Origin of the sequence: Streptomyces sp. NPDC085932 (assembly GCF_044540525.1) — a bacterium.
Classification (GTDB): domain Bacteria; phylum Actinomycetota; class Actinomycetes; order Streptomycetales; family Streptomycetaceae; genus Streptomyces; species Streptomyces levis.
Genome location: NZ_JBITSJ010000010.1, coordinates 1 through 57259 on the forward strand (window position 1 = coordinate 1; position 57259 = coordinate 57259).

At 66.8% G+C, this 57259-nt stretch carries 52 protein-coding genes and 7 pseudogenes (1 of these 59 cut by a window edge); 40 read left to right on the top strand and 19 right to left on the bottom strand.

What is annotated here, in order from left to right:
- Positions 1-967 precede the first annotated feature (967 nt).
- A complete protein-coding gene (locus ACIGAQ_RS36175) occupies positions 968-1117 on the top strand; it encodes a hypothetical protein (RefSeq protein WP_399790593.1) in 150 nt (49 codons plus the stop codon).
- A gap of 699 nt (positions 1118-1816) precedes the next feature.
- Here ACIGAQ_RS36175 and ACIGAQ_RS36180 read toward each other — a convergent pair.
- Positions 1817-2464, bottom strand: coding sequence for a helix-turn-helix domain-containing protein (locus ACIGAQ_RS36180; RefSeq protein WP_399790596.1), 648 nt, complete (start codon positions 2462-2464; stop codon positions 1817-1819).
- A 478-nt stretch (positions 2465-2942) separates the two neighbouring features.
- Here ACIGAQ_RS36180 and ACIGAQ_RS36185 point away from each other — a divergent pair, with 478 nt between their 5' ends.
- On the top strand, positions 2943-3179 hold the full coding sequence (locus tag ACIGAQ_RS36185; protein ID WP_399790598.1) for a hypothetical protein: 237 nt from the start codon (positions 2943-2945) through the stop codon (positions 3177-3179).
- 128 nt (positions 3180-3307) lie between these two features.
- Here the strand turns inward: ACIGAQ_RS36185 and ACIGAQ_RS36190 are convergent, their stop codons facing one another.
- From ACIGAQ_RS36190 to ACIGAQ_RS36210, 5 genes and pseudogenes are all read right to left on the bottom strand, one after another.
- Positions 3308-3637, bottom strand: coding sequence for a hypothetical protein (locus ACIGAQ_RS36190; protein WP_399790601.1), 330 nt, complete (start codon positions 3635-3637; stop codon positions 3308-3310).
- A 369-nt stretch (positions 3638-4006) separates the two neighbouring features.
- Positions 4007-5248, bottom strand: a complete 1242-nt coding sequence (locus ACIGAQ_RS36195) for an IS701 family transposase (protein ID WP_399790604.1) — start codon at positions 5246-5248, stop codon at positions 4007-4009.
- A gap of 64 nt (positions 5249-5312) precedes the next feature.
- The gene (locus tag ACIGAQ_RS36200) at positions 5313-5804 is read right to left on the bottom strand and encodes a hypothetical protein (RefSeq protein ID WP_399790607.1); all 492 of its coding nucleotides are present in this window, start codon (positions 5802-5804) and stop codon (positions 5313-5315) included.
- A gap of 265 nt (positions 5805-6069) precedes the next feature.
- Positions 6070-6232: pseudogene (locus ACIGAQ_RS36205) on the bottom strand (helix-turn-helix domain-containing protein); the annotation flags it as partial.
- 142 nt (positions 6233-6374) lie between these two features.
- Positions 6375-6731, bottom strand: a complete 357-nt coding sequence (locus ACIGAQ_RS36210; RefSeq protein ID WP_399790610.1) for a hypothetical protein — start codon at positions 6729-6731, stop codon at positions 6375-6377.
- 240 nt (positions 6732-6971) lie between these two features.
- Between ACIGAQ_RS36210 and ACIGAQ_RS36215 the strand changes: the two are divergent.
- A pseudogene (locus ACIGAQ_RS36215) lies at positions 6972-7397 on the top strand (transposase); the annotation flags it as partial.
- Between the two features lie 224 nt (positions 7398-7621).
- Here ACIGAQ_RS36215 and ACIGAQ_RS36220 read toward each other — a convergent pair.
- On the bottom strand, positions 7622-9139 hold the full coding sequence (locus ACIGAQ_RS36220; protein ID WP_399790613.1) for an RICIN domain-containing protein: 1518 nt from the start codon (positions 9137-9139) through the stop codon (positions 7622-7624).
- Positions 9140-9908: 769 nt separating this feature from the next.
- Between ACIGAQ_RS36220 and ACIGAQ_RS36225 the strand changes: the two are divergent.
- The 6 genes and pseudogenes from ACIGAQ_RS36225 to ACIGAQ_RS36250 form a co-directional block, all read left to right on the top strand.
- Positions 9909-10334 (top strand): annotated as a pseudogene (locus tag ACIGAQ_RS36225) (transposase); the annotation flags it as partial.
- A gap of 22 nt (positions 10335-10356) precedes the next feature.
- Positions 10357-10651: pseudogene (locus ACIGAQ_RS36230) on the top strand (transposase); the annotation flags it as partial.
- Between the two features lie 91 nt (positions 10652-10742).
- A pseudogene (locus ACIGAQ_RS36235) lies at positions 10743-11197 on the top strand (IS5 family transposase); the annotation flags it as partial.
- 137 nt (positions 11198-11334) lie between these two features.
- Positions 11335-11826 (top strand): DUF2975 domain-containing protein, encoded by a 492-nt coding sequence (locus ACIGAQ_RS36240; RefSeq protein WP_399790616.1) that lies wholly within the window; start codon positions 11335-11337, stop codon positions 11824-11826.
- Positions 11826-12071: a helix-turn-helix domain-containing protein gene (locus tag ACIGAQ_RS36245; RefSeq protein WP_399790619.1), complete on the top strand. Its 246-nt coding sequence runs from the start codon at positions 11826-11828 to the stop codon at positions 12069-12071. The genes ACIGAQ_RS36240 and ACIGAQ_RS36245 overlap by 1 nt, the downstream gene beginning before the upstream one ends.
- Entirely contained in the window at positions 12068-13234 is a 1167-nt protein-coding gene (locus ACIGAQ_RS36250) for an NAD(P)/FAD-dependent oxidoreductase (RefSeq protein ID WP_399790622.1), read from the top strand. Before ACIGAQ_RS36245 ends, ACIGAQ_RS36250 begins: the two co-directional genes overlap by 4 nt.
- 32 nt (positions 13235-13266) lie before the next feature.
- Here ACIGAQ_RS36250 and ACIGAQ_RS36255 read toward each other — a convergent pair.
- A pseudogene (locus tag ACIGAQ_RS36255) lies at positions 13267-13479 on the bottom strand (transposase); the annotation flags it as partial.
- Positions 13480-13980: 501 nt separating this feature from the next.
- On the opposite strand from ACIGAQ_RS36255, the pseudogene ACIGAQ_RS36260 reads away from it, so the two are divergent.
- Positions 13981-14514: pseudogene (locus ACIGAQ_RS36260) on the top strand (IS5 family transposase).
- Between the two features lie 164 nt (positions 14515-14678).
- Here the strand turns inward: ACIGAQ_RS36260 and ACIGAQ_RS36265 are convergent.
- Entirely contained in the window at positions 14679-16340 is a 1662-nt protein-coding gene (locus ACIGAQ_RS36265; protein WP_399790625.1) for a CocE/NonD family hydrolase, read from the bottom strand.
- A gap of 240 nt (positions 16341-16580) precedes the next feature.
- On the opposite strand from ACIGAQ_RS36265, the gene ACIGAQ_RS36270 reads away from it, so the two are divergent.
- Entirely contained in the window at positions 16581-17255 is a 675-nt protein-coding gene (locus tag ACIGAQ_RS36270; protein ID WP_399790628.1) for a TetR/AcrR family transcriptional regulator, read from the top strand.
- Positions 17256-17510: 255 nt separating this feature from the next.
- Here the strand turns inward: ACIGAQ_RS36270 and ACIGAQ_RS36275 are convergent, their stop codons facing one another.
- The 3 genes from ACIGAQ_RS36275 to ACIGAQ_RS36285 form a co-directional block, all read right to left on the bottom strand.
- Complete coding sequence (locus ACIGAQ_RS36275) at positions 17511-18464, bottom strand: hypothetical protein (protein ID WP_399790630.1); 954 nt, start codon at positions 18462-18464, stop codon at positions 17511-17513.
- 37 nt (positions 18465-18501) lie between these two features.
- On the bottom strand, positions 18502-19092 hold the full coding sequence (locus ACIGAQ_RS36280) for a hypothetical protein (protein WP_399790633.1): 591 nt from the start codon (positions 19090-19092) through the stop codon (positions 18502-18504).
- A gap of 119 nt (positions 19093-19211) precedes the next feature.
- Positions 19212-20093 carry a hypothetical protein gene (locus ACIGAQ_RS36285; RefSeq protein ID WP_399790636.1) on the bottom strand — a complete coding sequence of 294 codons (882 nt, stop codon included), beginning with the start codon at positions 20091-20093 and terminating at the stop codon, positions 19212-19214.
- A 389-nt stretch (positions 20094-20482) separates the two neighbouring features.
- Here ACIGAQ_RS36285 and ACIGAQ_RS36290 point away from each other — a divergent pair, with 389 nt between their 5' ends.
- Positions 20483-21112, top strand: a complete 630-nt coding sequence (locus ACIGAQ_RS36290; RefSeq protein ID WP_399790638.1) for a response regulator transcription factor — start codon at positions 20483-20485, stop codon at positions 21110-21112.
- A gap of 7 nt (positions 21113-21119) precedes the next feature.
- On the opposite strand, the gene ACIGAQ_RS36295 is transcribed toward ACIGAQ_RS36290, so the two are convergent.
- A complete protein-coding gene (locus ACIGAQ_RS36295; protein ID WP_399790641.1) occupies positions 21120-21782 on the bottom strand; it encodes a Pvc16 family protein in 663 nt (220 codons plus the stop codon).
- A 109-nt stretch (positions 21783-21891) separates the two neighbouring features.
- On the opposite strand from ACIGAQ_RS36295, the gene ACIGAQ_RS36300 reads away from it, so the two are divergent.
- The 15 genes from ACIGAQ_RS36300 to ACIGAQ_RS36370 all read left to right on the top strand — a co-directional run bounded on the left by ACIGAQ_RS36300 (position 21892) and on the right by ACIGAQ_RS36370 (position 37233).
- On the top strand, positions 21892-23481 hold the full coding sequence (locus ACIGAQ_RS36300; RefSeq protein ID WP_399790643.1) for a phage tail sheath family protein: 1590 nt from the start codon (positions 21892-21894) through the stop codon (positions 23479-23481).
- Positions 23482-23492: 11 nt separating this feature from the next.
- Positions 23493-23936, top strand: coding sequence for a phage tail protein (locus ACIGAQ_RS36305; protein ID WP_399790646.1), 444 nt, complete (start codon positions 23493-23495; stop codon positions 23934-23936).
- Positions 23933-24334, top strand: coding sequence for a hypothetical protein (locus ACIGAQ_RS36310; RefSeq protein WP_399790648.1), 402 nt, complete (start codon positions 23933-23935; stop codon positions 24332-24334). The genes ACIGAQ_RS36305 and ACIGAQ_RS36310 overlap by 4 nt, the downstream gene beginning before the upstream one ends.
- Positions 24331-24504: a DUF6760 family protein gene (locus ACIGAQ_RS36315; RefSeq protein WP_399790836.1), complete on the top strand. Its 174-nt coding sequence runs from the start codon at positions 24331-24333 to the stop codon at positions 24502-24504. The genes ACIGAQ_RS36310 and ACIGAQ_RS36315 overlap by 4 nt, the downstream gene beginning before the upstream one ends.
- 2809 nt (positions 24505-27313) lie before the next feature.
- Entirely contained in the window at positions 27314-27475 is a 162-nt protein-coding gene (locus ACIGAQ_RS36320; protein WP_399790651.1) for a hypothetical protein, read from the top strand.
- A 47-nt stretch (positions 27476-27522) separates the two neighbouring features.
- The gene (locus ACIGAQ_RS36325; protein ID WP_399790654.1) at positions 27523-28041 is read left to right on the top strand and encodes a phage tail protein; all 519 of its coding nucleotides are present in this window, start codon (positions 27523-27525) and stop codon (positions 28039-28041) included.
- Between the two features lie 161 nt (positions 28042-28202).
- On the top strand, positions 28203-28679 hold the full coding sequence (locus ACIGAQ_RS36330; RefSeq protein ID WP_399790657.1) for a phage tail protein: 477 nt from the start codon (positions 28203-28205) through the stop codon (positions 28677-28679).
- On the top strand, positions 28676-29305 hold the full coding sequence (locus ACIGAQ_RS36335; protein ID WP_399790660.1) for a hypothetical protein: 630 nt from the start codon (positions 28676-28678) through the stop codon (positions 29303-29305). The genes ACIGAQ_RS36330 and ACIGAQ_RS36335 overlap by 4 nt, the downstream gene beginning before the upstream one ends.
- On the top strand, positions 29302-31161 hold the full coding sequence (locus tag ACIGAQ_RS36340; protein WP_399790663.1) for a VgrG-related protein: 1860 nt from the start codon (positions 29302-29304) through the stop codon (positions 31159-31161). The genes ACIGAQ_RS36335 and ACIGAQ_RS36340 overlap by 4 nt, the downstream gene beginning before the upstream one ends.
- Positions 31162-31181: 20 nt before the next feature.
- Entirely contained in the window at positions 31182-31610 is a 429-nt protein-coding gene (locus ACIGAQ_RS36345; RefSeq protein ID WP_399790666.1) for a GPW/gp25 family protein, read from the top strand.
- Between the two features lie 3 nt (positions 31611-31613).
- Positions 31614-33569, top strand: coding sequence for a putative baseplate assembly protein (locus ACIGAQ_RS36350; RefSeq protein ID WP_399790669.1), 1956 nt, complete (start codon positions 31614-31616; stop codon positions 33567-33569).
- A gap of 53 nt (positions 33570-33622) precedes the next feature.
- Positions 33623-34105 carry a phage tail protein gene (locus ACIGAQ_RS36355; RefSeq protein WP_399790671.1) on the top strand — a complete coding sequence of 161 codons (483 nt, stop codon included), beginning with the start codon at positions 33623-33625 and terminating at the stop codon, positions 34103-34105.
- Between the two features lie 644 nt (positions 34106-34749).
- Positions 34750-35751, top strand: a complete 1002-nt coding sequence (locus ACIGAQ_RS36360) for an NADase-type glycan-binding domain-containing protein (RefSeq protein ID WP_399790674.1) — start codon at positions 34750-34752, stop codon at positions 35749-35751.
- A gap of 150 nt (positions 35752-35901) precedes the next feature.
- Positions 35902-36243, top strand: coding sequence for a hypothetical protein (locus ACIGAQ_RS36365; RefSeq protein WP_399790677.1), 342 nt, complete (start codon positions 35902-35904; stop codon positions 36241-36243).
- Between the two features lie 54 nt (positions 36244-36297).
- Positions 36298-37233, top strand: a complete 936-nt coding sequence (locus ACIGAQ_RS36370) for a helix-turn-helix domain-containing protein (RefSeq protein WP_399790680.1) — start codon at positions 36298-36300, stop codon at positions 37231-37233.
- 14 nt (positions 37234-37247) lie between these two features.
- Here the strand turns inward: ACIGAQ_RS36370 and ACIGAQ_RS36375 are convergent, their stop codons facing one another.
- Together ACIGAQ_RS36375 and ACIGAQ_RS36380 are read right to left on the bottom strand one after the other, a co-directional pair.
- On the bottom strand, positions 37248-37643 hold the full coding sequence (locus ACIGAQ_RS36375) for a PAAR domain-containing protein (RefSeq protein ID WP_399790683.1): 396 nt from the start codon (positions 37641-37643) through the stop codon (positions 37248-37250).
- 50 nt (positions 37644-37693) lie between these two features.
- The gene (locus ACIGAQ_RS36380; RefSeq protein WP_399790686.1) at positions 37694-39070 is read right to left on the bottom strand and encodes a hypothetical protein; all 1377 of its coding nucleotides are present in this window, start codon (positions 39068-39070) and stop codon (positions 37694-37696) included.
- Positions 39071-39437: 367 nt separating this feature from the next.
- On the opposite strand from ACIGAQ_RS36380, the gene ACIGAQ_RS36385 reads away from it, so the two are divergent.
- A complete protein-coding gene (locus ACIGAQ_RS36385) occupies positions 39438-40397 on the top strand; it encodes a lytic transglycosylase domain-containing protein (protein WP_399790689.1) in 960 nt (319 codons plus the stop codon).
- Positions 40398-40452: 55 nt separating this feature from the next.
- Here the strand turns inward: ACIGAQ_RS36385 and ACIGAQ_RS36390 are convergent, their stop codons facing one another.
- A complete protein-coding gene (locus ACIGAQ_RS36390) occupies positions 40453-41241 on the bottom strand; it encodes a class II aldolase/adducin family protein (protein WP_399790692.1) in 789 nt (262 codons plus the stop codon).
- A 140-nt stretch (positions 41242-41381) separates the two neighbouring features.
- Complete coding sequence (locus ACIGAQ_RS36395; RefSeq protein ID WP_399790695.1) at positions 41382-42995, bottom strand: PucR family transcriptional regulator; 1614 nt, start codon at positions 42993-42995, stop codon at positions 41382-41384.
- A gap of 160 nt (positions 42996-43155) precedes the next feature.
- Here ACIGAQ_RS36395 and ACIGAQ_RS36400 point away from each other — a divergent pair, with 160 nt between their 5' ends.
- Positions 43156-44178, top strand: a complete 1023-nt coding sequence (locus tag ACIGAQ_RS36400; protein WP_399790698.1) for a ketopantoate reductase family protein — start codon at positions 43156-43158, stop codon at positions 44176-44178.
- A 384-nt stretch (positions 44179-44562) separates the two neighbouring features.
- On the opposite strand, the gene ACIGAQ_RS36405 is transcribed toward ACIGAQ_RS36400, so the two are convergent.
- Positions 44563-45075, bottom strand: coding sequence for an Lrp/AsnC family transcriptional regulator (locus tag ACIGAQ_RS36405; RefSeq protein ID WP_399790701.1), 513 nt, complete (start codon positions 45073-45075; stop codon positions 44563-44565).
- Between the two features lie 143 nt (positions 45076-45218).
- On the opposite strand from ACIGAQ_RS36405, the gene hppD reads away from it, so the two are divergent.
- The 6 genes from hppD to ACIGAQ_RS36435 are packed head-to-tail and all read left to right on the top strand — an operon-like array spanning position 45219 to position 51102.
- Positions 45219-46424, top strand: a complete 1206-nt coding sequence (gene hppD, locus ACIGAQ_RS36410) for a 4-hydroxyphenylpyruvate dioxygenase (protein ID WP_399790704.1) — start codon at positions 45219-45221, stop codon at positions 46422-46424.
- Between the two features lie 26 nt (positions 46425-46450).
- Positions 46451-47650, top strand: a complete 1200-nt coding sequence (locus ACIGAQ_RS36415; protein ID WP_399790707.1) for a homogentisate 1,2-dioxygenase — start codon at positions 46451-46453, stop codon at positions 47648-47650.
- Positions 47647-48519 carry a hypothetical protein gene (locus tag ACIGAQ_RS36420; RefSeq protein WP_399790710.1) on the top strand — a complete coding sequence of 291 codons (873 nt, stop codon included), beginning with the start codon at positions 47647-47649 and terminating at the stop codon, positions 48517-48519. The genes ACIGAQ_RS36415 and ACIGAQ_RS36420 overlap by 4 nt, the downstream gene beginning before the upstream one ends.
- On the top strand, positions 48516-49703 hold the full coding sequence (fahA, locus tag ACIGAQ_RS36425) for a fumarylacetoacetase (RefSeq protein ID WP_399790713.1): 1188 nt from the start codon (positions 48516-48518) through the stop codon (positions 49701-49703). The genes ACIGAQ_RS36420 and fahA overlap by 4 nt, the downstream gene beginning before the upstream one ends.
- Positions 49700-50455 (top strand): CoA transferase subunit A, encoded by a 756-nt coding sequence (locus tag ACIGAQ_RS36430; RefSeq protein WP_399790716.1) that lies wholly within the window; start codon positions 49700-49702, stop codon positions 50453-50455. Before fahA ends, ACIGAQ_RS36430 begins: the two co-directional genes overlap by 4 nt.
- A complete protein-coding gene (locus ACIGAQ_RS36435) occupies positions 50452-51102 on the top strand; it encodes a 3-oxoacid CoA-transferase subunit B (RefSeq protein ID WP_399790719.1) in 651 nt (216 codons plus the stop codon). Before ACIGAQ_RS36430 ends, ACIGAQ_RS36435 begins: the two co-directional genes overlap by 4 nt.
- A 707-nt stretch (positions 51103-51809) precedes the next feature.
- On the opposite strand, the gene ACIGAQ_RS36440 is transcribed toward ACIGAQ_RS36435, so the two are convergent.
- A complete protein-coding gene (locus ACIGAQ_RS36440; RefSeq protein ID WP_399790722.1) occupies positions 51810-52373 on the bottom strand; it encodes a VOC family protein in 564 nt (187 codons plus the stop codon).
- A gap of 334 nt (positions 52374-52707) precedes the next feature.
- On the opposite strand from ACIGAQ_RS36440, the gene ACIGAQ_RS36445 reads away from it, so the two are divergent.
- The 5 genes from ACIGAQ_RS36445 to ACIGAQ_RS36465 form a co-directional block, all read left to right on the top strand.
- On the top strand, positions 52708-53403 hold the full coding sequence (locus tag ACIGAQ_RS36445; RefSeq protein ID WP_399790725.1) for a peroxiredoxin family protein: 696 nt from the start codon (positions 52708-52710) through the stop codon (positions 53401-53403).
- Positions 53396-54475, top strand: a complete 1080-nt coding sequence (locus ACIGAQ_RS36450; protein ID WP_399790728.1) for a mandelate racemase/muconate lactonizing enzyme family protein — start codon at positions 53396-53398, stop codon at positions 54473-54475. The genes ACIGAQ_RS36445 and ACIGAQ_RS36450 overlap by 8 nt, the downstream gene beginning before the upstream one ends.
- A gap of 34 nt (positions 54476-54509) precedes the next feature.
- The gene (locus ACIGAQ_RS36455) at positions 54510-55466 is read left to right on the top strand and encodes an MBL fold metallo-hydrolase (RefSeq protein ID WP_399790731.1); all 957 of its coding nucleotides are present in this window, start codon (positions 54510-54512) and stop codon (positions 55464-55466) included.
- An 87-nt stretch (positions 55467-55553) separates the two neighbouring features.
- On the top strand, positions 55554-56726 hold the full coding sequence (locus tag ACIGAQ_RS36460; protein WP_399790734.1) for a homogentisate 1,2-dioxygenase: 1173 nt from the start codon (positions 55554-55556) through the stop codon (positions 56724-56726).
- Between the two features lie 92 nt (positions 56727-56818).
- A protein-coding gene (locus tag ACIGAQ_RS36465) for a phenylacetate--CoA ligase family protein (protein WP_399790738.1) crosses the window boundary here: on the top strand, positions 56819-57259 show its 5' end (the start). 909 nt of this gene lie beyond the right edge of the window; the window shows 441 of its 1350 coding nt (coding positions 1-441); its start codon is at positions 56819-56821; its stop codon lies beyond the right edge, outside the window.

Here is a 57259-nt window from a genome sequence, read left to right on the forward strand (position 1 = left end):
CGGCCTTCCCTTCGCTGCGCTCCGGTCAGGAGCCCGGTGCCTGCGCACCGGGTGGCACGGGCTGCTGCGCATCCCGTGCCTGAGCTGCGCTGCGCGCAGCCTCACAGGCCCGTTCCGGCCTGTGAGGGGCCCGTGCGCTGCGCTCCCGGGCCAGCCCGCTACGCGGGCGGCTGGCTACGAGGGAGGGTGGCCGGGGCCGGTGGTCAACAGGCCGTGCCACTACGGGAAGTGATGCAGCATGTGCTGTTGGCGGAACCCGAGGACACCCATGCATCATTTTAAGCGCTGGGTAGATTCTGGAACCACAGCCCACCACCCCTCCAGGCCACCCACCCCACACCGAGACGCCGCGCCACAAGTCCTGACCTGCACAGACACCCAACCACGTCACAGTGCAGCACGAGCAAGAGGCCACGCCCCGGCCTCAACTGACAGGCCGTCAGCGAACAGGGGCGAATAGCGAAGGTCGCAACAATTCCTGGACCAACGCATAGTGACCCTGCATCAAAAACACCCGCCAGACAAACTCTGGAACCACCACACAACACCACCTAAAAAACCAACCCAATTCAGCAGGGAAATTCGACAGGCTGCTTGGCTTTGGCTCTTGATGCGAGCAGAAGGGAAGGGGGAAGTGTGCGGTAGTGGTGCCAGGCAGTTACCCCCGGCCCCGGCGAACAGGTCAAGGTTGCATGGATGCTCCACAAAGTGGGTGATACGTCAAAGCGGGCGAGACGGTGCGGTTCGGGACCGGCGCAACTAGGCCTCAAGCCCCCTAATTTAGGGGTCTCATCCGTCCAACGTCCCAGGTCAGAGCCATACTTCCTGCCCTGCGGGTCCGTATGTCAGTCACCCCGCACTATGCTTGGGCCTGTTCCTCCAAGGTGTCTGCCTCGCGCTTCACCACCGAGTGGTGAAGAGGCCCGGCAGTCCTGCCGGGCGTCATCTCAGACACCTGGAGGTTCATGTGGAAGGACAGACGACCGCCCCCGACGGCGGCGAGCAGGGCCGCGGTGAGCGGAGCCAGAAACGGCGCTTACTCATCCGACAGCTCCTGATCGACTGGTCGCCGGTACTGGCGGGCGTCGCCAACCTCGTGGTGCAGCACTTCTCGTGATCGGGGAGCACGTGGACCCAGTCGTACCAGGCCAGCTCAGCAGTGAGCCCGGCCGGATACCAGACGGCCGGGCTCACTAGCTGTATCGCGGATGGAGGGTCCCGGAACTGGGGTGGAGCCCGGAGCCGGGGCCCTCTGCTGCGTCAAGTTATAAGAGTCACCCGCGCTTCGATCGTACGGGGTCGACGTGCAAGGTTGCACGCCAGGCGTCGAGGCGCGGCGCGGAGGCCCCGCCGACGCGCGAGCAGCTCCGGGCCCGCGCGATCCGCCGAAGCGCGCCGCCCGCCCGTCCCCGCCCTCTCCTCCAGGTCGTGAGGAGCGCGGGGGTGCGCAAAGGGGGATGTCAGCACCCCGACCAGGCCAGAACCGTGTAGTGACCTGTGCAGGCGCCGAGGCCTTGTAGGGGGAGGCGCAACTCCTAGCGCAACATCCTGGCGCAACACAGAGGCGCAATGTCCTGGTGCAACGTCCAGCGCAACACCCCGGTGCCCTGGCCGGCGGGCGCGGAGGCCCCGCCGACGCGTGATGCGGCCTCCAGGGCGCTCGATCCCCGTGGCGCCGGTCTCCGCCCCGGCCCTGTCCCGCCCTTCCCTCCTTCCCGGTCGCGGGCGGCTGAGGGGGCTCCAGGGAATGTCAGCTTCCCGACCATCCCCGAAACCGCGCGGTGACCAGCTCGAATGCCTCAACGCCCAGGACGGGTCACGCAAGAGTTGTCGGAGGAGTTGCCGGAGGGGTTGTCACAGCAGTTGTCGCAACCCGCGTCGTCAGTCCCGGCGGGGCCACCAGCGGCGGCGCCTGCCCGAGTCGGAAACGTGCTCGGCTTCCCCGGCCTGCGCGGAGGCCGGCCCTGATGGGACGGGCGCCGGGGACGGGTGCGCGGGGCGCGGGATGGCCGCTCGGTCGGGAGCCGGGGGTCAACGCCGCCAGGGCGCGCTGCAGATCCTCGATGTGGGCGGCGCGTTCGTTCAGGCGCTCCGTCAGGTGCCGGGTCTCGGCTTCAGCGAGTTGGCGGGCGTTGCGTTCGTTGGCGAGCGCCGGGGCGTGCTCGTGGCGCAGCCGCTCCAGCTCGGCCCGCAGAGCCGACGCCGTCTCGCTGGGAGCAGCGTCCTGGTGTGTCCCTGTCGGCGCTGGGTCACCGACGCCCTTCTTCTCGTCTGGGGGCGCGGGGGCGTTGAGGCGGAACCCGGCGGCGAGCAGGTCCTCTACCGGGATGAGCCAGCCGCGGTCGTCGTCGAGCACGGCCCCGGGCAGTTCGCCGGCCTCCCGGCGGCGCCGGATCGTCGTACGGCTCACGCCGCCCGCGGCGGCGGCTTCGCGCTGGGTCAGCAGAGGGCGAGTGGTGCTCACGACTCCGTATCCTCCCCGGCCGCCGCCTGTCCTGGCAGACCGACGCACAGTCCCAGCCTCGGGCGGACACGAGGACTCGACCCGCTAGTCCCAACCAAACATGCGCCCCATAACAACAGCAGCGGGGCTTATAGCCGACCAACTCGGCACGTTCAAGAGGCGGAGAGTTTCCGATAGGCGCAACGCAGAAAATTGCGGCTATCCGCAACCCTCGAAATCTTGAATGCCGCCTGCCCGTTGGCCAGAGTCAACACCGCACTCCAGCGCGGACGTACCCCACACGTAACTGTGTGACGAGGAACACACCGACATTGAAAGTGCAGGTCAAGCAGGGGTTGCGGGGCTAACCCCTGCACCAAGGACCCTGAGCCGCCCTGTTGGAGCGCCTCTGCCCGAGACGTAAGCGCTGAGGAGTCTCCACGCTCCGCACTCCATCGCACGCGGACCCGCCGCGTGCCTGAACCCCTGGGGGGATCTCGTGTCCACGCTCGCTCTGTTCGTCCTGCTGATCGGTCTCGTCGTCGGCCTGGCGGTCATCATCGGTCTTGGTTGCCTCGTCTACCAGCGCCCTGCGCTGAAGACCCCGGTCACGGTCGCGGTGACCGCTGCCGGCGTCCTGGTCGCCTTCGTGGTCGGGGTGGTCGGCATCGCCCAGGCCAGCGCGCGGTCAGGTGGTGCCGGCCCCGTCGTCACGGTGCCGCCGTCAGGGCGTTGACCTGCCGTGGTCGGGTCTGTGGTCGGGGTACGGCGGGCCGTGGCCGGGCCTTGCCCGGCCGGCCCGCCCCGCGCACACGGCTGCGGGCGGCACCCCGGTTGTGGGGTGCCGCCCGCGAGGTCGTCTCGTCAGCGGTCGTTCTGCGGGGTGTAGGCGGTGGTCGGGTCGTAGCCGGCCGCCAGGAGCTCCTGCGCCTCCTTGCGGATGTCCCCGGCCACGGTCCGGCCGACGCCGACCGCGGCTTCGATGTCCGACAGCCGGACACGATCGGCGTCGCCTCCGGCGGCCAGGATCATGCGGGCCACCTTGCGTTCCTTGCGCTGGCGCGGGGTCAGGTCCGCCCAGTCGTCGGCCGTGGCGGCCTCGGCCTCCAGCAGCGCGATCCGGTGCCGGGCCTCAGCCGCCCGCTCCCGGGCCTGCTCCGCATCGGCGACCGCCCGTGCCGTCTCGGCCTCCACGGCTTCCTTCCGGCGGCGCTGCTCCGCCGCCTCGGCCTTTGGCCAAGGGCGCGGCCGAGTCTGTCGTCTGGGCTGCCACCACGTTTGTCATGATCACCGGGCTGGTCATCCTGCTGGAAGAGAAGCTCGGCCTCGTCGGGTAGTTGCACGGCAGGTGCGACCGACCGATGAGCAACATCGGCGCGGCACCTATGGGCCGCCCCCCAGCGGGTCGGCGAGGGCGCTGTACGGCGCTCTCGCCGACTTTCAGGCCGCCAGCTGGCCGCACAGGCCTCCCGGTGGTCGAGTCCATGCGCTTGGCCGTAGGGGGAGCACGACTGCGGCCTACCCCCAGGGGGCTCCTAGTACTCCAGCCGTAGATCGTGATCTTCATGGCTGGACGGCCGCCTGATGTCGGTAGTGGCACCGGCGGGCGCGGGCTTGATGCCGACGTCGCCAGTGTGACCAGCGCAGGCGGTGTGCGAGGTCGTGGTCTGGGCGGATCAATGTCGCGAACAGGTGCTGGATCTCGTTGCCGGTTATGGGGATCAGGCCGTCGGGGGCGGGTCGGTCGCGGCGTTCGGCGGCTGCAGTGCAGACGAGGAAGGCGTGGGCGAGCATGGCGAGGGTGGCCCAGCGGTGCCAGGAGGTCCAGCGGCGGACCTGGTGCTCGTCCAGGCCGATCAAGCCCTTGCTTGCCTGGAACGTCTCCTCGATCGTCCAGCGCCGTCCGGCCACCCGCACCAGCTCGGACATAGGCACCGGACGCGGTGAGAAGCAGCGGTAGAAGGCGAGTTCACCGGTGCGACGGTTGCGACGGACCAATAGGCACCACTGGCCGGGCCAACCGGCGGCGTCGTGGATGTCGATCTGGGCCCAGTCGTAGTACCGCTCACCCTTCGCGCCTGCTCCGGCCGACAGCCGCTGCCAGGCCCGCTTCGGGATCCGCGCGGCCAGGGTCTTCGCCTGGAACTTACCGGCGGGCGTGATGACGGAGTGGGTGCTGGACACTGCCAGGACGTAGCCGGTCCGACGATGTTCCAGGGCGGTCCGCATGTGCGGGTTGTCGCCGTAGACCTCGTCGCCCGCGACCCAGCGCGCGGGTGCTCCCGCGTCCAAGGCCCGCTCGACCATGCGGGCGGCAAGCTGGGGCTTGGTGGCGAAAGCCAGGCCGTCGGGGATGCCCGCGCTCCGGCAGCGGTCCGGTGCCTCGGTCCACGAGCGCGGCACATACAGGGCTCGGTCGATGGCGGCGTGTCCGCGGGCGGCGGAGTACACGAGATAAACGGCGACCTGGGCGTTCTCGACTCGGCCGGCCGTGCCGGTGTACTGACGCTGGACGCCGACGGTCGCGGTGCCCTTCTTCACATCGCCCGTCTCGTCGACCACGAGCACCGCCTCGGTGTCGCGCAGGTGCTCGACCACGTAGGCGCGTATGTCGTCACGAATCGCGTCGGCGTCCCATTTCGCCCGGTGGAGCAGGTGCTGCATGCCGTCCGGAGTGGCATCGCCCGCGTGCTCGGCCAGGGTCCAACAGTTCTTCCTCGGCAGGTCCGACAGCAGCCCGGAGACCAACCGCCGCACCCGGCGACGGGGTTCAACTCGGGAGAACCGGCCGGCGATCCGGCTCATCAGTCCTTCGAATGCCTCCTGCCAGTGGGCAGGCACTACGCCGGCGTCCGAGGCCGCCGCGTGATCATTGGTTGTCCACACAACACCCCATGATCAACGGCGGGCTCGGACGCCACCGAAGCCAGTAGTCGGGCCCCTCAACTCGGTAGCGAACGTCGACACCGGCAATGAACCGCAGCTCACACACGAGCCGACGGGCGCCGTCCGGCGCCAAGCGGTGCGGCGCCAACAGCAGCTCCAGCTCGTCATAGCGGGCGTCGACTCCGCCGTGGCCCGGATGGCTCTCCTGTCCGACCTCGCCCGCCTGCTGGCGCTCATACCACCTGGCGTAGATCGCCCACTGCTCGCGCTCCAGCTCCGCCACCGCCTCGCTTGCGGGCCAGACCTGGTACTCATCGACTTCATGGCTGTGGTCGTAGCCGTACATCTTGAAGTAGTGAGGCTTCCCGTCGATGTCAGCAAGGCCGGCCAACGGTTCGCCGTACCACTCCGACTCGACGTACACACGCTCGAAGCCGTCCGCGATCAACTGCTCTTCGCCCCAGATCTCAGCCACCCAGGCAGGCTACCGGCGAGCAGCCTCCGTATCCATGATCACGATCTACGGCTGGAGTACTAGGAAGCGGTAAGGGACGCCCCTGGGGAGAGTGCCGGCTTCTTGCCTCATCCCGGTTTCATCCGGCACACTAGGAGCTACGTCCGGCGTGCCCGGATACAAAGAAAGATCGAGTCACTAATTCGGGAAGCCTCGAAAATTGATGGCATGGTTTATCGGGAAGGTTAAACCTACGTTGTTCTCCAACAACTAGGTATATCACCAGCTCGGTCTTGCCGGCCTCCCAGCCGCTGACCGTCCGCGCCGCACCGCAGTGCGGCGGCCACCTCATCCAGCGTCAGGCCGTGCGCCTGGCGCAGCCGCTTGCGTTCCGCCGGGGGCGGCAACGGAGAGCGGGACGCGATGAGCGCGTCGAACAGCTCGGACATGCAGCACCTCCTGCCCGACCCTAGCGTGAAGCGCAGATTTCGCGTACCAAATGCGTACGGGCTGCGTAAGAAACGGTTGCGTCGCCCGGGCTGTCGCAGGTGCCCCATCTCACCGAACTATGGGCGCACCCCAGTGAAGCCGTCAGGCGTCGCGGTATTGGTTCCGTGCAACGCGGACGACGCGGCCAGCCTTAAGCAGACCGTCTATGTAGACAGAGACGCCGTTGCGGTTGGCCTGCTTGCCGGCGGCGGTCAATGCGTCCGCAATATCACCGAGAGACATAGGCTGAGGCGACACCCTGAGGATCTTGACGATGGCATCCGCCTTGGTGAGGTCTTGGATCGCCGACCCCGGCTCGGATACCGCTGCGCTCAGCTTCTTGAAGGCGTCCAGCTTGGCCTTGAGCCCCTCGATGTGAGCGCCGAGTCGGTCACGCTCGAGTTCGGCTTCACGGAGTTCACGCTCGACGCTGGCGAGGTCCTCGCTATAGGAGTTCACGAGGAGAAGACTATAGAAACCTAGTAGAAGTTAGCTAGGTTTTCTTAAGGATGGACGCTGCTCGACCGGCTGCGTGGGCACGCGAGCCTACGGAGCGGCGATCAGGTTCAGTGAGACGAGCTCAGGCTCAGTGCGATAGGAGCAGGTCCTCTAGTGCTCTGACCGGGAAGGTTCGCCGGGTTGGTGGTCGCGGCGGTTGGATGTCCGGTGACGTCCGTTCGTCCGATCGCTGGGGGTGTGGTGGCTGAGCCTGTCCGTGTGCGCAGGTTGACCGACCAGGAGGGGCAGAAGCTGCAGCAGATCGTGCGCCGGGGCAGCACCAGTTCGGTGCGCTACCGGCGCACGATGATGCTGCTGGCCTAGGCCGGCGGGAACCGGGTCCCAGTGATTGCCCAGCTGGTGCAGGCAGACGAGGACACCGTCCGCGACGTGATCCACCGGTTCAACGAGATCGGCCTGGCCTGCCTGGACCCTCAGTGGGCGGGAGGCCGTCCCCGCCTGCTCAGTCCTGACGACGAGGACTTCGTCGTCGCGACGGCCACCACTCGCCCGACCAAGCTCGGCCAGCCTCTCACCCGCTGGTCCGTCCGCAAACTTGCCACCCACCTGCGCCGCGTGCACGGTCGCGTGATCCGGATCGGCCGCGAGGCGTTACGGTGCCTGCTCGTCACGAATATGCGGCCCAGCCTCACGTGGCCGAATCCGTCGGGGCGTACAACGCGGCCGCGCCTTGAGGAGCACTCCCCCGCCCACAGGGGGTCGCAGTGACGGGCTGCGGCCGCCGGGTCTTAGGCGATTCAACAAATAGGCCCGCGGGGCGGCCAGATGGAATCCGGCTGCCCCGCGGGCTGTTCGCTGGGTATTGACCTGTCGGGTAGACTCAACGAATGTTATCGAGGATCAAGGTTAGTAAATATCCATTTCTGGTGGTCCCCCCCGTTACAGGTCCAAACCCCGACGTCTGCACCATCGTTCTCGTAACCGCCAAAAACTTCCAGGCACTTGTCGTTCATGGCGCTGACAATTGTCCAGCCGGTCCCGGCCACCTTGTAACGCCAACGTTGATTCGCGTTATCCGTACTTCTGCACGTGTACTGAATTACGCGATTCTCTCCGCTGTCCGGATTAGCGACATCCAGACACTTATTCGAATTGTTGTTCACGATCTGGAAGGTATTGTTGGTGGCGGTAGGCACGAACGTCCACTGCTGCCCCAGTCGCTTCTGCACGTCGCTCTTGCGATACATGATCTGGACCTGCGCGTGGTTATCCTTGGACCCGTTTTCCACCTCCATCAGCTTCGAACTCCCTTCCCCCTTGACCTCGTACTTACAATTCTCGTACGCAGGCTTCCAATAGCCGACCGGTTCGCCATCGCTATTCAGGACGGGTGACATCGACCTCAGTCCGTCCGACCACTCTTCAGGGTAATAGTAAATACGGGCTGGATCAAAACCGTTCCAGCCACCCAGGTCGGCCTTCATGTAACCCTTGGTCATGTATACATAGGGATAAAATTCCAGCCACCCAATCTTGCCCGGGGGAACCGTCATGCTATTCGTTCCGCTGACGGTCTTCGTGTCCACCCATGACGTGCTCGTGCCATCATGCCAAGTCTTGGCTATGCTGAAGTTCAGGGCGGCTGTAGGTATAGCCGAGTTATCCTTACCGAAGATCCCGCCGGGTGAGGTGGCCGTTGCCCCGCCACCGATCGTTAGGGTCTCATCATGCGTGGATGTAAACGTGGACCCTAGTGTCACCGATTCCGTGTGGCTTTTAGTGAGTGATGTCGTGGTACCCGGGATGCAATTGTTGAGGGGATTTGTGCCTCGGACGGGCTTGTTCAACCACTCTTTCTCTTCATGTACTGTGTGGTACCAGCACTTGTCCTCGTGCGCATCAGCGCATCCGTAAACTCCAAGGACCGTCCGGGGCCCCATAACGAGATCTGCTTCGCCATTCTCCATACGCTGCACGTCTTCATAGGTCATGACGTCAGTACACGTCTTGCGCTCCCCGACCCCCGATGCGTCGTTGACCCATATTGACGACACTTTGTCATTGTAGACCCAGTTGTCGATTAGGAATTCATCGCTCGTTCCGAAGGGGAATGCCTCGCACAGGCCCTCGTAGTTCTCGTCTTCGTAGATGATTATCTCGTCAGACCCCACCCTCAGAGACGATATGGCGTCGTTTCCTACAGGCAGAGAGCCGACGTTGGGGACGCTCTTCGTGATCTCCGTGCAAGTGCCGCTCCAATCTCCAGCCGAGCAAACGATCGCCGGTACACCGCCAGCCTGCGCCGCCTTGGCACCGACCAACAGTGAACCGGCCATCGCCAAAACAGCGGCGCCAGCTACAGTCCATCTCCTCGCCACGCGTGCGAGTCTGTTCCTTCTGGGCTTCATCGTGTGTGATCCATCCTGTCTCTTTGCAGAGGCAGCGCAAGAAAGAGCAGTCGAGGCCATAGCACCGGGATACCAGCTAGTCTTGCGATGCGACCTCGACGGATGACAACACGCAGCGAGTCTCGAGCACACTAGGGAAGCACCCGGGCTTATCTGGCAGATTTCGGCGTTGTTGCCTGACGTTCGGCTTCTGTCGATCCATCAGGAGCGCGACAGGCATGAGCTTCCAAGATCATGAGGATCTCGATGCCCCCGTGAGCAGGGTAAGCGAGCGCGCCTGTCGACGCACCATGTACTGAACCCGGTCAACTTGACAGTCTGAGCAGACGACGCCCTACTCGACCTGCACCAGACACAGAGGAGCGTCATCCGATCGGTGGTCAAGCTGGGTGAGTAGCTCCGCGCAGCCGGCTGCCGATGCGGCTCGTCAGCCAGGTCGTCGTCGAACCCGACGATCATCTCCAACTCGACGACCGCCTCGTCGACGAGGTCGATCGAGCAGTGTGCGTGCAGCTGGCTCGGGCAGCGTGACGAACGCGCCCCTTGCGTCGGTCATGGCCCCGCCCGGATACTGACTTCGGCTCTTCAAAGTGACGTGGGTTCGTCTAGGGGCGGCCGGTGCCGGTTAGGGAAGCCGTCGACGATGTCGGGCCGGTACTGAAGGCGTTTGAGCCGGTTACTGCGGTTGAACTCGTGGTGTCGTAGGGGCTGACGGCTGGTCGTCTGCTGCGGTGTCACCGGTGCATGCGGTACTCCACAAGGGGGCGGGCTGACCGCCGAACGGCAGCAACTCCGCGAGGAGTTACGGCTCAAGGCAGCCCAGAGGTTCGCCCAGGCCGAGGCGAGCTCAATGATCGCCGAGGACCTGGGGGTCAGTGTCCGCTCGGTGCAGCGATGGCGGCAGATGTGGGACAAGGGCGGTCCGCGGGCTCTGCGGTCACAGGGACCGGCGTCGCTGCCGAGGCTGAGCGAGAAGCAGCTCGCCGAGCTGGAGGCAGAGCTGGCCAAGGGGCCGGCCGCGCACGACTGGGAAGACCAGCGCTGGACCCTGAGCCGTGTGAAGACGGTGATCGGCCGACGCTTCCACCTGACCTGCACGGTTCAGGGCGTGCGTAAGCTGCTGGTGAGCAACGGCTGGTCCTGTCAGGTGCCGGCCCCGCGAGCGATGGAGCGGGACGACGAGGCGATGGCCGGGTGGGTCAAGGAGGTGTGGCCCCGGTGGTCCGATCATGCTCGTCTGGGACAACATCAACGTCCACAAGGCCGCTGGCCTGCGGGAGTTCGCCGAATCCCGGGACTGGCTGACCATCTACTACTTGCCGCCCTACGCACCCGACCTCAACCCCGTCGAAGGCATCTGGTCTGCGGCGGGGCTGGCTCTCCAATGTCGCCTTCAGCACCCCCGAACACCTCGTCCAGCGCATCCGAGGCGGCCTACGGCACATCCAGTACCACAGCGACCTCAAAGACGGCTGCCTCGCCGAGACCGGCCTGACCAACAGACCCGGCTGACCAACGGCGACACACCGCGAGTTCAACCTCAGTAGGCCATCCGCAAAGTCGGGTCGTCGGTCTGTTCGTGGTGTGCCCCACAAGGGGGCTCTGGCCAGGTCAAGCAATCGGGTGGTCCTGCGGCGGGCGCCACGAAGATCCACCTCGCCTGCGACGGACAGGGCCGCCCGCTGGCCTTCACCCCCACCGGCAGCAATGTCGACGATTGCACCCAGTTCGAATAGGTCATGGCCCGCATCAGCATCAGCCGGTTCGGGCCGGGCTGCCCCAGGACCCGCCCCGAGCGGGTCGTTGGCGACAGAGGTTACTCGTCAGCGAAGAGCCGCTCCCACCTGCGTCGCCGCGGTATCAAGGCGGCAATTCCTGAGCGCATCGAGCAGATTGGCGGCCGCCACAGCCGCGACGGGAGCCGCTGCCCGCTGGACCGGCCGCCTACCGGCGCCACAACGTCGTCGAGCGCTGCTTCAACAAGCTCAAGTACAACAAACCCGGGCCACCCGCTACGACAAACTCACCCGCCACTACCGAAGCCTGGTCACCCTCGCCTGGGTCCTTCGTTCCCGGATATCGAGCCGGAATGTCTCAGCCCTGCGCTCGCAGTTGACTCCACAGTTGCTGTCTCTATCGAATCTCGATAGATTCCTATCGCAGTTCGATAGAGAGGGTCGATAGAGAGGGTTGGGATGGGCAAGTTTGCAGTGCTCGCGCTGCGTGCCGTTGTCGCCGTACTGATCGCCGGTTCGTTGTGCGTGCAGACCGTGATGGTCTCGCTGCTCGCCGACGGCACACCTGAGGGTGTCCTCGCGGACCGACGCGTGCCGATCGTGGTGATCGTGGTGCTGGGCATCGTGGCGGCGCAGGTGGTTCTGGTATGCGTCTGGCAGTTGGCGGGGATGGTGCGCCGCGGGACAGTGTTCTCGCACGCCGCCTTCCGGTATATGCACATCGTGATCGGCGCGTTTGTGGCTGCGGCTCTGCTGGTGTTCGCACTGGGCATGGTCCTGGCCCCCGATGAGGCGGTGGCGCCGGGCATCGTGCTCCTGATGGGCGGGGTCTGCATGGCTGTCTTCGCCGTCGCTCTGATCGTTTGGGTGCTGTGGATGCTGCTCGGCCAGGCTGTCGCGCGCGATGTCGAGGCCGCCCGCATGCGGGCGGAGCTGGAAGAGGTGATCTGATGCCGATCATCGTCGACATCGGCGTTTTGTTGGCCAAGCGGAAGGTCTCCGTGGGAGAGCTCGCCGCACGCGTGGGAATCACACCCGCCAATCTCGCGGTCCTCAAGAACGGCCGCGCCAAGGCCGTACGGTTCTCCACACTGGCCGCACTCTGCGAGGCACTCGAGTGCCAGCCCGGCGACCTGCTGCGCTGGGAGGCCGAGGAACTCCTGGACGGCGCCACACGGGGAGGGCTCCGACTGTGAACGCGACCGACATCACCCACCTCAAAGCCACCGCCAGTACTGACGTCCTGGTTGTCGGCGCGGGACTGGCCGGACTTCACACCGCCACACTGCTTGCCAGGCAGGGCCACGACGTGCTCCTGGTCGACCGGCGCACCACTCTTTCCACCGCGATCCGCACGACGGGGATCTTCGTCCGCAAGACACTCGACGACTTCCCACTGCCGCCCGAGCACCTCGGACCACCGATTCGCCGCGTGATGCTCTACCCGCCCAGTTTGCGACGCCCGGTCAGCCTGGTCAGTGCCCGCGACGAGTACCGCGTCGGTGACATGGCGCCGCTCTACGAGACGACGGCGGCCAAAGCATCTGCGGCCGGCGTGCGCATCGCCCTAGGCACCCGCTATACGGGTCGTCAGGGCAAGACGTTTTACCTGATCGGCCGCGACGGACCAGCAACGACCCGCGCGCGGTTCGTTGTCGGCGCCGACGGAGCCCGCTCCAGCGTCGCCCGTGACCTGAACCTCGACCGCAACCAGCACCTGCTGATCGGAGCGGAGGAGGTCTTCGGCCTGACCGGGCAGGACCAGCCGCCGACGTTCCACTGCGTGCTCGACCCCGTGCTTGCCCCGGGCTACCTGGCATGGGTCCTCAACGACGGACAGCACGCCCATATCGGCGTCGCCGGCTACGCCGACCGCTTCCCCCACGGACTCCGCGCAGCCCTGCAACAGTTCAGCGCTTCAGCGCCCGGGCTGGCCGGCGTGCAACGTCCTGACACGGTGGAGCGACGCGGAGGGCCAATCCCCGTCGGCGGGGTACTGCGCCGCATCAGCTGCCCGGACGGAATCCTGGTGGGGGACGCGGCGGGCGCCGTCTCACCCCTCACCGCCGGTGGCCTGGATCCGTGCCTGCGGCTGTCGGAGTTCGCGGCCGAGGTCCTCGACGACGCTCTGCGCAGCAGCCGGCCGGATGCGCTGTCCCCCTACAATGGAGCTGCCCTGCGTGCTCGTTTCCGAGGCCGGCTCATGTTGCGCGAGGCCTTGGCGCACATCCGCTCTCCGGCCATGACAGAAGCCGCCTTCGCCCTGTTGCGCACTCCGCTGGGGCAGGCGGCGGCCGACCGCATCCTGTTCGGCGACAAGTCCTTTCCCCTTCCCGCGCCCCGGCCCGCACCTCGATAGGTCACGGCTCTACTTGCGCGCAGACGCCAGCCGCGTTTGCCGTTCCGGAAGCTGCCGCCGCTCTCGCCCGCTCGGTCGTGCTTTTCATAGCCGAGGTGGTCGGTGATCCCGCCCTCGAGGGCAGACTCCAGCAACCGCTTGGTCACCTGCTGCAGCAGCCCGCACTCGCCGGTCAATTGCAGACCCTCGGCCTGAGCCCGGCTTATCAGCTCGTCGATCAACTGGTCGCCCACTGCCTTCGCCAGCGCTGCCTCCGTCGGCTTCGAGAGCCTCGCGCTCCGTTCTCACTGGTTATCGATGCATCTTCCATGATCGGGAGTAGCACCGGACGAGTGCGGTTCCCGCCAGCGCGCCTGCGCGCTGAGCTTGGCTGAGAACATGGTCAACTGCCTAAACAGGCGATCGTGCCCGACGACGAACGGCTCTGCGGCCCCATCCAGGTCGGCCAGCCGCTTCGATCACCGTTGGTGGCTTAGCTGTTCCAGCCATTGTCATCCGCAGAGTGCAGCCACTCGGCTTCATTCTGGACCAGACGCGTGTATTACTGCCACCGACCTACGGCGGACTGGATGCCGCCCGTGGCTAGCGTGACAGTTTCGCCGTGCACTCGGGTTGGGTGCCCGCCGCTTACGGCGAAGTCCAGCGGTGTGTGGCCGTATGCCTGGTGGACAGAGACCAAGGACAGGGGATCAGGCGGCGGGAGACCAGCTGGGCGGGCATGCGACGACCGAGTCGGTGGTGTTGACATGGTGCGGGGCGATCTGACAGATGCCGAGTGGGAACGGTTGCGGCCGTTCCTGCCGGTGAGCAATGGACGTTGTGGCCGATGGCGGGATCACCGACAGGTGATCGATGGAATCCTGCACCGGGTGCGGACCGGAGTGCAGTGGCGGTATCTTCCAAAGCGGTTTGGCCCCTGGAAGACCGTCTATGAACGCCATCGACTGTGGTCGGCCAACGGGACGTGGGAGCGTCTGCTGCAGGAGGTCCAGGCCGCTGCAGACAGCGCGGGCGAGATCGACTGGGACATCTCGGTGGACTCCACCGTCGTGCGGGCCCATCAGCACGCGGCCGGTGCCGCCGCCCGCATGCGCAAAGGCTCACGCGGCGGACGGCCCCCCGGCTTTGACGCAGAGCGGTACAAGAAGCGCAACACCGTCGAACGAGCGATCAACCGGTGAAAGCAGTCCCGGGCCGTGGCCACTCGCTATGACAAGCGCGGCTACGTCTTTCTCGGCACCGCAACCACCGCAACTCTGCTCATCTGGCTTCGGAGCTGAGTCCCAACTTCACAAAGCGATTGGCCGATACCTCAGGGCCTGATCGACTACCTCATCAGCCGAAGCTCCCGCTCCGGCGGCCAGAAGATCCAGTCGCTGCACGAGCGCGACAGCATCCGCGCCACTCATCTCCGCAGCACTCATCAGGTCCCTCCGCCGGTCCCCTAACGGGACGAGTGATCGCCCGGACAGCTCCTGAAAGTTCGAGCCAGGCTTTTGACCGGTACAAGTAGGTGTGCGTCATGGACTCCTCCTGTGTGCAGCAAAGTAGCGCAGTGCGGCGCCCGCTCATATCGCGTCGGAAACTGACCACGGATGGGGTCGACGGGAAAGAACCAGCGGCCCTGCACATCAAGTCGCAGCACGTCTCCCGCCCGGAAGAAGGTTGCCGACGGCAGAAGGGCGATATCCACCGGCGCGATCTCACCCGGCTCGAACGGTCGCCGGGTGCGGTGTGCGTGCACGGGCGAGCCTGGCATGGACAACGCAGCATCCGCCTCGCGAAACGAAGCCCGAAGACTCCCTTTCGTGACCAGATCGCGCCCAAAACCGAAGGAACCCTCGAAGGTGACCTCCCGGCCCTCACTCAACTTCCGCACCCCCGCATACAGATGTGCGTCGGTGCCACCTTGTAGCTGCACCCACAGGCGCAGCGCCATCGGGCCGATGACCTCCAGATCTTCCTGGATGGTCCAGGAGAAGGAGGCCGTGCCTCGCCGGTGGTCGAACGCAGCGGTCGCTGGTGGTGGTGCGGATTCCGAGCTGCCCTGTGGGCCTTCGGTGGGTTCTCCGCCGCGGGCTTCGACGAGTTGTCCCGCTGCAGCATCGAGGTAGAGCTTGTGCCAGGTCACGCCGGGTGGCGGGAAGGAGGGTTCCCGTCGTACCGCCTGAACGGCATCGCCCCGGTCGCGCACCTCCAGCCGGACCGGGGGCAGAGCCTCCTGGCCGTTGTCCATACCCTTCAGTGCCCAGTCGAAGAACTTCTGCCGCTCCGAGACAGCCTCCGCCCCGTAGTAGGTGCACCACTTGCCACCGCGGTGGGTGTACAGCCACTTGTGCCGTGATCGGATACGCCGGAAGGCTTCGAACGAGCCCCGCGAGTGCAGGGCGTGATCGGAGAAGCTGGCACAGACCAGCGCCGGAACCTGAATCTGTTCGAGATGCGGACGCAGCGCCTCGTACCAGTCGTCGAACAAGTCACGGCTTCTTTGTTCCGCCCGGATGTCGAGGTCGACACGCCCTGCGCGCTTGAGGCCGAGACTCCAGATGGTCATGAAACCGTCCTCGCGGATACCGCCCGGCCTGGCGTAATCGCGGTAGAAGTCGGTGAATCCTTCCCATGGACAGATGGCGGCAAGATGAGGCGGACGCAGCGCGGCAGCCTTGTACTGGCTGATCGCGAGGTAGGACACGCCGTCCAAGCCCACCTTTCCGCTGGACCACGGCCGGGTACCGGCCCACTCGACGAGTTCGTAGAGGTCTCGTGCCTCCTGGTCGGAAAAGGGACTGCCGACCCCCTCCGACTTTCCGAACCCCCTCAGGTCCGCGTTCACGACGGCGTAACCACGCCGGCACCAGATCGCGGGGTCAGGCGCCTCCCAGCCCGTCCATGCAGACAGGTGAATGGGCTCAGGATGGCGGAACACCCGGAACTGGCCGATCGGACGGTAGCCACCGCCCTTGCGAGGCTTTGGCAGGCGGTCCTTTCCATAGGGATGCGCCGAAAGGATCACAGGAAGCGGGCCAGTGCTGTCTGCAGAACGGTAGACATCGACGCGGAGAACGACGCCGTCCGGCATCGCGACTTCCACGTCCTTCTCGCGCACGACGTCTCCTTGAGGCGGAGCATGTACATGGACAGCGGTCGCTCGGGCGGCGTGCAGCCGCCTGCGCACCAGGTCGACCAACGAGGGCATGAGAAGCCCTTCCTTCCCGTCAGAGGCGTCGACACCGATCCGGCGACGAACACGCGAACCCAGAATGGAGAACCTTCCTCCACTTAGCCTGGAGGGCAGCGTACTACGAACTGGAGAACCCTTCTCCACTCTCGTAGCTAAACTGGGCTCATGACTCCCGGGACAGCGCAGACAACGCCATCTGACCAGCCGCGGCCTCTGCGGCAGGATGCCGAGCGCAACCGGCGTCGCATCCTGACCGCTGCCCGAGAGGTGTTCTCCGACCGAGGGCTCAGCGTCACCCTCGACGAGATCGCCCGACACGCAGGCGTGGGCGTGGGCACTGTGTACCGCCGTTTTCCCGGGAAGGAAGCCCTGATCGACGCGCTGTTCGAAGAAAAGGTCAGCAGCCTGCTCTCCTTGTCCGAGAAGGCGCTCGCCAACCCGGATCCATGGGAGGGCTTCGTGGACCTCTTCACCGCAGCCAGCGAACAGATGGTCCGGGACCGCGGCCTTCGGGAGGTCATGCTCTTCAGCACGTACGGACGTGACCGCGTCGCCCGCCTTCGCCAGCGTCTACTCCCGATCGCAACCCAACTGGTGAGCCGGGCCCGCGACGCCGGCCAGCTCCGCCCGGATGTCGCGCCGACGGACATCCCCCTCCTGGAACTCATGCTCGGAGCTGCTGGCCAGTACACCTACCAGGTCCAGCCGGATCTGTGGCATCGGTACTTGGACATCCTGCTTGACGGACTGCGGGCACGACCGGAGGGCAACTCCCAGCTCAGCCAGCCGCCGCTCGATGCGGCGCAGCTGGAGGCGGTCATGCGTTCAACAGCCGGCTGAAGGGGGGCGGGACTTCACCGTGGGATGGCAGAGCCAGGCCTCGACGCCTGCGAGGCGTGGCTCCGCCATGCTCGTCCGATGGTGCAAGTGCAACTGATCACCACGCCATGCGAGGTCAGCGACGGTTCCGGCGTCTGGCCCGCACTGACCGGCCACATCCGGGAAACGGCCCCCGTCAGCTCCTCGTCTGTGAGTCAGGCCGATCTGAAGAAGTGACCCGCATCAGTGTCCGACGCGGCGGGATCGGCCGAGCAGCTACTCGATCACCCCGTGTTGCAAGAACCTCGTATAGAACTTGCCGTTGCCGCCCAGCACTTCGGGAGTCCCCTGATCGTTGCATCCGAGGTCGATGAATCCGTGCCAGTCGTAGGAGTGGCCGAAGAGGTTGTCCTCGTGCCAGTCGAACTGGACGGAGAATCCCAGCCTCGGGCGTCCCTGCGAGCCGCCGGCCGCGGGCATCTGCTTGGTGGTGACCACCATGGTCCCTTTGCCGTGCAGGCCGGCGGCAGTCCGTGCCTTGATGCCGTTCACCTGCTCCACGAGCCGGATCTTGAAGTTCTTCATGTACACCGGGCTGCCCGAGTCACGCAGTCTGTGCGCCTCCTGGACCAGCCGGTCCGCTGCCCGGCTGTGCACGTCATAACTGTCGAGCCGGCGCTGGTGCTGCCTGCGCTCGGTCTCCAGCTGCCGCTGTGCGCGCGCATTGCCGTACCGGTGCTGCCCCAGCAGACGTGTCAACTCGTCGATGCGGTCCTGCTCCGCATCCACATCGATCTGATCGGCCTTGGCGTAGGACTCTTCCGCCCTCTTCATCAATTCTTCCTGGGCGTAGGTCGTATCGAGTCTGACGGCGTTGTAGGACATGCGCAACGGAAGGATCATGAAGATGCTGTGGCTCTGGTTGGCCCCCTCGGGCACGTCGTCGTTGCCGTGCCGGTGGACGAAGTGCGTGAAGTGCTTCCACTGGCGGACGATCGGCTGGAAGCGGCTGTGCGTGTAGAAGACTCCGGAGACGGCTCGCTCGCCGAGGTCCTCGTCGACGAGGGCGTCCTTGAGTGCGTCGGGAATGGCGTGGAGCGGGGTGGGCGATGTCGTCTCGAAGGAGAGACTGCTGTTGAGGTCTTTGACTATTGAGTAGACGGTGCTGGACGCCGACGCGGCCACCAAACCCAGCGGGCCCGTCGCGGCGAGTGCGGGAGGAACGGTCATCGTTGTCCTTCGTTGGGAGGGCTGGCGAGGGCAGCTGTCAGGCCGCGTCCTCGTCCGAGAGTGGCGGCAGTTCGTCGATGTCCACCTCAATCTCTAGGCCGTGAGCCTGCATCAGATCGACCTGTTCCTCCGTGACCGCGATACCCGTCTCAGCCTCGCTGGTGAATGCCGCCAGGGCTTCAGTCAGTTCCTGGAGCACGGCGGGGTCGGCCGGCACCGGTGGTTCCTCCTGGACAATGGGTTCCTCGGGGGGGTACGTATCCGGGTCCTCATCCTCGTACCCGTACTCCTCCTCCACTTGCGCGTACTGCCCGTGCCCGGTGTCCTGGGCGTACGCGGCGTCCTGCCCGGCAGCCGCGGTGTACGCGGCGTCCTGAGCGACGCGGTAGGTGAACCACTCGACGAGCTGGGCGACGACGAACTGCCGGTAGTCCTCCGGTGTGACGCTCTCCGGCCGCTCATGGAGGTCGGGGCGCTCGTTGGTGAACTCGGTGAAGTAATAGGCGTAGTCGCTGAGATCGGACTGGCAGAGAGCCTGGCTGAACTCCCACCAGTTCGCGTAGTCCGAGTCGGGTACGGCATCCCACCGCTCCAGGACCGCGCTGTACAACAAGGCTGTGTCAGTCACGTACAACTCCTCGGTGAGAGTGAGGAACGGATGCGGGACACTGTCGCGGAGGGCCGAGGGTCAAAGCCAGCTTTCCCGGGCACCCTGGCGGGACCCGGCTGTTGCCCGTACGGGCGGCTTCACCGCTCCCAAGGTGTGGCGGCGACGAAGGCCGTACTGAACCGATAGGCGGCCAGCTCCATGCAGACCGCTTCGCCCGCCTCGGGGGGCAGTCCCGTGACACGGGCCGTACGCGTCCGGCGCAACTTCCCCTTGTCGGGTCCTCGCTGTACCGACCCCGCGTAAACACCGGCGCCGGCGACGCCCGTCAGGGCTGCGAGGACACCGTGTGCGGGGTTGTCCTGCCCGATGACGACCCGCTCGAGGTTCTCCACCCAGAGAACGGCCATCCGCTGGTGGACGCGCAGGGATGCGAGGAGCCGTCCATTCCATTCCTCTGCGTTCTCCCAATCGACTGCGCCGATGGAGCGCCGTGCTTCCTCCAGGGCGCGTGTGGCGCGCCGGGCCCGGCGACGCGCTACGACTCCGGGTGAGCCGTCGTGAACCGGTGCATCGTCGTCTGCCTCCGGGACGAAGTCGTTGACGGCCTTCTGTGTCACGACGACATGGGGAATGTGATGGGCGGCCCCATGTACAACGGGAGATGTGTAGGCCGGCGATTGGGTCGAGTGCTCCGCGAGCCACGGCAGCACCTGGAGCAGGTCACGTGTGAGGGCTTCGACCGTCTCGTGCAAATCGGCTTCCGCTGCCGCCCGTGCGGCCTCGTCGGGAAACCGCTGGGGGTCGGACCCGGTGTAACGGACAACAAGACGGGTCAGGGGCGGCCCGTACTGCTGGAACACATGCCGAACTGCCTCGCTGTGCGGCAACCCCGTCTCGTCGGCCAGGGCGGCGCGCAGGCCTCCCTCAAGGGTGAACCTGTCGATCTCCCAGGAACGTTCGATCGCGCTGTTCACTGCCCGCAGCACACCTTCACGGACGGCGTCCCGTGCGCTCGGCATTCCAACCTCCTTATGCCTGTGTCCACTCGGTCAGGAACACGGGCGCATCCTCACCCTGGGCCGGGCTCAGGACACCGGGAAAGCGCAGGCGGTACGCGCAAAGGACGGTGACAGTGCCCGTCCGGATGCCTTGTCGCGCGCCCTGCCGCCGCTGCCTGTGCAGAAGGCAGCTGAGCCCCTGGCGGCCTGTTGCGGCAGAGCAGGACAAAACGCCATGTGAAGCGGAACCGATACCACCGGTAGCGCCGTTTCGGTCCATGAAGTAGCCGACAGCGGTCATGGCTTCGCCTTGGCCCGGCGGGGAGGCTGATCGGGCGCTGGTCGAGCGAAAGTCCGCCGGGGGCAGACCGAAGGGGCACCCGGCGGCGGCTAATTCGAGGGGGAACCTCATGTCATCAGAACGCATCTTTGTGCACGTCCGGACGTCCGACCCGATCTCCGAGGCGGGCATTGTAGCCGCGCTGAAGACCCAGGCGGAGATATGGGTGACGGATGGAGACCCCGTTCTCCCCGGCACAGTCGCCCTCATCGTCGCCGACGAGATGAACGACGAGGCGCTCCAGTTGCAGCGGGCGGTCCGGGGGAAGGGAATGCACCAGGTCGTTGCGGTGGTCTCGGAGTTGGACGACGCGGGTCTGCTGCTCGCTGTCGAGTCCGGGATCTCCGGGCTGGTGCGCCGTCGGGAGGCGACGGCGGACCGTCTCGTGCAGGTCATCACGTCCGTGCACCGGGGCGCCGGTGTCGTCCCGCCGGATCTGCTGGGCCGGCTGCTCAAACAGGTGTCTCAGGTGCAGCAACGCATCCTCGCCCCCCGCGGACTGCGGTTCAACGGGCTCACAGACAGGGAGAGCGATGTGTTGCGATTGGTCGCCGCCGGTCTCGACACCCGTGAGATCGCGCAGAAACTGTCGTACTCGGAGCGGACCGTCAAGAACGTGCTGCACGACGTCACGCACCGGTTCCAACTGCGCAACCGGGCACACGCCGTCGCCTACGCCATCCGGGAGGGATTCATCTGAGGCCGCCTCACCGCCCTCGCTCCTCGATGCGCCGCCGCCGCGTCGAGCGCCGCTCAACGCCGTCGGTGGAGTCGGTCCGCAGGCTGCCCAGGTCGACCCGGTCCGGGGCAGGCGCAAGGGCGGTGTCGGGCGGTGGCTGAAGCGGTGCCATCACAACCAGGTGCAGCACCGGTGACGTGGGTGGCTCGGTGAGCGCGGCCTGCGGGAAGGGCACGGGCACAGCAGGAGCAACCACGAGCGGCAGGGCACCTGTGCCGAACACGGAGAACGACGCGTCGACCACGTCATCGGGCAGGCATGGCGCAGCCGCTCCCGCCCTGATCACCCGTCCGAGGAGTCGCTGGCGGGCCAGCCAGTCCGATCCGTGAGCGGTCAACCGGTATGAGTGCTGGAGGATACGCACCGGTTGCATGCGCGCGCTGACCGGGGATTCGGGGGCACGGCGCGCGTACAAGCGGCCTCCACGGCTGCGCTCCTCCTCTCGGACGTCATAGAGGAACGCGCACAGGACGACACCGGTGTCGGTTCCGGCGTCGGCCTGGTGTCTGGTGTCCTCGAAACACAGAACGGCATCGGGCACACACCGGCGCAGCCACGTCTCGAGCGACAAGGTCACCGCTTCCATCACCTCTCGATGATGGCCGCGGCTCACGAGGCCGGCCAAGGCCATGCGGTTTCCCCATGGGGCACGCAGAGATGTCCGCGCGTGTGTCTGATCGCTCTGCCACCTGAATCGACCGAATGCAAACGTGAGCTGACGCAGAGAAAGCGAGGAGCGTGTGCCGAATTATCTGACTCCGGGCGTCTTCGTCGAGGAGACGTCCTCGGGCATCAAGCCGATCCAGGGCGTCGGAACCGCCACAGCGGCATTCATCGGCTTCACCGAGAAGGGACCTGTCAACGAGGCAGTTCTCGTCACCAGCTGGACTCAGTACACGGCGGTGTTCGGCGAGTTCACCGCCGACGCCTACCTGCCGCACAGCGTGTACGGCTACTTCCTCAACGGCGGCGGCAACGCGTACATCGTCAGCCTGGGCACGCATGCCGCCCCTTCTGAGGCTCCGCAGGACCCCTCGGGGCAGGTCGAGACCGGTGGGCCGGTCCGCGGGGAGCTGGCCGGAGCGGACGGGCGGCCGGCGCTGACCCTGACGCTGACCCCGCAAGCCGAACAGGGCCCCTGGCCGGTCACCGTCGAGGTCGAGGACACCGGTAGCGGCGACGAGGACTTCTTCAAGTTGGTGGTGCGCCGCGGTGGCAAGGTCGAAGAGGAGTACGACAACGTCACCGTCAAGCGGGGTCCCGGATTCGTCGGCACGACCCTGAAGAAGTCCGCGCTGATCACCCTGGAGGAGGTCAAGAGCAGCACGCTCGGCCGTCCCGCCAAGGGCACACGGGTCTCCCTCGCCCCCGTGACCGCTGCTGCGGCGCCCGTGGTTCCGCAGGGCACACGGGCGGAGCTGGAGCTGGATGCGGGCCTCTACATCGGGGACACCGCTTCCCGTACAGGCCTCGCAGGTCTGGAGGCCATCGATGACATCACCATGGTCGCGGTCCCGGACCTGATGTCGGCGTATCGCAGGGGGGCCGTTGACAGTGAGGGCGTCAAAGCCGTGCAGCTCGCCCTGGTCGCGCACTGCGAGTCGATGGGCGACCGGGTCGCCATCCTCGATCCACTGCCCGACCTCAATGCCCAGCAGGTGCGGGACTGGCGTCGGGACTACTCCGCCTTCGACTCCAAGTACGCCGGCCTGTACTGGCCATGGGTGAAGGTCATGGACCCGGTGGAGAAGCGGGCCGAGATGATCCCGCCCAGCGGGCACGTGGCGGGGGTATGGGCCCGCAGCGATGCCACCCGCGGCGTGCACAAGGCACCGGCCAACGAGGTGCTGCGTGGCGTCCTGGCCCCGGCGCTCGCGGTGACCAAGGGCGAGCAGAGCATCCTCAACCCGATCGGGGTCAACTGTCTGCGTACCTTCCCCGGCCAGGGCGTACGAGTCTGGGGAGCCCGCACCCTCTCCAGCGACCCCGAGTGGCGCTACCTGAACGTGCGACGGCTGTTCAACTACATCGAGAAGTCGATCCTGGACGGGACGAACTGGGTCGTCTTCGAGCCCAATGACCGCTACCTGTGGGAAGGCGTCAGCCGCACCGTGACGGCGTTCCTCACCCGCGTCTGGCGCAGCGGGGCGCTGTTCGGCCGCAGTCCGGCTGAGGCGTTCTTCGTGCGATGCGACGAGGAGAACAATCCCCCGGAAGGCCGGGATGCTGGCGTGCTGACCATTGACATCGGCATCGCTCCGGTCAAGCCGGCCGAGTTCGTCGTCTTCCGGCTCTCGCAGTACACCCCCGGCGCCGACGCCAACGAATAGAAGGGAAGATCATGATCCCTGGAACGCCTCAGGCCATCTCCGCGGCACGTTTCGTGGTGAGCTTCGACGGGACCGCTCCGTCGTACTTCTCGGAACTGAGCGGCATCACCAGCGAAGTGGAGCCGACAGAGTACATCGCGGCAGACGCACGGACCGGTGCGATCGTCCACACCAAGCAGTTCGGGAAGACCAAGCCGCCCACGGTCACCCTCAAGCGGGGTGTCGACGGGACAGGCCATCTCATGGCATGGCACGCGATGGTCCGCGCCGGCAATCCCGGGGCACGCATGACGGGGACACTGGAGCTGCAGAACGCGAGCGGACAGCCCCAGGCGACCTACCGGCTGATCAACGCGTGGCCCAGCAAGATCGAGATCGGCAGTCTCAAAGCCGGTGCGTCCGAAATCGTCCTTGAGAACGTCACGTTCACTTGCGAAGAAGTCGTTCCGGTATGAGCCCGACCGACGAGGCATCCGGTCAGGCCATGCTCACGGAATACCCCTTCGTCCTGCCGCGCGGATACGTCGACCCGCAAGGGCGTGTGCACCGTGAGGGCTTGATGCGGCTCGCCACCGCACGGGACGAGATCGCGCCCCAGGTGGACCCCAAGGTCCAGCGCAACGGCGCGTACCTGACGGTGATTCTGCTGAGCAGGACGGTGACCCGGCTGGGCGACGTCAGCGACGTGACCACGGACGTCATCGAGAATCTGTTCGCCTCCGACCTTGCCTTCCTCCAGGACCTCTACCGCAGGATCAACCAGGAGGGACGTACCGAGGCCGAGGTCAGTTGCCCCTCCTGCGAGCGGCGCTTCCTGGTCGACGTGGCGGGTGAGGCGCCGGGGGAATCCTGACGTACACGGCCGACCGGCTCTGGGAGGAGGTCGTCTACGTCGCCTACTACCTTCACTGGTCCGCCGATGCGGTCCTCGACCTGGAGCACCCGGTCAGACAGCGGGTGATCGAGGAGATCGGTCGGATCAACCAGCGGATTTCCGCACCTGACGACGGCCCGGGCGACTGAACGTCCCGAGCCGGCTCTGCCGAAAGGAGGCGACCTCGTGCGGTGGTCGTGGAAACACCTTCGCGCCCGGCTGCGTTCCCGGCGTTCGGCCCGTACGGCCGCTCCGGGCAGCAGCGGCACTCCTGCGTGGCGCAAGCTGCCCCGTCTGCGCCCCACGGTCCTGATCGCACCCCACACCGTGACAGCCCTGAGTCAGGGTGCGGTCGCCCGCGCGGGAACGCGGTCGCTGATCCACCGTGCCCCCGTCGCGCCGCCCGGGCGGCGTGGCGCGGGCGCAATTCTTGAGCGGGGTGATGGGCATCCGCCTGCCGGTCGGAACAACCCGCCACCACATCCTGGGCAGGACGACGGCGCCCACTCCCCCGCCACCCCTCTCAGCCGAGCCGGTGACACGGCCCTCCCCCAGGACGACATACAGACACCTCCCCGCCCCGCTCACTCCCCATCACCCCTCACGCCCACGCCCACGCCTCCCATCAGGAGCGCCGGCACAGCCCGCCCCCAGGACGACGGGCAGACCCCTCCCCGACCCGCTCACGTGTACGACCCGTACCTGCTTCCAGTTGTGCCGGCGGGCCGTGCCGACGATCTGGTGACGGCGGTACCGGACGGATACCCGGCCACCGCCGCATCTGCGACGGCCGAACCCGTGCCGGTACTCAGCGGGCCGGTCGCGGCGACAGGGGCGAACGGCCTCGTACCCGGGCAGCCCCGCGAGCAGGCGGAGCGTCCAAGGCATGAACCGCGTCACACGCAGAGCACGTCGACGCATGACAAGCACACCGATCTGCCTGTCCTGCCCGTCCGCCGCATCCCTGCCGCGCAGGTCGGGGCAACCGGTCGGCGTCCTCCCCTGACCCGGGCGACCGACGCATCGGTCGGCACGCCCCGGCCAGTGACACCACCGCCCATTCGATCGCGCTCTGACTTCGACCGCCGGCTGGATGCCTTCCGCCCCGACTGGCTGGTCGAGCGGCTGGCCGCCGACCAGGATGATCTGCCTTCATTCGTCCAGGCCCGCCGCCGGCCTGCCGTCACGTCGCACACGCCGGTGGCGGCTTCCGCAGACAGCCCGGCACCGAGCCCGCCCGAACGTGAAGGGCGACGAGACCTGCCGGGTAAGACGTCTGCATGGCCGTCTGCACGGGCCGGCGAGTCCGCGCAGTCGTCCGCGCTGCGCGGGCCGCGACGCCATCCTCAGGACTACGAACGCACCTCGATGCCTGCTTCACCGACTGCCCCGCGTCCTCCTTCAGCGTCCCTTGCCGACAGTGTCGCGGCAGCATTCCCGCCGCACGCCGAGGCGACACGGACGCCACCGGCCACCGGGACGTCCGCAGCTCACTCCTCCTCGTCACCCGCCGATCATGTCGCCGCGAGCCCACCGGACGCCCTGCAGCACCAGTCACACCCGCAATCGGCCGGAGACCTGGACGATCACACCCCCACCGACGGATTCCCGGCCCGGACGAACCCGATCACGCGTGTGCACACCCCGATGGGCCCTCGCACCGCCGAAACCGGCACCGCGTGGTCCGCCGCACGGCCGGACCAACTCGAAGCGAACGGCGCGAGCGCCGTTCCCGGCAGGCCCGGCGCGGGCCAGGCCGCTGCCATGCCTGCCGTAGCCGCCACCGCCGGTGGCACCGAGACGTCCGTGCCGGGCTGGGAGGCGGCATGGAGCATGCGGCTGTCACGGGCCCGCCGGCAGGTCTCCTCCCGCCCGGCCGGCAACTCCGAGCAGCGTGCTTCCATCTCGTCGCCCCCCGGCACGGACCAGCAAAACTCCCCTCCGGCCGTCGCGGCTACAGGCGACGGGGAGCCCGATCCTTCGGAGGACGGTCCAATCGCCGGAACCGCGCGAAGGCTGCGCGAGACGACGGAAGTCGCGTCCGTCCGGCACCGCGACAACACAGAGTCAGGACATGTACAGCCAGACTTCATGGCTCCGGACGACGCCCTGCACCAGTCGGACAGCGTCACGGACCTGGCCGACGGGGGCCGTACTCGAAGTGAGACGCCCACCTCGGGCGAACCGTCGGCTGCTCTACCGCAGCGCCGGCTCCGATCGGTTTCCGGGTACGGGTTGGCAGCTCCCGGGGCACCGGACCGGCCGGAGACACAGGAACTTGTGTACGCCCCTCCGTTCACGCCCTGGAGCGGGAACCGAGGAACAACCGTCCTGCCACCGCCGGACCTCGGAACGGAGCCGTCCGCGGAGGGGGTGATCACGGCGATCGGCGGTCATCCGCTCTTGGCGGTGGACTCATCGCCCGGTCCGGCGGCGTCCCAGCTGGCCGTGGCGTCCGGCGGAAGAGCGCTGACGCCGCAAGGCCGCGGTCTTTCCGGGTACGGACCGGCCGAGAACCGGCAGCGTCTCGTCGGGCACCGGTACGCAAGCGTCCACAGCCTGGCGGCTCAGCGGTGGTTCGGCGGTCGTCCGGGGGCTCTTACGCACGTGCTGTCCCACACGACGGATGACACGGAACAACCGTTGACGTCGCCCGCGCCCGTAGCCATGGCCTCCTGGTCGGCTGTTGGCAGCAGCCCGGACGGCACTGCGCCCATCGGCGCCGTGCTCGCGGACTCCGGCTCGGGAGAATCCGGTCCAGAAGCCACCCCACCGTCCGTCTCGTGGCCCCGTGCAACAGCACACGCCTTGTCTTCCCCTCCCCTGTCCCCGCCCGGGCCCGGATCCGGGCCGGCCGGTCCGGCCGGCACCTCCGGCGGGCCGGGGAACGGTGGCAGCGGCAGCGGGAGGCAGCCCATACCGCTGGAACAGACGCCGGAATGGGCAGGATTGCTCGCGATGCTGGACGCCCACCAGAGCCGGCGCCCATTCGGGTTCATGGACGATCCGGCGTTCCTGGACGCGCTGGCCGGCCGGCTCCATGAACGCCTCCTGGCCCGTATGCGAAGGGAACTGATCGTGGACCGCGAGCGCAGCGGACTGCTGGTGCCCCGTACCTGAAGCGCGCGCCGCCACGAATGCAAGAGAGCGACAGATCGGAGCGGACGATGCACACCGGCCCCGCCGCTAACGGCCCCACGGGGGACAACGACAGATTCTTCGGCTCGGTCAACATGGCCCACAACTTCACCGTGGCCATCGACCGGTCCCGATACGAACTGGGCACCTGGGCCAGTGCCTCCGGTCTCAGCGTGTCGTGGCAGATCGCCGAGTACCGCTCCGGCGATCACTGGAACCACTCACTCGTCTATCCCGGCGTACCGCAATACCAGAAGATCAGGCTTTCCCGAGCCGCGTGCCGGGACTCACAGATCGTGCAGGAGTGGCTGACCGAGACGTCAATCCGCAACGAGCCGCTCACTGGCGCAGTTTCCCTGGTGAACTGGGAGGGGAGACCCACCATCACCTGGGAGTTGAAAGAATTCTTTCCGGCCGCTTGGGGCATCGAAGCGTTCGACTCGGCCGGGGGAGGCGTGGCACTGGAGACTTTGGATCTCGTGCACACGGGATTCCTCAATGACGACCTGCTGCCGGGCAATGCCGGCCCGCCCGTTCGCGTCTACTGACCCGCTCACCCCCAGCCGCTCCTTCCGGCACCCCTGAACCAGACAATCGCACTCCGCCGAGGATCCCTATGACGACAGCACCCGTGCACCCGGCTCCCGGGCCACTCGGGGCGACGAGCACCCGTACGGTCCGCTCCCCGAGCGTGTATCCGCGCGCAGGCATGACGATGCGATTCCACGTCTCCCTCGACGAGCCGGACACCAACCTCGGCATGTGGTCCAGCTGCCGTGGCCTGCATGTGCAGTTCGCTTCGAAGGAGATCACCGAGGGCGGCCAGTACTGCGACCGGACGCTGCTGCCCGAACGGGTGGAATACAGCACCGTCACCCTCGAACGCATGATGACGCAGGCCGATTCCCCCCGTCTCCAGGCCTGGCTGGCGAGGGTCGCGGAGCAGTGGACCGGCTACGAGTACGGCAACGGCTCCGCCGGTGCCTATCAGGGCCAGAACGTCACGATCCGGCTCTTTGACCACCAGGGACTGCTCGTCACCGGCTGGGTCCTCCAGCATGCCGTCCCCAAGGAATGGACCGGGCCCGATCTCGATGCCCACAGCAATTCCGTGGCGATCGAAAAGCTGACCTTCGAGCACACCGGTTTCCTCGGTCACGGCGCACCAGCGGGGGTGGCGCTGTGACTTTGCCCTCCGGCTCCGCCCTGCAGCGCAACGTCAGCAAGGCCGTACTGCGCGATGCGACGGGCGGGGAGTTCACCTTCGAGTACAACCCCACCGAGATCAGTCTCTCCCACAACGCCGAGGGTCTGTCCGACCCCGTGGGTCACGATACGAAAAAGGACGACCACAGCATCGTGTCGTCCATCGCCACCCGGGGATCGACCCGGCTCGTCATGGCGACACTCACCTTTACCGGATGGGATATCCAGCAAAAGATCGATCTGCTTCTGGAGTGGGTGCAGGAGCAGTCGGCGAACCGGCAGGACGGCACGACGGAGCAGGGCAAACGCCCCCGTCTGCGTTTCCGCTGGGGGGCCAAGGGGGCCGGCTTCGACTACGAGGTTGAACTGATGCGTTTCGACTGCACGTACACACGGTTCTCACGCAACGGCCGGCCCATCCGGGCGGAAGTACGCAACCTCACCTTGCACGTGCTCAGTCATGACGGCGCGGCATCCGCGGCCGGAACGGGGAGTGCCGGACCGCAGGCGGTCGTCGGTGGCGGTCCGGCGGGGCTTCCGCCGGGAACCAGGACGAACCCCAATACGGACCCCACCCGGTTGATGCTGAAGCAGGGAGCCCGATGAGCACCGCGGCGCCTCCCGCACCTTCGGCATCCATTCGCGTCGGCACCGCCGCCCAGCCGCTGAGCGATGACCTGCAGCTCAGGGTGTTGCGGGCCGTGGTGGACAGCCGACGCAACGCCCCCACCATGATCGAGATCTCGTTCCGCGACGATGAGGCCGACGTGCTGGAGCGGGCCGGCCTGCGCATCGGGGTCCACGTGGAGGTGTGGGCCTCGCCGTCCGGTCCCGGAGCGCAGGCGGCGCTGGTCGGAGGGGGCGAGGTCACCGCCCTCGAGGGCGACTACGTCGACCTCTCCGTCATCACGACCGTCCGCGCCTATGACCGCAGCCACCGGCTTCAACGCGGCTCCCGGGTACGGACCTTCGTGAACATGACCGACTCCGACATCGCCCGCCGCATCGCCGAGGAAGCCGGACTGCCCGTGGGCACGATCGAGGCGACCCGTACATCCCATACGCACCTGGGGCAGATGAACCAGACCGACTGGGACTTCCTCAGTTGGCGATGCCGGGAAATCGGGTACGAGTTCGGCCTGGATGAGGGCGGGTTCTTCTTCCGTCCGGTGTCCGCGCGCGGGGGCGCACCCCTGCCTCTGAAACTTCAGCACAATCTCCGGGCGTTCCGGCCCCGCGTCACGGCGGCGGCGCTGGTGCCCGAACTCGAGATGCGGGTCTGGGACCCGCTTCGGGCGCGGGCGGTCTCCACCCAGGCGAAGACCGACGGCACCGCTGTCGACCTGACCGGCGCCGATGTCACGTCCACTCTCGAAGCGGACGGCGACCGACCCCGCCCTCCCGCAACGGCGCCCGCACCCTCGACCCTGGGTCCGGCCCCGAGCGCCAACGGGCTTATTCTGACCGGCACTTCGCCGGCCGCCGGCGCCGCCATCGCCGCGGCCTCCCGAGAGGCGCTGCAGGGGCCGGCCGGTCGGCTGGGCGGCAGCCTCGCCGAGGCGCAAGCCGTCACCTGGGGCGATCCGCGGCTTCGGCCAGGGGCTGAGGTGAAGATCACAGGGCCGCCACGGCCCTTCGCCGGGAACTGGTCTGTCAACTGCGCACGGCACGTCTTCGACTTGACCGAGGGCGGTTACCGCACCCACCTGCAGCTGGGCGATCCGGAGGACCGCAGTCTCCTGCACCTGGCGGACGCTGGGGGCATCCCGCACCGGGCGCCGCGGATCCACGGGTTTGTCTGCGGAGTGGTGACGGATGTCAACGACCCGGCCGGCGGCGGCAGGGTGAAGGTTGTCCTGCCCTGGCTCGCACCCGACCACGAGACCGACTGGGCCCCTGTGGTGCAGGCGGCGGGCGGCCGACGCGCCGGTGCGCTGCTCCTGCCCGAAGTCGGCGACCAGGTGCTGCTCGGATTCGAACTCGGCGATCCGCGGCGGCCGTACGTGGTCGGTGGAGTGCTGAGCGCGTCCAGCACCTATGCGCCGGGCGGCCCGGCGGTCGAAGCGACCGGCCGCACCGCGGAGGTCGTGCGCCGCGGCATCGTCTCCCCCACCGGGAACATGCTCGCCTTCCACGACAAGGTGCCCCCCGGGGCAGGCGGGGCGCCGACCGCATCCTCCGTTGTCCTCGGGACCGGTGACGGCACTCTGGCCCTGGCCATCGATCAGGTCGCGGGGACGGTGACACTCAGTTGCCGCCCGCAGCCCAAGGGCGGACGTGCCGCCGCCGGCCGGCTCCGGATCGACTGCGGGGACGGCGGAAACATCGATCTCCGCGCCGGTGCGGGCGGTGAGGTCCGCATCGACGGCGGATCCACCCTGAGCCTGCGGGCCCAGACATCGATCAGCATCGAGAGCGCCGGCACCGTCGCCATCAAGGGCGCCCAGATCAAGCTCAACTGAGAGCCGGGAGGACGACCGTCATGCACAACGACCACACAGGAACGGGTTGGGCCTTCCCCCTGGGCGCCGGTGCCGGCGGCGGCGTCCGCACGGTCGGAGGCCAGGCACTGCTCGAACAGTCCATGAAACTCATCCTCACCACGTATCCCGGTGAACGGCCGATGCTGCCCTCGTTCGGTTCCCGGCTGCGCGACTACGTGTTCGCCGGAACCGACCCCGAGACCCTCAACGACCTGTCGCACGAGGTGGCGTCCTCCCTTGCCGTCTGCGAACCGCGCGTCGACGTCCATGCCGTCGACGCCCGGCCCGACCCCCGCAACACCACCCTGGTGAACATCGTGATCTCGTACACGCCCAAGGGAAGCAATGACCCCCGCAACATGGTCTTCCCGTTCTACTCGCTGCCGGACGAGGACCCCGCCACCGGCCAGGACATGGAAGGCCGGTAAAGCGTGCTGCCCACCCCCGACCTCGACGACCGCCGCTTTCAGGACTTGATGGACGAGGCCCGGCGCCTGATCGCACGGCGGTGCCCGGAGTGGACCGACCACAACCCCTCCGAGCCCGGCAGCACGTTGCTGGAGGCGTTCGCCATGATGGCGGACCAAATCATCCACCGCCTCAACCAGGTCCCCGACCGTCTGTATGTGAAGTTCCTGGACCTGATCGGGCTGCAGATGGTCCCGCCCTCCGCCGCACGCACGCCGGTGACCTTCTGGTCCACCTCTGCCATTACCGAGGCGCCCCTCGTGGTCCGCGGCGGCACCCGAGTGGCGACACTGCGCACGGAGACCGAGGAGGCAGTCAGCTTCTGCACGGATCACGACGCAGTCATGGTGCCGGGCCGACTCACTGAGGTCCTGACCCAGGGTCACGACGACGACGGGCCCCGAGAGCATGAGTTCGGTCCGCAGGGGGTGGTGGCCCCCTTCCCCGCGTTCGGAACTCCGCCTCGTCCCGGGGACGCCTTGCTGCTCGGCCTGGAGAAGGCCGTGCCAGGTTGCACGCTGCGCGTCGGCTTCGACGGCCAGATCGACGGCGTGGGTGTCGACCCCGTGGCCCCGCCACTGGTGTGGGAAGCGTGGGACGGCTCCCAGTGGTCCGATTGCGACGTGTCGACGGACGAGACCGGCGGCCTGAACCGGGCCGGAAACATCGTCGTCCACGTGCCGCAAACCCATGATGCGGCCGTTCTCGGCGGCCGCACGGCCGCCTGGCTACGGGCCCGTGTCGTCGAGCCGGCCGCCGGCCTTCCCGGGTACACCTCGACTCCTGTGGTGCACGGCCTGACCACCGTGACCGTGGGAGCGACGGTCACAGCCACGAACGTCGAGGTCATCGACCGGGAGTACCTCGACGACGCCGAGGGAGTCCCGGGCCAGCGCTTCGCCGTCCCCCGGGGCCCGGTCCTCGCCCCGTACGGCGAGCCGTTCCTGGAGATCGCCCCACGTGGCGACGATGCCGCCTGGGAAACCTGGACGCGCGTCGACGACTTCACTGGCAGCGGCCCGGGGGACCGGCACTTCGTACTCGACGCGATGGCGTGCGAGGTGCGGTTGGGCCCTGCGGTGCGCGAGGCGGACGGCAGCCTCCGTCAGTACGGGGCTGTCCCCCCGGACGGAGCGGCGGTCCGGCTGCGCCGGTTCGCGGTGGGCGGTGGTGATCGCGGCAACGTCGCCACGGGCGCGGTCCGTTCGCTGCTGTCATCGCTGCCCTTCATCGCCGGCGTCGAGAACCGCGCGCCTGGGCGGGGCGGAGCCGACGGCGAATCCCTGGCCGAGGCGGTGGCACGCGCTCCGCTGGTGCTCCGCAGCAGCAACAGGGCAGTGACCGCCGAGGACTTCGAGTCGCTGGCTCGGCAGGCGGCGCCGGAACTGGCCCGGGTGCGGGTCGTGCCCGACCCGGAGCCGGGCAGCGTACGACTGCTGGTGGTGCCGGCCGCGCCGACCGGTGAACGGGTCCGGCTGGAGCACTTGGTCCCTGCGCAGAAGACCCTTGACCGGGTGGCCGCCCACCTTGACGAGGTACGGCTGGTGGGGACACGCCTCATGATCGAACCGCCGCTGTACCGGGGCGTTACCGTGATCGCGCGGATGACGGCCCACCACCGGGCGACGGGTGACGGGGTGCGCAAGGACGCCGAGGACGCCCTGTACCGATTCCTCGATCCGCTGCCGGGTGGCGGACCCAGCGGCACGGGATGGCCCTTCGGACGCCCCGTACAAGTCGGTGAGATCTTCGCGCTCCTGCAACGGGTGCCCGGGGTGGACCTTGTCGACGACGTACGGCTGTTCGCTGCCAACCCGGTGACTGGCGAGCGCGGGCAGGAGAGCCGGCGGATCGACCTCCCCGCCAACAGTCTTGTGGTCTCCTACGACCACCACATTCGGGTCGAGGCAGGCCGATGAGAGCGGCGGTAGACGGGCTGAACAGTCCTTACTCCCTGGTCGATCTGCTGCCCGTGGTCTACCAGGAGGATCCCTTCACGGTACGGCTGACGGCGGGCTGGGACGAGGTGATCGCCCCAGTCATCAGCACACTGGACTGTCTCGACGCGTACGTCGACCCGCGGCTCACCCCGGAGGACCTGCTCGCGTGGCTGGCTGAACGGCTGGGCGCCCGGCTGGACGAAAAGTGGCCGGTGGAGCGCAAGCGCGCCGCCACGGAGGGCGCGCTGGCCGGTCACCGTGACCGCGGCACGGTCGGTGGAGTGCGCAGCAGAATCGCGCTCGCCACCGGCGGCGTGGTGGAACTGGTCGATTCCGGTGGAGTGTTCACGTCCCGCTCACCCGGCACGCCCTACCCGGAGGATCTGCCCTCGGCCGTCGAGGTGCGGGTCACCGTGCCGTCTGACGAGAAGGCCGATTCCTTGGAGGTGGACAGGCTGATGCGGCAGTGCGTGCCGGCGCATGTGCCCTACCGCGTTGAGGTGGTGCGCCGGTGATCGTCTGCCGCCGCTGCAGCGGGCGCAACCAGGACACCGATGACTTCTGCGGGTCCTGTGGAGCCTTCCTGGAGTGGTCCGGCTCCCGTGTCACGCCGGAGATTTCGGAGGAAGTCAGGGCGGAGGCCGAGGACGTCGCGACGGCTCCCCCCGTCCCCCTGCTCCGTCGGGTGATGCAGGGCACCGCACGCCTGGCCAACCCACCGGCCCCGGGTTCGCCCGTTCAGATCTCCAACGGCCCCGGCGGCCTCTCCCGCCCGCCCGGTCTCAGCACACCCCCACCACCCACACCAGGCAGCCCCCCACGCCCACCCGGCCTCAGCACACCCCCACGTGCAGCCGGACCGGGGACTCGACACGGCGGAGAGTCCGGGAGGGACGGTTCCACCGGTCCGCGGCCCAACAGTGCGACGTCACCGCCCGGCATAGGCACCCCGAGGCAGGATTCCGCGCGCGTGGCCGGCCTCGGAAGGCCCTCCTTCCCTCTTGGGGACAACGCATCGACGGCCCGACCCACCGTTGCCGACGCGAACCCTCGCACGAGCCAGTCCCCCGGCGGCAGAGTCCGGCCGGCCGACGGTCCGCATCACGGCCGTCCGGTGTCGCCGGAGGCGAGTCCCGCGAGGAGGCTTGACCGCAACGACGTGCGTCACGAGGACACCATCCCGATTCCAACGGTGAGTGACGAGGCGGCCCGCACCCGGGATGCCGCCCTCATCGCTCCGTTGCCCCCTGCGGCAACCAGTGACGAAGAAGACCCTCTGAGGGACGAACCGGACGCGGTCCTGCCGCAAGCACCGCAGCCTCGCCGTACCCGGCGCGACCGGCTCACTCTTCGCAGCAATGTGCTCCGTCCCGGCGATCTGATCTGCGGTGACTGCGGGCAGGGCAACGCCCCTGCACGCAGGTTCTGCGCGCGATGCGGATTCGAGTTGCGCGAGGCCGAGATCGTGCGCATTCCGTGGTGGCGCCGGTTTCACCGGCGGCGCGGCCCCCGTGTCGTACCGCTCGGCACCGTGAACGGGCAGCAGGGCGAGCCGATTCCTGCCCCTGGAGGGGGCTTCGCGGCTGCCTGGGCGAAGGCAAGGGTCGCGGCCGGGATCCTGCTGTGCCTGTCCTGCATGCTGTACGCCACATACGCGCCGTTCCGCAACGCGGTCAACGATGTGACGGCCGATCTTCGGGCCACTGCCAAGGGCCTGTTGGAATCACAGTATTCGCCGGTCCGCCCTGCCGAGGTCTCGGCGTCCCGCTCCATCAGCGGCCATGGAACCAAGTACCTCGTCGATCTGAACAGTGTGTCGTACTGGTCCGCGCCCTACCCGGCGCGTTCGTCCGGTAAGTCCGAGAAAGTTGTCCTGCTGGTGCAATTCGACCGCGTCGTCCACCTCGACCAGCTCATCGTCACGGCAGGAGCGGGCGATGCGTTCACGGATCACGGCAGGCCGCGCCAGATGATCGTGACCTTCACCAACGAGAAGCAGCTGCGGCTGCAGCTCAAAGACACCGCACGGCAGCAGAAGTTCTCACTCGACCATGCAACAGCCATCAAGACGGTACGGATCGAAATCACCGATGTATACGCGGCGCAGAAGGGCGAAGACGTGTCCATCGCAGAGCTGGAGTTCTTCTCCCTGCTGTCATGACCGAGCGATCGCGGCACGATGGGGCATCCGAACGGTCCGCCGCCGGCGGACCAGAGTGTGCCCGGCAGACACTGCGAAGACGGAGACGATCGGTGCATCGTAGCTGCGCAAGGGCGACCCGCTTACATCCACCGTTATGGGAGAGGCCAGATGCAGACGGCGGCCGCCTGGGATCTCGTGGCCCGGCCCTGGCACGAGGAACTGTCGCATGTAGCCGACTTCGGTGAGTACTGGCGACGATTCCGTCTGGCCGGGGGCTACTCGCTGACGGCGCCCCCCGACCCGGTCGTGGACGGCTTTCTCGACTGCCTGTCCTGGTATTTCGGTGAATGCGTCTGCTTCAGCGGTAATCTGCGCCGACCCGAGGGTATGACCGCCGAGGACTATCGGTGCGCCGTCGAGGCCCTGTTCCGCGAATGGTTCCCGTTGTTCTGCGTCAGATTCGCGTGTGCCATCGCTGCCCAGGTTCACCGCCCCGGAGACAATGTGTGAACTAGTAAGAATCTCCAGTGCGCGTCGGCCGAACACCCCCAGCATGGAAACACCATGCCGACACTCGCCATCCGTCCAAACGCCATTTCGACCCCGATCGCGCTCCTCCGGAAGTCACCGCCCGACACCCCTGCTACCACCGCCCCCGGAGTCGCATCCATTCCGTGCACTGTTGCGCCCGACGAGGATGCCGTACGCCGCTGGCTGGAACGGATCGGGGCGGAACGGGTCGTCATCCGTTCACCCGGGGTGTACGGGCTGCAGTCCCTTCCCAGCGGGTGGAGCCTTGAGTGCCCTCAAGGTCTGTCCGAACACCTCATCCACTTCGTCATCAGCGGGGCCTGTACCGTCTCGGTGGGGCACGAGCAGCGTCGACTGGGCTCCGGCAGCATCTTGTGGATCCGTCCCGGAACTCCGTTCGTGCTGCGGCGGGCTGAACACCGGCAGACGGTCGTGCACTGCTTGCGGCTGACCCGGGACCCGGATGGTGATGCCGGTCTCGGTCCGGCCCTGTGTGTCGAGGATGCCTGGGACCTGCGCAGCACGTTCGACTTACTGACGGCTGAACTGCCGTCCACATTGCCGCACCGCGACGAGCACATACGCGGTCTGCTGCTCGTGCTGCTCACCGCGCTGTTCCGGCGGACACAGTGGCGGCCCAACGGCGGGGTGCTGAGCTCATCCGCCCGGCACGCCATCGAGGAGTTCGTAGACAGTTCCATCAGCGCACGCCCGCGGGTGGCGGATCTCGCGCGGGTGGCCGGGCTGTCACCCGACTACTTCACCAGGGTGTTCCGCAGGACCTTCGGTGTGCCACCGCGTGAGTGGATGGTGCGACGGCGCATCCAGCGAGCCACGCTGCTCCTCGACAGCGGGAACCTGTCGGTCTCGCAGGTCGCAGCAGCTTTGGGATACACCGACTCGTTCCTGTTCAGCAGACAGTTCAAGGCGGTGATGGGCATCGCCCCGCAGAACTACCGGGCCCGCTAGGTGGCTCCCGGCGCTCAGCCGATCAGGACGGTCGATGCGGCGACCACGGTCGAGGTGTGCTGCAGTGCAAGGTCGTTGCACGTGGTGGCTGTGTCACCGTTACGGGCAGCGGGCTTGCCGCCTATGAAGACCGACGTACTCCCGCGGGAAACGGTACCTCTGTTGTCGGGCTGCTTCTGGAAGGTACCCGCCGGTGGGATATGGGGCGGTGTATTGATCGCGACACTGTCCCGGGTTGCAGCGGGCTTGCCGCCTACGAGTACCGTCGGACAGCAGCCGTGCGTGATGATCCCCGTGAAGGGCAGCTGGACCGGCGTCGGTACCGGGCCGCCCGGGGAGGGCATCAACACGATATGGGTATCGGTGCCTACGACCCGGTCCCCCATCGCCGCAGCGGGCGCTCCCGGCATGGTCTTTCTCCTTGAATTGGTGGAGGCAATGGCTGCGCGAGGCAGGAAGGTCAGGAGTCGTTACCTACAAGCCGGCCGGAGAAATACGCTGCTGGTGTGCACTTCTCCACCTCCGTGTCGGGCCGGGCTCCGGGTTCCGTGCAGCGCACGGCCAGAACGACGGCCTCGCCGGGCCCGAACCTGATGGGCTGGTCGTAGTTCTCCTGATGATTGCGGAAGGTGTCGAGGGCCAATTGCCGCAGCGTTGAATCTCCTCGCTGTAGTCGTATGATCCCTTCGTCCCCGGCCACGTTCTCGTACACCACGTCGCTGATCCACAGCGTCGTTCCTTCGGGAACCGTGAACCGGGCTTCCTGATTGAACTCGGCCGACACCGGTACCTCCGCCGGAATACGGAAGTCGAAGGCCTCGCTGTCCGCGCTCGGCTCTCCGGCACCGCCCGGCGGCTTTGATGTCCCCGCATCCGGGTTCCCGCTCTCGTTCCCACCATCTCCCCCGCCGTCGGCGGGTCCTATGTCGGGAGGCGGAGGAGAAGGACTCGGGACCCCGGCTCCCCCCGCAAGTCCGCCGCCGACAGGGCCTGGTGGGCCGCCCGGCGAGGGCGTCCGACTGGCACCGTCTCCCGGTGGAGTGGTCTCCTGGTCGATGGCATTCGCCTGTCTGCGAGCCTCGGACTCGACGCTCGGCTTGAGGACGAACAACCACAGAGCAAGCAGCGCCAGTATCGCTGCCACCACGGCCATGACGAACTTCACGACGGCATCGGAGAGCAGCGCGGCCTGCACCAGCGCCCCGTCGGCCGTCTGTTCCTCCTCGCTGTCCTCGGCGCAGGGCACCGCTAGCACCTGGAACGGCAGCGTCACATCGGCACCGCGCCACCGCCGAGTCCGCGGCTTGACCTTGACCGGCGCGACGGTGCCCTTACCGCGCGCCACCTCGATCTCAGGGTAGGCAAAGCGGAACCCGAGCCCGGAGTCGGCGTCCGTGGCGAAGAGCCGGACGCGCAGCGGCGCGTTGCCGCGATTGTCGACGACCGCGTTGAAGCGGGTTCCCCATCGCGTACGTTTGGTCCGCGGTACCAGTTTGACGCCGTAGTCGGTGAAGGGACCGACGGTGACCGTTGCCTCCTCGACGACCGATCCCTCGATGTCCTCGTGAGACATCACCCGCAGAGCGAAGGTCACCTCACCGGCTGGGATATCGGCCGAGCGAGGCGGCGTGAACACGAGCTCGGCGCCGACGGACTGGTCGGGAAAGACGTTGACCTCGGCCGGCTCGACGTGTATCCAGTGCCTGGCTTCTCCTACGATGTCCAACTCGAAACGGTCGACGACCGTACCGGAGTTGCAAACCTGCACGGGTCTCCTGGTCTCCTCACCGGGAATGGCCAGGACGTCGTCCTCCAGCAGCAATACGATGGCTCCCACCCGGTCAAGGATGACGCCGCGAATCTGTCGCCCCAGCGTGTCCGGGGGCGTCATTGGGGACCCGCAAGTCTGCACGATGGGGCCGGACCAGGGGCCCTGTAAGGGCATGGCAAGTTTCCCGACGCTAGAACCGGTGCTCCCCGAGCAAGCCGTGGCCTCGCCTCGTTCGTCGCCGACGCCTGCCCAACCGGGCACCACCCATGCCCGAAGTGGCTCCCGCGCAGACACGGACCGGCATTCACGCTGGTGCCAGCATGACCGGACGGGGCCGGCGGTCGCGGCCGTGTCGGCCCGGGCCCGGTGGTGCGGAGGCAGCGCGCAGGCCGTGCCACACCAGGCGACCGCGGGAGAGCGGGAGAACAGACACATGGCGGCACCGATGCAGCGCGCCACGCAGGGCTTCACGGCCGTGGCGGTAGCGGCCACCCTCGTGACGGTGGGGGCGGGGGTGTACGAGAGCCGCCGCCCTGCCGAGGTGACCGAGGTGGCGGCCGAGGGTCTGCAGGACCTGCCACGCCCCTTCTCGCCACCGCCCGTGCCGACACCGTCTCCGCCTGCCACGCCGGTCAGCGAAACCGTTCTGCCCACCGGGCTGATGCTCCCGTCGACAGTTCACCGGGCCTACCTCAACACCGAGAGCAGGCTCGCCCGGGCGCAGCCTGCCTGTCGGTTGGACTGGGCCGTGCCGGCGGGCATCGGCCAGGTCGAAAGCGGCCATGCGCGGGGCGGCGCCCTCGACGCTGACGGCACCACCGTCGATCCCATCATCGGGCCGGCACTCGACGGTAACGGATTCGCCGCGATCCCGGACAGCGATGACGGCCGGCTGGACGCGGACACCCAGTGGGACAGGGCCGTGGGCCCCATGCAGTTCATCCCCACCACCTGGGCGGTATGGGGTGCGGACGGCAATGACGACGCGGTGGTGAACCCGCACAACATGTACGACGCGGCCCTCAGTGCCGGCCGCTATCTGTGCGCCGGGGACCGTGACCTGTCCGACCCGCGACAACTGCGCGCCGCCCTCTTGAGCTACAACCGGTCCGATACCTACGCCGACACCGTACTGGCCTGGATCGGCCGCTACCGCGGTACTCCGCCCCCCGCCCCGGCACCGTCCGATTCTCCGACTCCCGGCCCTTCGCCTTCTGCGTCCGTCTCCCGGCAGCCGTCAGTTCCTTCCGACGGTCCCAGTGCATCGTCCTCCTCCAGCCGCTCCTCCTCGCCCGAGCCCTCCGATACGCGAGAGGAGGGTGCCTCCCCCACCCTCTCGGCGTCGGCGTCCGCGTCCGCGGAGAGGGGCGACACCGACGACGTCGATGACTGACGTACGGTCTGCGCGGCCGGTGGGGAATGCCCGAGAAGTGGAGTAAGGCCCAGGATCAGACAGCGTAGTCGGGGGCGACGCGGTCGATCCTGCGGCGCAGCGCGTCGAACAAGGTGCGGCCCGCCCTACTGCGGTCGCCCATCTGGAAGGAACGGGCCACTTCGGTGGACCGCAGGGCCGCTTCCAGACTGACCGGCACGAGCGGCTGCCCGGACGATTGGGCCGCGATCTGGATTTCGCAGGCCCTTTGCAGCGTCCACAGGTCCGCGAATGCTGCGGAGATACTCGGGCCCAGGGCCAGCAGGCCATGGTTGCGCAAGATCATCAGATCGCGGTCGCCGAGGTTGGCCACCAGCCGCGGCTTCTCGTCGGGATCGACGGTGATGCCCTCGAAGTCGTGGTAGGCCACCATGTCGTGCAGTTGGGCGGCGTAGAAGTTGTCCGGATCCAGCCCGCTGCGCAAGCAGGCGACAGCCGTGCCGGCGGTCGAGTGGGTGTGCATGATGCAGTGCGCGTCGGGCCGATTGGCGTGGATCACCGAATGAATGAGCAAGCCGGCCTGATTGATGGGCCAGTCGGAGTCCGACAGGATGTTTCCTTCGAGGTCGATCTTCACCAGATTCGACGCGGTCACCTCGCTGTACATGAGGCCGAACGGGTTGATCAGGAGGTGCCCGTCCTCGCCGGGTACACGCAGCGTGATGTGATTGAAGATCATCTCGACCCAGCCGAGATGATCGAAAATCCGGTAGCACGCGGCCAGTTCGAGCCGCGCCTGCCACTCCTCGTCGCTCATGCCCACGGGCTTTCTGGTGCTGGCCGGGGTGGTGTCCAGTATGGTCACTGCCTTGCTCCTCGCTGCGCTCATGAGGCATCGCCGTTGCGGGGCGATGCCCCTTGGTGTCCAGGAGCATGGGCGCAGGCAACCCGCGGAAACAATGTCGAAGTCACCAGGGATCGTGCTCCGTACTGTCGGAGTCGACATCATGGTCGACTGCGGAGATCAGCCAGAGCGGTCAGTTCGAGTGTCAGGAGCAGGCGCACGGTGGGGTCGGCGAGCGACATGTCGAAGAGCTGCTCCGCCCGGCGAAGCCGCAACCGCAGGGTGTTTTCGTGAATGTGCAGCTCGCTGCTGGCTGCGGCGACATTGCCGAAATGCCGCAGATAGGCAAGAAGGGTGGCTGCGTAGGCGGTGGCGTGCTGGGCGTCGTGCGCGCGCAGGCGCTCGGCCATGCCCGTGCGCAGTGCGGCGTCGCCGCTTACGGCGCCGAGAAGCCTTCGCAGTACGAGTTGCGGCCGGAGGCTCTCGGTGTCATATACACCCGGGCGGAGGCGAGTCTCCCGCAGATGGTCGAGCGCGGCGTCGATGTCGCGACGGGCGGGGTCCAGAGCACGGGCACTCTCGGATACGGGTGAGGTCACGGCTGTGAAGGAGCGGTGCAGACTGCGCCGGGCTCGGTCCAGCAGGTGCTCCAGCAGCAGACCCGTGGGCACAGAGCCGGCTCCGGGCGTCGGCAGGAGCAGGTAGACGCGGTCCGCGAGGAGCGCCGCCGCCGGTTCGTAGCCGAGGGAACGACCATCGAGGATGGCCAGATCCAGAACGCGCAGGAATGCGGCGCGCCGTCGGGTCGCTCCGCCTGGCTCCTCCGTTGCCTCAGTTCCGTCCACCCTCGCGGTCTCGTCCAGCCCGACCAGAACGGCGGGAAGCCGGATGCCATCCGGCGGCTCGTTCTGGCTGGATCCGCCTTCCAGGGCGCGGCTCAGAGCACGGTCGCGGCGTTCCTGATCCGCGTCGGACTGGCGGCGCAGTGCCAGCATATGCAGTGCCGCGATCCGGGCCGCCTCCTTCAGAGTGGGCCCGCAGTCGGGGACGGCGGCCTCGTCGGGAAAGGCCACCCACAGGGAACCCAGGACGTCCTCGCCCGCTCTGATGATCACGGCCATCCGGGGCAGATATCCCGGCCGGTGTCGGCGTACGACCGTGTCGCTCCCCCATACCTCCTTGTCCAGATGATCCGCGAGTACGTCCTCAGGCACCAGACGACCCAGGATCCCGCGCCGCCGAGGTTCGTCGATGGGCTGGTCGGGGAGGCTGGAGTAGGCGACCACAACCTGCTGGGTATCCATGATCGCGACAGCGCCGCCGACGATGCCGGCGACAGCGTTGGCCAGAGAGAACAGGTCACCGCCCATCGCCCCGGCATTGGGTTCGGCAACCGCGGTGCGTGCGCTCAGCAGGGTTGAGACCAGGCGATGCACCCCAGTCCACGACACCTGCGGGTCGACCGCCAGGGTGAGCACGCCCGAGGCGCGGACCTGTGCGAGCACCGCTGATGGGGCAGGTGTGGGGCACTTGACGGCCAGCGCGCTCCCATGATGCGCCGCGGTCCGAAGCGCCACAGCAAGCGCCGAGTGGTCTGCGACGTCCACCCCGACGGCGAGCAGCAGAGTCCCGGGCGCGACCGCACCCATCGCCTCCGGTCGGTCCAGGAGCTCGACCCCCTCAATGTGCCGTTCGTCGTGGGCGCCTTCGGACAGCACGCTGATGACACCGCCCTGAAGTGCCTGGACGAGCTGTTGGAGAAGGACGGCGGTCATGGGAGCCCCCCTTTCACAGGGTGTCGAAATCTACATCAGCATGCCTGTCCCAGCGTCGGTGTCGCCATTGCCGTGGACGCCGCGGCGACGCATGCTCGCTGGAACGGCTGCCATCTGCCGCAGATCAACCAGCACTCGCTCAGAAGGAGGTGCGACCGCCTTGTCGCAGCTGCCCGCCCCCGCACATCGGATCGCTGTTGTGGGCCCCGGCGCGGTGGGCGCCACGCTCGCTGGGGCACTCGCCGCTTCGGGCGCCGAGGTGTGTCTGCTCGGACGAACAGGCCCCCATCTGACCGCGATCGCCGAGCAGGGACTGGAAGTGCGAAGCGCCGAGACAGGGACCGGGGCACGGCACCGGTTCCCCGCCGGATCCGACACCGCTCAGCTGCCCGTTCCTGACCTGGCCGTCATCTGCGTCAAGAGTCAGCATCTGCTCGCGGCCGCCCGCAGCATCGGCGCCTGGCTCGATCAGGGCGTGGAAGTGCTCGTCGTGGCCAATGGCGTCCCGTGGTGGCTGCTTTCCACCATGGGGCAGTTCGCAGCGGACCCCATTCTGCGAGCGGTCGACCCTGACGGAGAACTGCTGCGCCTCCTGCCCCCCGAGCGGGTCATGTTCGGCGTGGCGTATTTCAGCAGCATCGTCGACGAGCCGGGCCGGGTGACACACGTCAGCGGCACAGGGCTGATCATCGGTGATCCGGCGGGCGGCATCTCCGACCGTGTCACACGATGTACCGCCGATCTGTCCGCAGGGCTGGTCCGCCCCGAATCGTGCGCGGACATAGCCTCGGTCATTTGGGAAAAACTTCTGGGCAACGTCAGCCTCAACCCCGTCAGCGCGCTCACCGGCGCCACTGTCGTGGACATCCTCGACGACGCGGCCGTGCGGCAGGTCTGCGCCACCATGCTCGACGAGACGGCTTCCGTCGGCGCGGCGCTGGGCCTGGGCAGCACGATGACCGCCGACGAGCGGCTCGCCATCTCCCGCAAGCTCGGCCCGTTCCGCACCTCCATGCTGCAGGACACGGACCGTAATCGTCCCCTGGAACTCGACGCGATCGTCGGTGCCGTGCGCGAGCTTGCACACCGCACGGGTGTCCCTTCCCCCACCCTCGACACGGTGCATGGGCTGCTCACTCTCCGCGAGCACATCCGGCACGGCGTGGAGACGCCTGCGGGCTGACCGGCCCTTGCACTGCGGCACAGCCGCGAGTCCCGAACTGCAGGACGACCATGAAGTGCCGAAAGGGGCCGGCTTCCGCCGGTCACGGGCGCCGGCCGACCGTGGCGCAGTACGCGATCTGATCTATGTCATGCCGCCTCGCAGCACCGTTCTCCTGCCGAACTCGGGAACCGCGGCCGACGCCACGCGCGGTATGGGTTCAGTCTCGAGGATTTGCACGGCCGCCTCATCGGCGCGGAGTGGTGGGACGAGCAGGACTACGCCGCAACGGCCTGCAGGGCGACGAAGAATCCGAGGTCTATTGAGACCGCCCGCAGTGCCCGGGGTGGGGTGGGCGGGCGGTCGCACCGAACCCGAGTTTCTGGGGCACGAGGACAGGACTCTTCACCGTCCGGTGCTGAGATAGGCAGGCGCCCTCTTGGGGGCTTGCCGCGGGGTGCTGGACAAGAGCGGACTCGTACGGCGGCGGACCACGTCGGAGAGCACGACAACGCTCGTTGACCGCGCGATGAAGGGCGATCGGTTCAGCAACAGCAGTGCTTCCTGCAGGTCGTGATGTGATGACGCAGCGAGATGGCAAATGACGTCCGAAGAGCCGGTCGTCACATACGCCTCCAGCACCGCGGGCTGCGCCGTGAGCTCCTCGGCGACGTCGTCGAGGGCGCCCTGAGCGATCTCCAGTGTGACGAATGCCCTCACTCCGAAGCCCGCAGCCATGAGATCGATCACCGGCTCATAGCCGCGGAGGACTCCCACTTCCTCAAGGCGGTCAAGACGTGCTTGCACCGTGCCACGGGCGACCCGCAGAGCGCGGGAGAGTTCCAAGATCCCGATCCGGGAGTGCTCTCCGAGCGCTGCCAAGAGATCGATGTCCAACGCGTCCAGATCGATGCTCATGTAGGCAGACGGTACAGCAAAACCAGGCCAATGGCGGCCCTGAATGTACAGCAAAGCCAGAAACAACTGGTTCGCTTGCAATCAATCCAGCATTTGGGTGTCCTCAATGCCTAGCAATGAGGTGCGTTCCGAGGAGCTGCAAGATGAGCGTTGAGGAGATCTTGACCGACCAGGAGAAGCTGGCCGGACTGGACGCGGATCAGCTGCGCCGGCTGGTCGGCCTGGTGGAGCACGATCAAGAGCGCGATCCGTTCCCCGTGACAGGATGGGAGGCCGTGGTCTGGGCCGTTGGCAACGCCACTCAGACCGCTCAGTTCTTCCAGGTCGTGTACGGCATGGAACTGATCGCCTACTCGGGTCCGGAGACCGGCAACCGCGACCACCACGCCTACGTGCTGCGATCGGGAGCGATCCGATTCGAAGTGCGCGGCGCCGTCGATCCGGCCAGCTGGATTGCCGATCATCAGCGCCGGCATGGCGACGGCGTCATCGACATCGCACTCGAAGTTCCCGATGTCGACCGATGCGTCGATCATGCCCGAGCGCAGGGCGCAACGATCCTCGTCGAACCGCGGGACGTTGTCGACGAGTACGGAACGATCCGCACCGCCGCAATCGCCACCTACGGGGAGACCCGGCACACCTTGGTCGATCGATCCCGCTACAAGGGCCCCTACCTGCCCGGCTATGTCGCCCGCAGCGGCACCTGCTCCCGAGCTGCCGACGAGCCCAGACGCCTGTTCCAGGCCCTCGACCACGTGGTCGGCAATGTCGAGCTGGGCCGGATGGACCAGTGGGTCGACTTCTACAACCGTGTCATGGGCTTCACCAACATGGCCGAATTCATCGGTGACGACATAGCCACCGAGTACTCCGCTCTCATGAGCAAAGTCGTCGCCTCCGGCAATCACCGGGTGAAGTTCCCGCTCAACGAGCCGTCCCCCGGCAAGCGGCGCTCACAGATCGACGAGTACCTCGAGTTCTACGACGGCCCCGGAGCCCAGCACCTGGCTCTCGCCACAAACGACATTCTCACCACCGTCGACATTCTGCGTGCCCGCGGCGTGCAGTTCCTCGACACCCCGGACGCCTACTATTCCGACCCCGAGTTGCGCGCGCGGATCGGCAAGGTCCGCGTGCCCATCGAAGAGCTGAAAAGTCGGGGAATCCTCGTCGACCGGGACGAGGACGGATACCTGTTGCAGATCTTCACCAAGCCGGTCGGTGACCGCCCGACGTTGTTCTTCGAGTTCATCGAGCGGCACGGCTCTCTGGGCTTCGGTAAGGGAAACTTCAAGGCGCTGTTCGAGGCATTGGAGCGCGAGCAGGAGAAGCGAGGCAACCTCTGACCGGGCATCAGGAACGAGGAGGCCTCATGCCGCACTACCGCAGTTCCGGCAACGTGCCACCGAAGCGGCACACCCAGCACCGCAGCCCCAGCGGGGCGCTCTACTACGAGGAGTTGATGGGGCAGGAGGGGTTTTCGTCCGACTCGTCGTTGCTCTATCACGTCAGCCCTCCCTCGGCGATCGTCGACGCCACCCCGTGGTCGCTTGGTCATCAAGCCCTGATCGAGAATCGCCCCTTGATCCCGCGTCACCTCAGACTGCACGACCTTACGGCCGCCGATTGGAAGGCTGTCGACGTGGTCAACGGGCGGCGGCTGGTGTTGGGAAACGTGGACGTCCGTCTCTCCTACGTGGCCGCGGGGAAGCCGAGCCCGCTCTACCGCAACGCCACGGGGGACGAATGCGTCTTCATCGAGTCGGGCACAGCCGTCGTCGAAACGATCTTCGGTCCCCTGCCGGCCCGCCAGGGGGACTATGTGATCATTCCCAGAGCTACGACGCATCGGTGGATCCCGGCCGGGTCCGAACCACTGCGCGCCTTTGTGATCGAGGCCAACTCCCACATCACGCCACCGAAGCGCTACCTGTCCCGCTACGGGCAATTCCTCGAGCACGCTCCCTACTGCGAGCGGGACCTGCACAGCCCCGGCGCGCCGGGGCTGGTGGAGGAGAGCGATGTCGAGGTCCTGGTCAAGCACCGCGGCGGTCCGCACGGCGTCACCGGCACCCGCTACGTTCTCCCGAATCATCCGTTCGATGTAGTGGGCTGGGACGGTTGTCTGTACCCGTACACATTCAATGTCTCAGACTTCGAGCCGATCACCGGACGGATACACCAGCCGCCGCCGGTGCACCAGGTACTGGAGGGGCAGAACTTCGTGATCTGCAACTTCGTACCACGTAAAGTCGACTATCATCCGCTCGCGGTGCCGGTGCCCTACTACCACGCCAATGTCGACTCCGACGAGGTCATGTTCTACTGCGGCGGAGATTACGAGGCCCGCAAAGGCTCCGGTATCCGGCAGGGTTCGATCAGTTTGCACCCGGGCGGACATTCTCATGGTCCGCAGCCCGGAGCGGCAGAGCGTTCCATCGGGGCCGAGTTCTTCGACGAACTCGCAGTCATGGTGGACACGTTCCGTCCGCTTGCTCTCGGTGAAGGCGGGCAAGCATGTGAGGACCCGGGCTATGCCTGGACCTGGTCCGGACGAGGGCCCGTCCGATGACCGCGCTGGAGGGGCCCGGCCTGCCCCAGCTGCTCACCGGTCTGTGCGATGACGCGGCAGTGTTCCCTCCCGGCCTCGCACCCCTCTCAGAGGCCGTGCGGCACTATTGCGACCGGCGCGATTCCTGGTTCGTGGCGCTGGTCGGCCCTCTCGTGCTGCCCGACAAACTCGTGCGTGGTCTGAAGGGGCTGATTCCGTCCGGCGTCACTGTCCCACTGTCGATGACTCTGCCCGGCGGTCCGGTCGGGCTGCCGAAGGCGTGTGCGGCGGTCACATCCTTGCCTGTGGACTTGCAATCGGTCGAGGTCGCCGTTGCGAATGAATCCGACGCCGTCGACGCCGTCATCGCGCTGGCCGACGAGAGCGGCGACCTCGATGTCTACGTCGAGATCCCACGCGACGACCGTGCTCCCTCGGTGCTTGACGCGGTGTCCGAGCATGGGCTGCGAGCCAAGTTCCGGACCGGCGGTGTCCGGGCCGAGTTCTATCCCGACGAAGCCGAACTTGCGGCGTCCGTGGCTGCCGCCGTCCGGGTCGGTGTGGCCTACAAGGCCACCGCCGGGCTTCACCATGCGGTACGGAACACCGACCCGGACACCGGATTCGAACAGCACGGCTTCCTGAATGTGCTGCTTGCCACCGCCACGCTCCTCGACGGCGGCGACGAGAACGACGCACGCGCCGTACTGGCCGATCGTGATGGACCTGGGCTGGCCGCCCGGCTCCGGGATCTGACGCCCGGCATCGCAACCGCCGCACGGGCCGCGTTCACCTCGTTCGGCACCTGCAGCATCACCGAGCCACTGGCCGAGCTCGTCGAGCTCGGTCTCGTCGCAGTCCCTCATCACCGGGAAGGGGCCCTTCAATGAGCAGCGTCGCGATCCCCGACGGCTCGCCCTTCAGCATCCACAACCTGCCCTACGGAGTGTTTTCCGTACGTGGTGACCACCGCCGCGTCGGCGTTCGGCTGGGTGACTCCGTCATCGAGCTCGCCACGCTCCTGGGCGATGACGAGCACGATACGTTCGCCGTGCCGACCCTGGACCGGTTCCTCGCCCAGGGGCACGAGCGCTGGGCCTCCGTGCGTGCCCGCATCACCGACCTGCTCATGGGCGACATAGCCCCGGGGGGGGTATATCCGGTCAGCGACGTCACACTCCATCTGCCTTTTACCGTTGGCGACTACGTCGACTTCTACGCCTCCCAGCACCATGCCTCGAACCTCGGTCGCCTCTTCCGTCCGGATTCCGAACCGCTGATGCCCAACTGGAAGCATCTCCCGGTCGGATACCACGGACGCAGTGGCACCGTCGTCGTCTCCGGTACGGACATCTGCCGCCCCTGCGGTCAGCGCAAGACCGCAGGGGATTCCGCCCCCACCTACGGCCCGTCGCAACGCCTCGACATCGAGGCAGAGCTCGGGTTCGTCGTCGGCGCCGGTTCGGACATGGGGGACCGGATCAACGTCGATGACTTCGACCGGCACGTGTTCGGTGCTGTGATCGTCAACGACTGGTCCGCTCGCGACTTGCAGGCCTGGGAGTACGTTCCGCTCGGCCCGCACCTGGGTAAGAGCTTCGCCACCTCCCTCTCCCCCTGGGTCGTCCCACTGGCAGCGCTGCAGCACGCCCGCATGCCGCTGCCCGTCCAGGACCCGGCGCCACTGCCCTACCTGCAGGGCCACCAGGACTGGGGCCTGGACGTCGAACTCGTCGTGGAATGGAATGGCGAAGTGGTCTCTCGACCGCCCTACCGCGAGATGTACTGGTCCCCCGCACAGATGCTCGCCCACCTGACTGTCAACGGCGCCTCCACTCGCGCCGGCGACCTGTTCGCGTCCGGTACGGTCTCCGGCCCCCACAGACGGCAGCAGGGTGCATTCATCGAACTCACCTGGAACGGGAGCGAGCCCATCACGGTCAAGGGCGAGGAACGCACCTTCCTCCAGGACGGTGACGAGGTCGTCATCTCCGCCACCGCCCCGGGCCCGGGCGAGAACCGCGTCGGGTTCGGTGAGGTCGCCGGCGTGATCACCCCGGCGGTGCCGCGATGATCAACAAAGTCACGACTGCCGAGGCAGCACTGCGCGACCTCGCCGACGGCGCTACGGTCGCCGTCGGCGGATTCGGGCTCTGCGGCATTCCCATGGCCCTGATTCGCGCCGTCCATGACGCCGGTGTGCGCGACCTGCATGTGGTCTCGAACAACTGCGGCGTCGACGACTGGGGCCTGGGCATCCTGCTGAGCGACCGGCGCGTCGCCCGGGTGACCGGCTCCTACGTCGGCGAGAACAAGGAGTTCGCTCGCCAGTACCTTGCGGGCGAACTCGAGGTGGAGCTCTGCCCCCAGGGGACCCTCGCCGAGAAGCTGCGAGCCGGGGGCTGCGGCATTCCCGCCTTCTACACCCCCGCCGGCGTCGGAACTCAGGTCGCGGAGGGGGGTATCCCATGGCGCTACGACGCCAACGGGCTGGTCGCTGTCGCCTCGCCACCGAAGGAGACCCGAACCTTCCGGGGTCACGACTACATTCTCGAGGAATCCATCGTCACCGACTTCGCCCTCGTGGCAGCCACCCGCGGTGACCGACACGGCAACCTCGTCTTCGACCGGGCAAGCGCCAACTTCAACCCCCTCGCCGCCATGGCCGGCCGCATCACAGTCGCCGAGGTCGACGAGCTCGTCGAGCCGGGGGCGATCCGGCCCGAGGAGGTCCATCTTCCTGGTGTGTTCGTGCAACACGTCGTACACGCGCCCAATCCGGACAAGCGCATCGAGAGACGCACCGTCACAGAGGTGACCTCATGAGCTGGAACCGTGCACAAATCGCGGCCCGAGCCGCCGCCGATCTCCGCGACGGCGAATACGTCAATCTGGGCATCGGGCTGCCGACACTCGTCCCGGGACATCTCCCGGAAGGAATCGAGGTGGTGTTGCACAGCGAGAACGGAATCCTCGGCACCGGTCCCTACCCGGCGCCGGACCAAGTGGACCCGGACCTGATCAACGCGGGTAAGGAGACCGTCACACTGCGCCGCGGCGCGGCTCTCTTCGACTCCGCGCTGTCCTTCGGAATGATCCGCGGTCGTCACCTTGACGTCGCGATTCTGGGCGCGATGCAAGTATCGGCCCGCGGCGACCTGGCCAACTGGGCGATACCCGGAAAAATGATCAAGGGCATGGGCGGAGCCATGGACCTCGTTCACGGTGCACGCCGGGTCATCGTCGTCATGGAACACCGCGCGAAGGATGGCTCGCCGAAAATCGTGGAACAGTGCGATCTGCCACTGACCGGCCTCGCTGTGGTCGACCGCATTATCACCGACATGGCCGTCATAGACGTCACTCCGGGCGGCCTCGCCCTCCGCGAGACCGCGCCGGGCGTCTCTGCCGCCGAGGTCCAGGACGCCACCGACGCACCGCTGCACTCCGCGCACGTCCTGCCGGCGACCTAGACAGCACTGGGCCGACGGCGGCCGAGTCCGCCCCGGCCCACCTTGGCGAGAGGGGATCCATGACCATGGTCCCCTCTCATGCGGCGTGGAGATCTCATGCACGGCCGCTGAGGCCGATCTGGGGTTCGCCGCGAGAGCTTGACGCCGGACGTCCCGCCGGGGTGGAGCTGCGGCCGGAAAGCGCGCATACAGAGCCGACTTCCACCGTCACTATCGACCGGTTGTGTCACAACACCGCGTCCTCGACCCAGGCCTGAGCCCGGCATGTCCGACGAGTCAGCCGATCAGCGGCTTGGGACCCTCTCGCGGAACCGGCTGCCGCCACGTGCGACCAACCGGCCACGCAGGTGGTCCGCGAAGGCACGGGCCCACGCCGCACGGTCGGCTCGTACAGCGGCAAGGGCCGGCGCCGGGAGTATCGCTGAGAACAATGGCCGCGCGGACGGATAATCGCACGCAGCGTCGCCGTCGCCAGATGCACACCGAAGACATGACGTCACGGTGGACCGAAGCACAACAGTGCCTGTCCCGCCGGAGATGGCACGAGACAGGCACCCGCGATCAGACATATGTGAGTCGGCCCGACGGTCGGCCGCAGAGGACGCACCACGCAGTCCTCACCGACTCCGACTCCCGTTCTTCGATGAGCCATGTTGTACTGCTGCGCCCTGCCAGTTCGGGCAGGGCCCAGTAGCCGGATGTTTCCCTCACGCGGCTCCGACAGGAACCTCCTGCTTGGCCTGAGAGAGCGCCCGCTGCGCCACCGGCAGCGGATTGGGGTCAGTGAAGTCCTCGACGAGTCCCAGCATGCGCTTCTGGCACGTGAACTCCAGGTTCCTGCCCTCCGGGTCCACGAAGTAGCACGACTTGAAGGGGCCGTAGTCCATGACTGGCGACGTCGCGACGCCATGAGCCCGCAGTGCCTCGACAGCGGCGTCGAAGTCCGCATCGCTGTCCACAGCGAAGGCGATGTGATGGAAGCCACCGTGGGGCCCGTCGAACTCCTCCCCCTGGTCAAAGAAGGCGATGTAGTTGGTCGGGCTGATCTCAAACATGTAGTGCCGGGGCTTCACCATGCCTCCGACGTTGTTGACCAGCCTGCCCTGCTCGTCCTCCATCGTTGTCTGACCATTGATGAAGTCGTCGACGATGGCGACGACCAACTTCAGGCCGAGCACGTTTCCGTAGAACTCGGCAATCTCCTCCAGCTTATTGCTGTAGAGATTCACATGGTTGATGCCGCTGATTGGGGGGCGGGACTGCACTGTCATCGTCGTGTCTCCTTGAGGCTGTGCCGCGGGAGGCGGCAATCGACTCCATCCCATGGAGGCTGTACTGAGGGATTTGCACATCGGTGACCTCCACGAATGATCCCCGGCTCAGGCCACTAGCCCACCATTGGATATGGCCATCATGGAGGTCGGGCAAGCTTTTGAGAAGACAGAACATTTTTGTCAGTAACGCACACAGATGTATGTGACCGGCAGTGCGTGACGAGCTCCAGCGCCAAAGAGCCCGCGCGCCTTCAGGGTTGACAAGACTTGGGCCTTGGCTGAATCTCAGACCGGTAGACGAACGTCCAGACCGATTATCGGTTGGAGTGGGATGAACGACGATCCTGAGATTCCGAATCTGGCTGACCGCCTGGCGGATATCGCCTCTGCCCATCAGCGGCCGGCAGAGGTCAGACAAGCGATCAACGCGGCACTTGCCGCCATAGAGGAACAGGGACTGGTACCAGGTATCCCTGTCGGAGGTTTGGCACCGGACTTCTCCCTGCCCAACGCCGTAGGAGAGACAGTGCGGTTGGCGGACCGGCTGACTGAGGGGCCGGTCGTCCTCTCCTTCTACCGCGGGTCTTGGTGCCCCTACTGCAACGCTGAACTGCACGCTTACCAGGAGGCCCTGCCCGCGTTTCGCCGTGAGGGCGCACATGTGATTGCGGTGAGCCCTCAGGCACCTGACGACTCGATATCACTCACGGAGAAGCACAACCTGAAGTTCGACGTACTGTCCGATGTGCACCAGCGCGTCATCGGGGCGTACAGGATTCGCTATGTGTTCCCGGAGTCGGTCAAACCTCACCTCCTCAAGGGAACAGTGGCAGCCCTGGCAAGGCAGCAACCTGATGGCCGATGGAGTCTGCCGGCGCCGGCGACATTCGTCCTGGACCCTCAGGGCGTTGTCCGGGCACGCCATGTGAGCATGGCCTATCGCACCCGGATGGAACCCGCCGCGGCGCTGCGCGTGGTTCGTGACATCAGATCCGGCAAGGCTGAGCGTCGGCGGGCCGATGGCTAAGATCTCCGGTTTCGACGCGCTCTGGTCCCGCATTCCCCTTGGTCAAGGGCGCGGAGGCTCGGGAGCCACGCAGGTCGACTTGATACAGGTCTCTATAGCATCCGACGACGGGGAGACGGGGAGCGGATTCACCTACGCACTCTCGGGTGGAGCGGAGGCCCTTTACGCCTTGCTGACCGGCTACATGCGTCAGTCCGTACTGGGCACGGAACTCGAAGAGTGGCCCCGCACGTGGGCCACCATCTGGCACAGCACGCACCGTCTGGGGCGCGGAGTGGCAATCCCCGCGCTGTCTGCCGTCGACATCGCCGTGTGGGATGTGCGGGCCCGCCGCGCCGACCTTCCCTTGTATCGCCTTCTGGGCGCCCACCACACGCGCATACCCGTGTACGGGAGCGGCAGATCGAACCACCGCATGACCATGGAGGAGCTGGTCGAAGGCCAGCGGCGCTACGTAGACGAGGGTTACAACGCGGTCAAGATTCGTATAGGGGCACACCGTACGGAAGAGGACGTGGAACGGGTGGCGGCGGTACGCCAGGCCCTTGGTGAACGTGTACGGATCATGGTGGACTGCAATGAACGGCTCGACCTTCCAAGCGCACTCCGGCTCGGCAGGCATCTCGCTGAACTCGATGTCCACTGGATGGAAGAGCCACTGCCCTCCGACGACATCGTCGGACACGCCCAGCTTGCGGAACGTACAGGCATTCCCATTGCAGTGGGTGAGCACCTGATCGGCAGGTTCGAGTTCGCCGGCTACCTCCGGGCCGGAGCAGCCTCGGTCGTCCAGCCGGACGTGCCACTCACTGGCGGAGTGACGGAGTGGTTGCGCATCAGTGCGGTTTCCGAGGTATTCGGGGCGGTGCTCGCCCCACACTTCCTGCCGGAACTGCACGTACATCTCGCTGCAGCCGTTCCCAACTGCTCCTACCTGGAGCATTTTCCGTTGATCGATGACGTTCTCGACGAGACGCTCGACGTCAGTGAGGGAATGGCTTCTCCGCCGGACAGACCGGGTCACGGGATGCGTTGGAATGCTCACGCGATTGACAAATTCCGCCAGCGCTGACAGTCAGCGCAACCATGTTTGAGAGGAAGACAGCATGGCCAAGTCCTTCGCATCAGCCGAAGACAACGAGGAGAAGGAAGAGAACCTTGAGGTCCTTGACGACGGCGTATATGCACTGACAACCGGCGGGGACCCCAACGTCGGCGCCATCGAAGGAGAGGACTTCCTGGTCTGCTTCGAGGCCAGGGCAACACCTGTGATGGCCAAGCGCTGGCTCGACCAGCTGCGGGAACACACTGACAAGCCGATCAAGTATCTGGTCCTTTCGCATTACCACGCCGTGCGGACCCTCGGAGCCAGCGCCTTCGACGCGGACGTGATTGTCGCGCACGCAGAGACCAAGCGTCTGATCGCCGAACGCGGCCAGCAGGACTGGGCATCGGAGTTCGGTCGCATGCCGCGCCTCTTCGTCGGGCATGAAACCATCCCCGGGCTCACCTGGCCGACGCTGACCTTCGCCGATCGACTCAGCATCGACCTCGGCGGGAGTCGAGGCACGGTGGAACTGGCATGGGCCGGTCGCGGCCATACCTCGGGAGACATCTACGCCTGGCTGCCTGAACAGCGCATTCTCTTCGCCGGTGATCTGGTGGAGAACGGTTCCGCTGTATACACCGGTGACGCGTACCACCAGGACTGGCGCACGACAACCCTGGACAACGTAGCCTCGCTCGGCGCGCGGATGCTGGTGGGGGGCCGGGGGCATATAGCGCGGACGCCCAAGGAGTCTGGCCAGGCGATCGAACTGACACGGCGGTTCCTCGACACGCTCGTGGAGTCGGTCGACAAGGTGCGGACGTCGGGCGGGACACTCAAGGAAGCGTATACCGCCGCGAGAAATGCGCTTGTGCCTGAGTACGGAGGCATGCCCGTGTTTGAGCACGCAATGGTGTTCGACACTCAGCGGGTGTGGGACGAGTTGCAGGGCAAGGACCCCGTCATTTGGACGTCTGAACGCGACCGCGAGGTATGGGGTCTGCTGACCGATTGACCTAATACTTGCTGAGCGATGGCCGGTCCCGAAGACCCATTGCCGGCAGAACGAGCACTGAGGAGTGCACCTATGTTGTACCGGAGTATGGGAAATGTGCCGCCCAAGCGGCACATGCAGTTCCGTGACGGCGACGGCAACCTCTATCACGAGGAGATGCAGGGCGAAGAAGGATTCAGCTGTACCCAGTCATTCCTCTACCACCGAAAGCAGCCGACGGCCATCATTGCCGCAGAGCGCCACGGGACGCGCCCCGCAGAACTCCTGCCGAACGAACCACTGTTGCCACGGCACTTCCGTACCCATGAGCTGAAAACAGGCGGCGACCCGGTACTGGACCGGCAGCTGCTGCTCGGAAACACACAGGTCACCATCTCGTACGTCACCGCTGATGTGGACAGCGTGTTGTACCGCAATGCCGTGGGTGACGAACTGGTTTACGTGGAAGCGGGTTCTGCGGTACTCGAATCGGGCTACGGCCGACTCGCCGTTGGCGAGGGCGACTACGTCCTGATTCCGGCATCAACCACACACCGCTGGCGGCTGCGCTCGGGCCAGATGCGGCTTCTAGTGATCTCAGCAGCGGACGGAGGGCATATCAGACCTCCCAAGCGCTTCATGTCACGGTTCGGCCAGTTCCTCGACGGATCACCGTTCAATGAGCGAGATATCCGAGGCCCTGAGGAGCTGGTCGATGTCCCCGATGAGCCCGTCGACGTCTTCGTCCGTCATCGTGGCGGGAAAACGCGGTACACCTATGCTCACCACCCCTTCGACGTGGTCGGCTGGGACGGCTACAACTATCCGTACGCGCTGTCGATCCGGGACTTCATGCCCTCCACCGGTGCACTGCATCTGCCACCGCCGACCTACCTTACGTTCGAAGGTCCTGGATTTGTGGTGTGCTCGTTCGTGCCTCGCATGTTCGACTACCATCCGCAGGCCCTAAAGGTTCCGTATCACCATGCCAACGTCGACTCCGACGAGGTGCTGTTCTACTGCGGTGGCGAATTCATGAGCCGGTCGGGCAGCGGCATCACGCTGGGCTCCATCTCACTGCACCCTGCGGGCTATGTACATGGGCCTCAACCCGGCAGCGCGGAACGCAGCATCAACGCTGCACGCACGGAGGAATACGCGGTCATGGTCGACACCTTCCGTCCTCTGCACCTGGGGCCCGCGAGTGAGAGCGTGGAAGATTCCGAGTACGCGTGGTCCTGGGCCCGCGGCGAGGGAATCGACGTCCCGAGGTCCGAATAGCTGCCAGGCCGGGACTGCAGTAGCCCACACCCGAGCTCAGCGATCATGCGATACAGCCCTTACATACTGATCTGAGGAGCAGAGAGGGAACTATGCACAGAAACGATTCCGACGGCCGGTTCTGGGATGTGGAATTGGATCCTCAGCCTTGGGAGAAGACGCTGTCCTGGCAAGCCGAGCGTCTGCCGGCCGCTCTGTCGGACGTTCAATCCCGCTCCCGCCTTTATGCATCCGTGCTGCCCTCGGACGACACTGTTCGCTCCCTGGTCGAGCTGGCTGAACTTCCGCTCACCACCAAAGACCAACTACGCCAGGCCCAGGAGGAAGCAGACCCGGCCGAACCATTCGGTGCAGCACAGGCCGTGCCGACCGAGCGGATCATACAAACCCTGTCATCGTCGGGGACCACTGGACATCCCACCCTGTACGCCATGACGGCCGCCGACATCGACAGTTGGTCGCATGCGGTCGCCAACATGCTGTACACGACCGGTGTTCGCGCTACGGACACCATCGCGTTGATGACCGGCATG

Bases quoted from the DNA above. Each gene is read 5' to 3' on its own strand.
- ACIGAQ_RS36195 (WP_399790604.1), bottom strand. From the start codon at position 5,248: ATGAGCCGGATCGCCGGCCGGTTCTCCCGAGTTGAACCCCGTCGCCGG.
- ACIGAQ_RS36220 (WP_399790613.1), bottom strand. From the start codon at position 9,139: ATGAAGCCCAGAAGGAACAGACTCGCACGCGTGGCGAGGAGATGGACT.
- ACIGAQ_RS36240 (WP_399790616.1), top strand. From the start codon at position 11,335: ATGGGCAAGTTTGCAGTGCTCGCGCTGCGTGCCGTTGTCGCCGTACTG.
- ACIGAQ_RS36245 (WP_399790619.1), top strand. From the start codon at position 11,826: ATGCCGATCATCGTCGACATCGGCGTTTTGTTGGCCAAGCGGAAGGTC.
- ACIGAQ_RS36270 (WP_399790628.1), top strand. From the start codon at position 16,581: ATGACTCCCGGGACAGCGCAGACAACGCCATCTGACCAGCCGCGGCCT.
- ACIGAQ_RS36275 (WP_399790630.1), bottom strand. From the start codon at position 18,464: ATGACCGTTCCTCCCGCACTCGCCGCGACGGGCCCGCTGGGTTTGGTG.
- ACIGAQ_RS36285 (WP_399790636.1), bottom strand. From the start codon at position 20,093: ATGCCGAGCGCACGGGACGCCGTCCGTGAAGGTGTGCTGCGGGCAGTG.
- ACIGAQ_RS36290 (WP_399790638.1), top strand. From the start codon at position 20,483: ATGTCATCAGAACGCATCTTTGTGCACGTCCGGACGTCCGACCCGATC.
- ACIGAQ_RS36295 (WP_399790641.1), bottom strand. From the start codon at position 21,782: ATGGCCTTGGCCGGCCTCGTGAGCCGCGGCCATCATCGAGAGGTGATG.
- ACIGAQ_RS36305 (WP_399790646.1), top strand. From the start codon at position 23,493: ATGATCCCTGGAACGCCTCAGGCCATCTCCGCGGCACGTTTCGTGGTG.
- ACIGAQ_RS36310 (WP_399790648.1), top strand. From the start codon at position 23,933: ATGAGCCCGACCGACGAGGCATCCGGTCAGGCCATGCTCACGGAATAC.
- ACIGAQ_RS36320 (WP_399790651.1), top strand. From the start codon at position 27,314: ATGCTGGACGCCCACCAGAGCCGGCGCCCATTCGGGTTCATGGACGAT.
- ACIGAQ_RS36325 (WP_399790654.1), top strand. From the start codon at position 27,523: ATGCACACCGGCCCCGCCGCTAACGGCCCCACGGGGGACAACGACAGA.
- ACIGAQ_RS36330 (WP_399790657.1), top strand. From the start codon at position 28,203: ATGACGATGCGATTCCACGTCTCCCTCGACGAGCCGGACACCAACCTC.
- ACIGAQ_RS36340 (WP_399790663.1), top strand. From the start codon at position 29,302: ATGAGCACCGCGGCGCCTCCCGCACCTTCGGCATCCATTCGCGTCGGC.
- ACIGAQ_RS36345 (WP_399790666.1), top strand. From the start codon at position 31,182: ATGCACAACGACCACACAGGAACGGGTTGGGCCTTCCCCCTGGGCGCC.
- ACIGAQ_RS36365 (WP_399790677.1), top strand. From the start codon at position 35,902: ATGCAGACGGCGGCCGCCTGGGATCTCGTGGCCCGGCCCTGGCACGAG.
- ACIGAQ_RS36370 (WP_399790680.1), top strand. From the start codon at position 36,298: ATGCCGACACTCGCCATCCGTCCAAACGCCATTTCGACCCCGATCGCG.
- ACIGAQ_RS36375 (WP_399790683.1), bottom strand. From the start codon at position 37,643: ATGCCGGGAGCGCCCGCTGCGGCGATGGGGGACCGGGTCGTAGGCACC.
- ACIGAQ_RS36385 (WP_399790689.1), top strand. From the start codon at position 39,438: ATGGCGGCACCGATGCAGCGCGCCACGCAGGGCTTCACGGCCGTGGCG.
- ACIGAQ_RS36395 (WP_399790695.1), bottom strand. From the start codon at position 42,995: ATGACCGCCGTCCTTCTCCAACAGCTCGTCCAGGCACTTCAGGGCGGT.
- ACIGAQ_RS36405 (WP_399790701.1), bottom strand. From the start codon at position 45,075: ATGAGCATCGATCTGGACGCGTTGGACATCGATCTCTTGGCAGCGCTC.
- hppD (WP_399790704.1), top strand. From the start codon at position 45,219: ATGAGCGTTGAGGAGATCTTGACCGACCAGGAGAAGCTGGCCGGACTG.
- ACIGAQ_RS36415 (WP_399790707.1), top strand. From the start codon at position 46,451: ATGCCGCACTACCGCAGTTCCGGCAACGTGCCACCGAAGCGGCACACC.
- ACIGAQ_RS36420 (WP_399790710.1), top strand. From the start codon at position 47,647: ATGACCGCGCTGGAGGGGCCCGGCCTGCCCCAGCTGCTCACCGGTCTG.
- fahA (WP_399790713.1), top strand. From the start codon at position 48,516: ATGAGCAGCGTCGCGATCCCCGACGGCTCGCCCTTCAGCATCCACAAC.
- ACIGAQ_RS36430 (WP_399790716.1), top strand. From the start codon at position 49,700: ATGATCAACAAAGTCACGACTGCCGAGGCAGCACTGCGCGACCTCGCC.
- ACIGAQ_RS36435 (WP_399790719.1), top strand. From the start codon at position 50,452: ATGAGCTGGAACCGTGCACAAATCGCGGCCCGAGCCGCCGCCGATCTC.
- ACIGAQ_RS36440 (WP_399790722.1), bottom strand. From the start codon at position 52,373: ATGACAGTGCAGTCCCGCCCCCCAATCAGCGGCATCAACCATGTGAAT.
- ACIGAQ_RS36445 (WP_399790725.1), top strand. From the start codon at position 52,708: ATGAACGACGATCCTGAGATTCCGAATCTGGCTGACCGCCTGGCGGAT.
- ACIGAQ_RS36450 (WP_399790728.1), top strand. From the start codon at position 53,396: ATGGCTAAGATCTCCGGTTTCGACGCGCTCTGGTCCCGCATTCCCCTT.
- ACIGAQ_RS36455 (WP_399790731.1), top strand. From the start codon at position 54,510: ATGGCCAAGTCCTTCGCATCAGCCGAAGACAACGAGGAGAAGGAAGAG.
- ACIGAQ_RS36460 (WP_399790734.1), top strand. From the start codon at position 55,554: ATGGGAAATGTGCCGCCCAAGCGGCACATGCAGTTCCGTGACGGCGAC.